Origin of the sequence: Vibrio sp. 10N.222.52.B7, assembly GCF_041474275.1 — a bacterium.
In the GTDB taxonomy this organism is placed as follows: Bacteria; Pseudomonadota; Gammaproteobacteria; order Enterobacterales; family Vibrionaceae; genus Vibrio; species Vibrio crassostreae_C.
In genome coordinates, this window is sequence record NZ_JBFRTU010000082.1 from 1 (window position 1) to 57,671 (window position 57,671).

Here is a 57,671-nt window from a genome sequence, read left to right on the forward strand (position 1 = left end):
GTTTGATATAAATCCGTACCTATCTTTACTTCCAAACTTCCAACATATTTATATTTTATAGAAGCTAACACTGTTAAGGAAAATTTCAAATATGGACAACAAATCTGAAATCGAACCAAGTAATGATAAAGCGACAAAGTCAGGTGCACCAAAATTACCAGAATTTGAAATAAAAGATTATTCAAAAATCCCTCAACGAACACACAAATATCCTGCATCTGAACGTGCAAAAAAAATTGTTCGAGATTCTATGGCTATTGACAGCCTTTTTTCCGGTCTTTGGCCCTCTCAATGGTCTTCACCTGAAGCACCAGAATTCCATGATGAAATGGACAAGTGCAAAGCCGCTGGATTCAAGGTACTAGCAGCATGTCCTTCCGCAGACTCGTTAGATGCCTCGGTTGAAGGCATTATGAAAGGCGCTCAGTTCTACCTAAGCAAAATGAAAGAACGCCCAGACGACTATATGATGATCCGCACTACCAAAGATATTGATGAAGCGGTAAAACAAAACAAATTGGGTATTTACTTCACTCACCAAGGTACTCAAATATTTGGTGGTGATGTTGATCGCGTAGGACTATGGCGTGAGATGGGCTATGGTTACTGTTTATTGGCATATAATCAACGTAATGATGTGGGTGATGGCTGCTTCGAAATTGAGAACCGTGGTCTAACTGAATATGGAAAAAAACTTGTCGACGCTTATAACCGATACGGTATGCCTGTTGATGTAAGCCATACTGGCGAACGAACCTCCTTAGATGCGATTGAACGCAGTAGCCAACCTGTCATTTCTTCGCATTCAGGTGCGAAAGCCATTGCCGATTATCAGAGAAGCCTTTCTGACGCTGTGATTAAAGGTGTTGCGGCAACCGGTGGGGTTTGCTCAATAAATATGGTGGCTGCCTTTATGGATACATCTAACCCAGATATATTGACGACTGAACAATTATTTCGACATATTGATTATATGGTCAACTTAGTCGGTATAGACCACGTTGGCTTCGGTTCAGACTATATCCCGAACATCAATTTTACAGCGTCTATTATTCAAACACCAATGGGGCAGAACGTATTCCCTGATGGTGGCTATAGTGCCGCTGTAGGAGCAAAAGGGTTTCCTACCCCAGCACCATATCAAATTGTTGCAGCTCTAATTGATACCATGCTTGAAAATGGATACTCAGAAGAAGACTGCAGCAAGTTCTTAGGTGGCAACATGTACCGAGTATTTGATCAAGTCTGGGTATAAGAAGTTTATTAAATTTACTCAATAATTAGCACTTCTAACATCTCGTTTAGAAGTGCTTTTTTAATCGCTTCGAATGAGACTGCAGTTTATGACTGCTCCTAACTTGTTATTGTCCAAATCCCATTTAGACGCCCAATAATTAAAAAAGGGATTGGTATTTCTACCAATCCCTTCCAAACTCTCTTTCTACTTACAAGATCTCAATTGCCTTTTGAACCGCAGGGCCAATCTGGCGCTTACGTGAAGTGACACCTTCCAAAGTCAGCATGTCACTTGTTGGTTCAGCGTTGAAAGCCGATTTGATGACTTGATAGTCGCTTTCATCCACCCACAATAAGTTCGCTTCTTTGTTCTTGGTATCTGTGATTGAAAAGAACAGATGGTCTAGCCCGTTCTCTTTTTTGTAAGTCTTCATTGCTGCTAGAAGATCGTCTTTACGGTCAATCAGTTGTTGAGCCATTAGTGTTTCAGCAACACCGATACCCACCTGTTTGCCACCGTACTTAAAGTTTTTGTAATCCAGCGTCAGAATGGTTTCAGATGAAAGGTGGCTAAGATCTGACTTAGCAACCAACATCTGTTGACCGAAGTCTTCGATATCTGAAATGCCTGCAACCTTCGCCAGCTTCTCTGCGTATTCACGATCATGATCTGTTGTAGTTGTTGATTGGAATACCACTGTGTCAGAAAGAATCGCACCCAAGCCAACACAAGCGAGGTGTTTAGGTAATGTCACATCGAGCTTTTCAGCATTGTCAGCCAGTATAGTTGCAGCTGAACCCCAACCTCGGATATCCATCTCGACAATCTGCGGGGTGTTAATTGGAGAGCCACCAATCGCATGATGATCGACCACTGCCACAATGGATGCTTGATCAATAGTTGGTGCTAATTGAGTCACTTGGTTGAAGTCAACCAGCCCCACTCGGTATGAAGAGTAATCTGTCTCTACACGTGGAGATTCTGCATTACAGTAGTTCAAGATAAACGTCGATTCAGGATTAATCGGCTCAGGCACTGTCGCCGTACCACCATAAATATGAGCCGCGAGCATCGCAGACATTACCGTGTCGCTGTCTGGGCTTAGGTGCCCTGTCCATACGAGATCTTCACTGTTTTCATTGGCAGATTGTTGCCAGCTAAAAGCAAAACTTGCTGAACTGAAAGACATAATTACGGCTGCAACGACAGGGGTTAGCTTCACGGGTATTTCCTTATTTAAATGCGATATAGAAGCCCATAAGCTAAACACCAAAAATTTCAGAACCGTGTAACTAATATTTCAGTTTTACTTCAGTAAGTAACTAAATGTAATTGCCCTTAGGCTTTCACTATTAATCACACCAAAGCTCAACTTGGATTAGGTTAGCTTTTCATTATTTCACAATGAATTTCAATGAACCCTAATGATAAGAAAGCTAAGACACTGATTTATTGACCACATAACATCATCAACCCACATACTGAAAATAAGATAATCTTATTAAAAATGGATTATCGAAAGGCACAAAAAAGGCTGCAAAAGCAGCCTTATCGAGTAAGCATAAATATGCTATTCAATCATCGAGATCGAGGTTTTTTTCCTCCCCTTCCCGTTGCTGGTAAGGGAGCGGAGATGTACACCAAGGGGAGGTTAGAGGGGATTCTAGTGTTTGTATCGAAAGGTGTTGCTGTCATCAATAATCTCAATTTTGACTTTTACTACGCCTTTCTTAACGTCACCAATTTGAGAAAATGCTTTGTGGGAAAGGTCAATCACTCGGCCTTTTACGTAAGGGCCTCTATCGTTAATTTTGACATCGACTGACTTGTTATTGGCTGTATTGGTCACTCTCACGATAGTCCCAAATGGCAAGGTTTTGTGAGCGGCTGTATAGGCGTTTTTATTATACGTTTCACCACTTGCCGTCAGTTTTCCATGGAATTTATCGCCATACCAAGAAGCCACTCCCACAAGCGCATGTGAATTGGCATAGCCCTTTGTTTTTGAAGTATCGACGGCCGCATGTGACGAGCATCCGGCAAGCAAAGTAATAAGAAAAGCGGCAAAGATAAGGTTTAGTTTTTTCATGCTATTTCAGTAGATCTTCTTCATGTAATGTTTATCTATTTTCATTGTAGTGCGGTTCAGCAGTATTGAACTGAGTATTATGAGTTCTCAGCGAAGGCTATCACTAGTGTGATTCCGCAATGTTTTCATGAAGCACGCTCGCTTCAGTCATATTCATGAAAGGTTTTATCTTCAAAACGTCAACTTTAACAATGCCTTAAAGTTGTTGATTTATTAACCACCACCACATGATGGAGCACTTAAAAAGCACACAAACAAAAAAAGGATTGGTATCTCTACCAATCCTCTTTAGGGGGTGTTTCGGTTTATCTACCTTATGGAAGGCAGTAACGCTATTACTCGTAATCAGTCGCGTACGTGTCTTCGTATGTGTGCGAGTAGAACTCGAACAGGTTGCCAAACGGGTCTTCTAGGTAAACCATTTGTGCTTGTTTTAGTTCGTCTTCTGGGTGGTAAGGCATGATGTCCATACGAACCTTACCGCCAAACTCTTCAACGCGCTTGATAGCTGAATGAAACTGCTCTTTAGGAAGCTGTAGACAGAAGTGGAAAATGCCCAGGCGAGAGAAATCAACGTTGTGACGCTCTTCACGGTCAACCATTTCGAACATCTCAACACCGATGCCATCAGAAGTGACTAGGTGAGCAATATTGAAGCCTTTAAAGCCTTCACCAAATACTGCAATACACATGCGGCCGATTGCTGATTCGCGCTCTTCCATCACTTTAGTGTTGTTCATTACAACTCTTAGACCTAGCGCTTTAGTGTAAAACTCTACTGCTTGGTCCATGTCACCCACCATGATGCCTACGTGATTCATTTTCATAACTTTCTCCAAATTCTCTTTAATTCTGTATTTTTCGAAGACTCGCTTCGGTGTTTCGTTTCGATGGAGAGAGTATATGGAGATACGACGATTAACTGAAATTATCATAATTTATATTAATGATAATTTTATGTTATTTACCAAGTTAAGTGAGATGCCAACACGTCACACAATAAGTTAAAGTTGAGAGCCACATATGTCATGTGGCTCTAGTTAAACATCCTTAGTTCAGCACGAAGAAGCCCGTTACGCTTTACTGGTCTGTACGACGTTCGAAATCTGCTTGGCTTTTGTTTCAGGCACCAAAGACATCAACCCGGTAGTCACAAGCGCGGCAATACCAGACATGGTTACAGGTGAGCCAAATATGCTTTGCACTAGCTTGGGTGCTTCTTTCAATAAATCCGGCACTAGCATCACCCCAAGCCCTAAGCCTAGTGAGATGGCAATCGTCATAATTCTGCGGCGATCCAGTTTTTCATTGGCGATGATTTTGATGCCCGCCGCAGCAACCGTACCGAACATCACTAATGTCGCCCCGCCCAATACTGGCTTTGGAATCGTCATTAAAACCGCACCTAAGATGGGAAATAACCCTAACAGAAAAAGAATCGCGGCAATGAAGTAGCCGATGTAGCGACTCGCGATCCCCGTAAAATGGATCACACCGTTGTTCTGGCTGAAAGTCGTGTTCGGAAAAGTATTGAATACCGCTGCGATGAGCGAGTTCACACCGTCACCTAGCACGCCAGCCTTGAGTCGATTGATGTATTTTGGCCCCTTAACTGGCTGCCCTGAGAACATACTGTTGGCGGTAAGGTCACCCGTGGTTTCAATAACGGTAATCAAGTAAATAAAAGCGATAGGCAGGAAGGCTTGCCAATCAAAAGCGAAGCCATATTTAAATGGGACAGGAATGCTCAATAGCGGTTGAGAAGCAAAAGAAACCATAGACGCTTTACCCATCAAAATGGCAACGCCCCAGCCAACTACCAACCCAACTAAAATCGACGACAGCCTAACCATATTATTGTTACTCAGGTTAAGCACGACTATGGTTCCGAGGACGATGGCACCCAACATCAGATTGCTTCCAGAGCCAAAATCTTCGGCGCCAACGCCACCCGCAATATCAGTAACACCGACTTTAATCAAAGAGATACCTATCGTCGTGATAACGATTCCAGTCACAACGGGCGTGATAACGACTTTGAGCTTTTCGATAAAGCGCGATAGTACGATTTCAACAAATGCACCAAAGAAGCAGACACCGAAAATGGTAGCGAGCATTTCATCTGGCCCACCTCCATTCGCTTTAACCAGAAAACCTGCACCTAATACAGATCCCAAGAACGCAAAGCTGGTTCCTTGGACACAGATCATCCCTGCGCCAACTGGCCCTATTTTTCTCGCTTGAATGAAGGTACCGACCCCAGACACCATGAGTGCCATGCTGATCAGATAAGGAATATGCTCACCCAACCCAAGCACACCGCCAATAATGAGTGTGGGCGTGATAATACCAACGAAACTGGCTAATACATGCTGCAACGCTGCGTAACTGGCAGCTCTGACTGATGGTCGATCGTCTAATCCGTAGATCAATTCACTGTTCTGTTCCATGTGACTTCCTTTATGTATTTTTTATTGTATACAATTTACATAAAGACAATAGAGCAACATATATGCCAATGGTTTAACATCATACTTATCAATCAGTTAAGTTTCATCTCTAGCCAATGCTGCACTATAGAGCAACACAGTCGGCTTGTTTTAGTGCAACGAAGAACACACAAAGCACTCGTTTGCTCTAGTTTACTCGTTACCTCTAACCAAATACCGCAGACACAAAAAAAGGATTGGTATCTCTACCAATCCTCTTTAGGGGGTGTTTCGGTTTTTCTACCTTACGACAGGTAGATGGCGTCTATTACTCGTAATCAGTCGCGTACGTATCTTCGTATGAGTGAGAGTAGAACTCGAATAGGTTGCCAAACGGGTCTTCTAGATAAACCATTTGTGCTTGTTTTAGTTCGTCTTCTGGGTGGTAACGGTGAATGTCCATACGTACCTTACCGCCAAACTCTTCAACGCGCTTAATAGCTGAATGAAACTGCTCTTTTGGAAGCTGTAGACAGAAGTGGAAAATGCCTAAGCGAGAGAAATCAACATTATGACGCTCTTCACGGTCAACCATTTCGAACAGTTCAACACCGATACCATCAGATGTTACTAGGTGTGCGATGTTGAAGCCTTTGAAGCCTTCACCAAATACAGCAATACACATACGGCCGATTGCTGATTCACGCTCTTCCATCACTTTAGTGCTGTTCATTACGATTCTTAGACCTAGCGCTTTCGTGTAAAACTCTACTGCTTGGTCCATGTCGCCTACCATGATGCCTACGTGATTCATTTTCATAACTTTCTCCAATTCGTTTTTTATTCTGTGCTTTTCGAAGTCTAACTTCGGTATTTCGTTTCGATGAAGAGAGTATAGGGAGAAACTATGATTAACTGAAATTATCATAAATTATATTAATGATAATTTTTCGTTATCTGCAAATTAGTAGGAGATCTCAGCTCACTTAAAGAAACACTGTCTACATCAATGTTCACGCTATACATAAATGTTCTCGCTATACATAGATGCTCAAACTGTAAATAGGCGCTCTACGGTAATAGAGACAAACCTAATATAGAGAACAACCTAAAGAGCATAGCTACTGAAATTAGGTATTGCCGACCTTTGATAGCTTTTGTCGATAGCTTTCTCCTTTCGAAGATAGGATTCGCCTATTGAATCTATAGAAATGTCCGATTTCACTAATTTTCGGTGGCAATGCAATATATCTACATCGACGCGGGATAGCGTTAAACACTATAAATTAGAAAGAGAGTCAAATCATGATCAACACAGAAATCAAACCATTCAACGCAACAGCATTCAAAAACGGCGAATTCGTAGAAATCACTGAGCAAGACGTTAAAGGCAAGTGGGCTGTATTCTTCTTCTACCCAGCAGACTTCACGTTTGTATGTCCAACTGAGCTAGTTGACCTACAAGACAAATACGCAGAGCTTCAATCTCGCGGCGTAGAAGTTTACTCAGTATCAACTGACACTCACTTCTCTCACAAAGCATGGCACGATACTTCTGACAAAATCGGCACTATCGAATACTTCATGGTAGGCGACCAAACTGGCAACATCACAAATAACTTCAACGTTATGCGTGAAGGTCAAGGCCTTGCAGACCGTGCAACGTTCCTAATCGACCCTGAAGGCGTTATCCAAGCAATGGAAATCACAGCTGAAGGCATCGGCCGTGACGCAGAAGACCTACTACGCAAGGTTAAAGCAGCACAATACGTAGCCGCTAACCCAGGTGAAGTTTGCCCAGCTAAATGGAAAGAAGGCGAAGAGACTCTAGCTCCATCTCTAGACCTAGTAGGCAAGATTTAATCTAAGCCTAGCTAACAAGAATAGCTAAACGGTTCTACAGGCGCGCTTCGCCCCCCCTCCTAAAGGGCAGTCGCGCGCCACCCTTTCAAAACATCAACACCACAATATTTGCCGACTTGCGCCCCCTTTTTATTTTCCTTTTTCAGCAAGAAGGTATTGGTCAATACCAAGACACAGAATTTAAGAGCAGGCACGATTATGTTAGATCAAGCAATGAAGCAGCAGCTAAAAGCATACCTAGAAAACCTAAAAACCAATGTTCAGTTAGTGCTTAGCCTGGATGGCAGCGACACCGCGAACAAACTTCAAGATCTGGCGAATGACATCTCGTCTTTAACCGATAAAATTGAAGTGACTCGCGATGACAGCGCAAGCACTCGCAGCCCTATCATGCAGGTCGTGAACCAAGAGAAAGGCACCGCGATCGGTTTTGCCGGTTTGCCAATGGGTCACGAATTTACGTCACTGGTTCTAGCACTGCTTCATAGTGGTGGTCACCCTATCAAGCTTGAAGCGGACGTAATCGAGCAAATTAAAGAACTCGATCAAGAGCTTAATGTAGAGATTTTTATCTCGCTCTCATGCCAAAACTGTCCAGAAGTGGTTCAAGCCTTCAATATGATGTCGGCGATTAATCCTCTGGTTAAGACAACGATGATCGACGGCGCAGCATTCCAAGATGAAGTGAAGTCTCGCGACATCATGGCAGTACCAAGTGTATTCGTTAATGGTGAGCTATTTGGTCAAGGCCGTATGTCACTGGCTGAAATCCTTAACAAGGTTGATTCAGGCGCAGCGGAAAAGAAAGCAGCAAACCTAAACCAACAAGCACCGTTTGATGTATTGGTTGTGGGCGGCGGCCCTGCAGGTTCTTCAGCGGCAATTTATGCTGCACGTAAAGGCATTCGCACAGGTGTGGTTGCTGACAGATTCGGTGGCCAAGTGATGGACACTATGGCGATTGAGAACTTTATCTCAGTGAAAGCGACCACCGGCCCTAAGTTAGTGGCAAGCCTTGAAGAGCACGTAAAAGAGTACGGTGTTGAAGTGATGACTGAGCAGCGCGCTGCAAACATCATTGCGGCAGAAGACACTGAAGACGGTTACATCCACGTTGAGCTAGAGAGCGGCGCAACATTACGAGCTCGCACGGTTATCACAAGTACCGGTGCTCGCTGGCGTGAAATGAACGTTCCGGGTGAGCAAGAGTACCGCAATAAAGGCGTCGCTTACTGCCCACACTGTGACGGTCCATTGTTCAAAGGTAAGAAAACAGCGGTTATCGGTGGTGGTAACTCAGGTATTGAAGCGGCAATTGATTTAGCGGGTATTGTGGAACACGTAACCGTACTTGAATTTGCAGATACACTGCGTGCCGACCAAGTGCTTATCGACAAAGCAAACGCAACACCAAACATCGAAATCATCAAGATGGCGCAAACGACGCAAGTAATTGGTGATGGCAACCGTGTAACCGGTCTGGAATACAAAGACCGCAACACCGATGAACTTAAACAGATAGAACTCGCGGGTATCTTTGTTCAAATCGGCCTGATGCCAAACAGCGAATGGTTGAAAGGTTCAAAAGTTGAGCTTTCACCACGCGGTGAAATTGAAATTAACGCTCATGGCGCAACATCAATGAAAGGTGTATTCGCGGCGGGTGATGTAACGACAGTACCTTACAAACAGATCATTATTGCGATGGGTGAAGGTGCAAAAGCAAGCTTAGGTGCATTTGACCACCTAATTCGTAACTCAGCTCCAGTTAAAGAGGCTGAAACCGCTTAACCTTTACACTGAAAAGCTCAAAGCTTTTAACTCAAGTTCCTTAAATATTTGTTAACTTAATTCTTTACTGTTAACGACTTAGTCGACATTTAGACGCCACTCCTATAGATTTAGGAGTGGTTTTTTTCTTTGTGATTTATGCCGGTTGATAAAGCATGAAGGCAACCACCATCGCTAAGCTTCCACCCAAGCAACGGTTCACAAACATCATCTGTTTTGGTGATTGCAGCAACTTTTTAAGCATGGTGCCGCAATACGCCCACACCAACATGCACGGTACACCGGTAATCACCATACCCGCGATAATAGTCACGACTTGAATCAAGTAATCTGCGTTCGGAGTAATGAACTGTGAAAACACGGTTAACGAAGCAATCCAACCTTTAGGGTTTAACACCTGCACCAACACACCAGACATAAAACCTGAACGATTGTCGGTAGTGCTTTCTTCGATCTGCATATTCGCAATCGACCATGCCATGAACAGCAAATAAGCCGCACCCGCGTATTTCAAAATGTTGTATAGCTCTGGGTAAAGGGTAAATAGGCTAACCAAACCGACACTAGAACCCGCCAATACGATGATGATGCCAACAGCGTTCCCAGAGATAAAAGGTAAAGTCGCAGCAAATCCATAACGACTTGAAATCCCAAGTAATGCGATATTGCCTGCCCCAGGGGTAATTGCTATTGATGTTGAAAATAGCAAGAACGCCAGCATTAATTGAGAGCTCATTTCCTCTCACTCCTAATAAGTAAAGTATTTATAGGGGGAGAGTTTACAGATTCGACTAGGAATTAAATTGCTATATAGGCTAATATTAATCCAAATTTGAGCAAGACTTTTCTAAAATAGCCATGAAACAGAAAGAATCCACCAAAGAAGTGTTAGATGACACAGATATCGCCATCTTAGAGCATATCCAGCAAGACGGACGCATGAGCAACAGCAAGCTCGCAGAGAAGGTCAACCTCAGCGAAACCCCATGCTGGCGTCGTTGGAAACGCATGGAGGAAACTGGCTATATCGATGGTTACGCCGCTAAGCTGAATCGTAAGAAATTAGGCTTTCATGTGGCTGGTTTTACTCTTGTGACCTTGGGTAACCATGAAGTTGAAAACACAGAACCATTCGAAGAATTTGTCGCGGTAACCGATTGGATTCCTATGTGTCACTGCATTGCAGGCGGCGCCGATTACATGGTGCAAGTGTTGGCCAAAGATTTGGAAGAGTACTTTGAGCGTATTAGCTCGATCAGACGAGTCAAAGGCGTGAGTGCGATTCAGTCCAACATCTCAGTAAAAGAGTTGAAAAACAGCTATCAGCTTCCTCTTGAGGACTAGTTCACTTCTTCTGATAGCCTTTTTCTTTTAGCAAAACAAAAGCCCAACACCCTAGGTTTCTAAAACTTAGGGGCTGAGCTTTGTTTATTTAGGTTCTGGAAGTGAGTGTACGCTAATTCCCCACACCACCGGTATTGTCTGGCTGAGTTTCTGGCGTCTTAGGTGGCCACTCTTTGAAGGTCGCTAGGTGTTGCTGTACCGCCGCTTGAGCCGGGCCAAATGCCCACATTTTTTGTCCCATCCACTTCAAGTACATGCCCGATTCTTCGGCCGCTCGCTCATACGGGTCACGGCGCAAGTTAAACAGTAATGGGGCGTTTAGCTCTTCTTTAGGACCACTCCAACCGTGATTTTGCACGATGAAGTGCGCCTTCCAATCTCCTACTCGAACCGCTTGTAGCTTATCTCGTTCGTAGTAGTAAATCTCTTTACGATTCGACTCACCTTTTTCCGTCAACATATCGACTTGGTTATAACCATCGAGGTGTGCTTTAAAGCCATCGTGACCTTTTAGCATTTTCTCTTTCAGATCGGCAGGGCCACCCGCAGCTGCAACAAGTGTCGGTAGCCAGTCCATACCATCAAAGATGCCGTTACCCACAGTACCCGCTGGAATCTTACCTGGCCAACTAACGAGAGCTGGAGCACGAACGCCACCTTCCCACGTAGTGCCTTTCTCACCGTGGTATGGTGTCATACCACCATCAGGCCAAGTCATGATCTCTGGGCCGTTATCGGCAGTGAAAATGATGATGGTGTTGTCAGCAATACCGAGTTCTTCCATCTTCGCCATCATCTCACCGACGTGATCATCAAGATCTTTCATGACCACTTCTTGGAGTCCCCAACCGTTTTGACCGAGCATCGCTTCGTATTCAGGTGACAGGTGCGTCCAAACGTGACCGCGTGATGGACAGTACCAAGTGAAAAATGGCTTATCCGCTTCAACCGCCCTTTCGATGAAGTTGATCGCGTGCTTATTTACTTCATCATCTAGTGTGCGCATACGCTCGATAGTTAGCGCGCCATCGTCTTCAATGGTTTGTCCGCCTTTGCCATCGGATTTCGCGTAAATCACATTGCGAGGCGCAAAAGCATCCAACGAACCGTCTTTTGGCCAGTCTGGATCTTCGGTGTATTCCATCGCATTCAGGTGATACAACCAGCCCCAATACTCATCGAAGCCGTGCATTGTTGGTAAGAATTCATCACGGTCACCCAAGTGGTTTTTACCAAACTGACCAGTCACGTAACCCATGGTTTTGAGAATTTCTGGTAGTGTTGGCGTATCCGCATGCAGCCCAACAGGCCCACCCGGTAAGCCCACCGTATGCATACCCGTTCGCACTGGTAACTGCCCCGTTAAGAATGCAGAGCGCCCGGCCGTACACGATGGCTGCGCATAATAATCTGTGAGTAGCATGCCCTTTTCAGCAATACTATCGATGTTTGGTGTTTCACTACTCATCACACCATTGTGATAAGCACTCAGGTTTGAGATCCCAATATCATCCGTGAAGATAACAAAAATATTCGGTTGCTCTTGTGCTGACCATGCCGATAGCGAAAAGCTACTCAACACACTCATCACAACAAGGTGGAAAATCCTTTTCATAGAATGTCCTTATACTGTTTCAGATTGCTCTTTATGAATCATTTTTAAACCAACTAAACCAAAGCCCAACTCCAATATTAGATAAACAAAAAGTAGCCAATGCGGCATGCCATCCACCACCAAACTGATGACTCGTCCGGCAGCTAAACCCAACATGAATACCACCAAACTATAGAGCGCTGGCAGTCGATACTTTTTGAACAGTGCGCCAAACACCCAAAACAACGCCAGAGCCAAATAAAGCCCCATCACTGCACGAAAGATATGAGTAACGTTGATGGGTGTGGCGTCGATACCAAATAGATAGTCAAGAGAGACTACGGGGGCATAACCATAAGACAGTGCAATAGGTGTTAAACCTAAAACTGCAACGAACAAGAAAATACTCTGTGGCTTCATACCCTAACTCTTTTAACTTGGCTCATTTCAAAAAACATAGTCTACAATCAGCAATATACAAGTTGCATATATGAAAATTGCCCCCCGCAAGGCACATTCATAAACTTGCTACTTCACACAAAAGATAAGGATATCGATATGGCTAAATGGCGTTACCTAATCGCATCAGTATTAATGGCTAGTTCAACCGTAAGTGCGCAAGAAGCAAGTACACCGATGGATACAAAAAAGTGGCAACATAGTTTCGAAATCTACGCGCTCGCACTCAATATTCGTGGAGACAGCACCATTGGTAATTTGTCAGCAGATGTTGATGTTGATCCTTCATTCATCATGGATCATCTTGATATGACCGCAATGGTGCGTTTAGAGGGTGACTATGACAATCAATGGGGCTATTACATTGACTACAGCTTCATGAAACTAAGCGGAAAAACAAACTCGGTATTAGGATCCAACGCAAAGTTATTAAGAGGCAACCTTGATATCCGACAAGGTGTTTTAGATGTGAAGGGTTTTAAGCGCTACCAATACGATTTTGGCACGATTGATTATCTGTTTGGGCTTCGTTGGTGGGATAACGACATTGATACCAAGCTTTACGGTTCAGGTGGTAGGTTAAGTGTCGACCGATCACTTGATGAAGATTGGGTTGACTACCAAGTAGGTGTGAGATGGATAACGCAGATCAATAAGGATTGGAAGTTTCACGCAACCATTGATGCAGGGCTTGGTAGTGACACCAACTTTACCTCATCTCTGTTAACTGGCGTGCGATACCAGATAAACAGTTGGTCTGACTTAAATGTTGCCTACAAATCGACCTGGGTTGATTACGAAAACAAGGGGACCTTTGAATACGATACCGCATCGCAAGGGTTCCTGATTGGTTGGGCTGCTCATTTCTAGTCAAACAATAAGAGGTAAGCCTGATATCGTTAGGCTTACCTGACAATGTCAATCTTTCAAGAGTTAATGCCGGTTTTAACTAACGAACAAGCAAAACTACCCATCAACGACCTAGTTATTCACAGTGTTTGGAACTACGCACTCTTTCTTCATGATAGTTAAGCCGGCCTCGAGAGTTTCTGTCCAAGCTTGTTCGACGCTTTCATCGTAGTGAGGGTCATATTTTTTAACTGTATTGAGTAACGAATTGAACCACTCGTTGAGCTCAATCTCGGAAATATCCAGCCCTAGGTCTTTATGCCTTTTACCCAATTTCTTTACTGAGTTACGCACGCTTGGTAGACCAGCAGAGTTATAGATAAGAATGATCGAGGCTTTAAGCATCTTGGTTTGATGCTCTAATCCTATCTTTTCAAAACGTTCTGAAAATCTTGGATTATGCTCGCAAAAATCCGCCAAAAACGTTTCGAGAAATTCTTGGTCAATCCGGCAGCGCTCAAAACTTTCATAAAACAGTTCGTTCGGTTTCATCTAGCCAGTCCTTTGCAAAATTTTGAGTTATCGGGAAGCTAACAAGTCCAGAGCCGTAACTTAGCCAACTCCGAACCATCAATATGATCTAAGTATACGCCACTGTGGCATAAAATGAACGATGGCATAACGTAAACTACGGCATAAAGTGCGTTGCACAGATCTTGTTTCCATCAGGATCTCGCAAATAAGCCATGTACAAGCGACGCTCGTCAGAACCTCTCGCTCCGGGACCATTTTCAATGCTGGTACCGCCATTTTCGACGCCAACTCGATGCCACTCATCTACAACTTCAGGAGAAGGCGCAAGAAAACCCACCGTCATGCCGTTGCCGTGCGTTGCTGGCTGACCATCAATCGGTTTGGTTAAGCCCAACACACCCGTTTGGCTAACGTAAACACAGCGCCCTTTAGGATCCACAGAGCCTTCGCTATAACCAAGCACTTTCATGATTGGGTCATAAAAAGCCTTTGCGCGTTCAATATCTTCGGTACCGAGAAAAACATGGCTGAACATAACTAACCTCTTCTTTTATTGAAAGAACCACCTAAACTAGACCTATAATTCGTGTTTGTCTAGGCACGCTATTCGTCACAACTGTTGCTTAACCCATTGAGCAAACACCTGAAACTTAGTTCGCTGCTCCATGCCTTTCGGGAACTCAGTTAGTCTGATCAACGATCCGTTGTGCGCCCTGCCCTTGGTCATGCAGAATATCTTCAGGGTTCAACAAGTGGCATTTCTGCATACTCAAACACCCGCAACCGATACAGCCTGTTAAGTTTTCTTGTAGCGATTTAATCTGCGCCATTTTGCTATCAAGTTGACCCTGCCACTTCTTAGCAACGCGCTCCCAATCTCGCTTAGTCGCGGTATGGTTCATCGGCAGTGTCGATAACTCTTCGGTGATCTCTTCCAGCGTGAAGCCAATCGACTGTGCGACTTGTATCAAAGCAATTCTTCTCAACATCGCCGACTGATAACGGCGCTGATTTCCGTTAGTACGAATTGAAGCAATCAACCCCTTGGTTTCGTAAAAGCGTAAGGCCGAAGGAGCCACGCCACTGCGCTCAGCCAACTGGCCTATGGTGAGGTATACGATGTTTCTCATGATCTTTCACTTCCTGTTTGAATAGCCGTTTCTTCCTGATAATAACCAGTATAATATAGTTCACTTTAACTTAAAGTTTGCGTTCAAACTTAGGTTTGGGCTAGATTACAAAATACGCGCAACAAAGCAACCTAACGTATTGATTTTTTTGAGCTATGATTTTGTTCGCTGATTGCCATACATGTCGTCAAACCCGGGAATGCCTTGCTCCCACACAGGTTTATCTTCACCGACAATGGTTTTCAATGTATCAATGAAGAGCTTGGTTTTTATGGGTGCATCTCGATGTGGGTACACCGCATAGAAAGTGCCAAAGTCATCCAAGTTTAAGTGAGTCATAATAGGCACTAACTCTCCACTGAGCACTTCATCTTCAATCATCTGCGCCGTGACAACCGCGAGAGTACTGCCAGTTAGCGCGCTCTTGGAAATCATCTCAACGTCATTCACTTTATAAGCGGCATTAAGCTGGAAATGCTGCGCTTGCCCCTCTTGATCGACATAAGAAAACTTATCAATCAACAAACCCGGAGCGGCATAGATAGTCGCAGGTAATGACTCTAACTTTTCGATGGTGTTGATCTCGCCATGCTGAGCAATGAACTCAGGTGAAGCGACAATCAGCAATCGACTTCTGGCTATCTTACGGCTGATTAGGCTGGAGTTTTTGGGCTTACCAATACGGAAACCAATATCAAACCCTTCTTTAACCATATCGACGATTCGGTCTTCGAGTCTCAATTCAAAATCAACATCTGGATACTGCTTCTGGAAAACCGCAATCGCCTGCTGAACATATTGTCGACCGAACATGGTCGAGCTGGTGATTCTTAATAACCCTCGAGGCTCTGCATGATAATTTTGCGCCAAGCGTCGAGTATCGTTCAACAGTGCACGAAGCTGATGCGCTTGATTGACCATCTCATTGCCTGCAGCTGTCAGAGATAACGAACGAGTGGTTCGATTGAGTAACCGAACATCCAGCTCTTCTTCAAGACGGCTGATCTGTTTAGAGATAACGGAACGGTCGACGTTTCTTTGCTCCGCCACTTTGACAAACGAACCCAGCTCAACCACTTCAAGTAACAATAATAAACGACTCGATATATCCATAACGCCCTTTGTTGCATTTAAGGCACCAATCAAGTGCCAATATGACTATTTTTCTCATCTTATTACAAATCTATAGTAGCTGCACATAACGGAGACAACATTCAGTCCCGACCTAATAGAGGAACACCCCATGACACTACTATCTGTGACTAACCAAAATGGCATCGCAACAGTATCGATCAACAACCCACCAGTGAACGTGCTGACTTTCGACTTGATCAACGAGATCAATGCCTTTGTACTTTCATTGAAAGATGATCGTGATACTAAGGTTGTGGTCTTCAAATCATTACATGAGAGCTTCTTTCTGGCTCACCTAGATCTCAATGTGATCAACGGTACACAAGGTGGACAAGCTGGTTCGATTGAATTCAACCACATGATTGAGAACATTAAAGCGATGAAACAAGTCTCTGTCGCGGTAGTTGATGGCGTAGCTCGTGGGGGCGGTAATGAATTTGTGATGGCGTGTGACCTTGCTTACGGCACTGAAAACTCGGCGTTCGCACAACCAGAAATTCATGTAAACATCCCAACGGGTGGCCAAGGCGCAGTTCAATTTGCAAGACGCATGGGCAAAAACAAAGCGCTACAAGCTTTGCTGCTTGGTAACGATTTTACGGCTCAACAAGCAGAAGAGCGTAACATCATCACGCAGTTTGTACCGAAGGCAGAGCTAGAGGGTTTCTTAGCAGCGACACTCGGTGTAATCAGCCAATTAGAAGTACGTGATATCGTGATGTACAAAGAGATCATCGCTGCCTCAATCAAAGATGAGCAAGCGGGCGCTGAACTAGAACTTCGTTACTTCTTAGAGCGCGCAAAAGAGCAGAAAACCGCAGCAATTATCGGTGCGTTTCTAAAACACGGTGGTCAAACTGAGCGTGAAGCGAAAGACATTCAAGGTATCTTCGTTGACACCGAAGCAGAGTTATCACAATAGATAATGACGCAATTAAATGGCCATCGCTTGATGGCCATTTATGTATGTATCTACTTATTTATCTATTTATCTATTTATCTATTTATCTGTGCACCGATGTAGTAATTCTCTCACTCACTGAAGCAGTTAGATCTGACTCATGATCGATTTCAGGCTCTCGGCCATTTCGGTATTGATGATCTCACCCGTTTCTACATTAAAGTTGTCGTAGAAACTTGGCACCGACATCGACCCCTTCACATCAGCATCAAAGTAAGGTGCGGAATTTACCGCAGACGACAACACAGAGCTTGCGCCACCGGGGCCTGGTGATGTGGAGAGCATAACCACAGGTTTACCTTGATACACTTTCATGTCGATTCGTGATGTCCAATCAAACACATTCTTAAAAGCTGCGGTGTATGAACCGTTGTACTCTGCAAAAGAGATGACCACAGCATCAGCTTCGCCAATCTTGCTGAAAAAGCGCTGCGCGTGTTGATGAACGCCGGACTCTTTTTCTCTGTCTTCACTATAAATAGGCATCTCGAAACCATTAAGATCGAGCACCTCTACTTGCGCGCCCTCAACTAAGCTTGCGGTGTACGCTGCCAATTGTTGGTTAATCGATGCTTTACTGTTGGTTGCGCCAATTGCTAATACTTTCATTGTTGATCCTTGTTCAGTTTTCTCACCTTTATGCACTCATGACTTCAATTACGGAGCTCAAAGTTCATAACTGAAGATTCGTAACGTCTGTTTGATAACATCAAAACCTGCACTAGGCGACAAGGTGATAGATTGTGTTTTTAGATTGGGGATGATGATAAAACCTCAAGTTAACTTAAGGTAAAGTGATATTTTAAAAAAATAGGAAATAATTTAAAAACACTTATAAAGCAGTTAATTACGAAGGATTAAACATCGATTGGCATTGCACAGGCAAAAATAAGCACACCCAAAATACATTGAGTGTGCTTTATCGAAGTATTATTTACTTAAAGTGATTTAATGGACAGACACCAGAGTAAGCGACACCGGATAGCTCGGCCATTTCGCGATTCCATGTTGCCAAATCGTGAGGATTAAACTGATTCAAATGATCATGACCACACGCTCTCGCCATCACTTGCATCAACTCAGTCGAGGCTTCGAAGAAGTTCTTCAATTGATTCGATGCCTTCTCGACATTTAACCGTTGGCGTAAATCGGCTTTTTGAGTCGCGATACCCGCCGGGCAATTATTGGTGTTACACATTCTCGCCGCCACACAACCTATCGACTGCATGGCACTGTTCGAGATAGCGACACCATCTGCACCAAGCGCCATCGCTTTTACGAAATCCATCGGCACGCGCAAGCCGCCCGTGATGATCAATGTGACTCTGTCACTGACCCCTTGTTTATCGAGATACGCTCTAGCGCGAGCGAGTGCTGGAATAGTGGGAACGCTGATATGGTCACGGAACATTTCTGGCGCCGCCCCTGTACCGCCACCACGCCCATCTAAGATGATGTAATCGGCACTGGCATCAAGCGCGAACTGAATGTCTTCTTCGATGTGATTGGCACTTAACTTAAAGCCAATCGGGATACCGCCTGTCACCTCTCGAACACGGTCGGCGAACTTTTTAAAATCCTCGACCGTGTTAAGGTCGACAAAGGTGGGTGGAGAAATCGCTGCCGTGCCCGCTTCAATGCCACGCACCTCGGCGATCTTGCCTATGTTCTTCGCGCCCGGTAAGTGCCCGCCCGTTCCGGTTTTGGCACCCTGCCCGCCTTTAAAGTGGAAGGCTTGAACGTTTTTGAGCTTAGCTTCATCGTAACCAAACTGAGCACTGGCTAATTCATAAAAGTAGCGAGAGTTCGCCGCTTGCTCTTCGGGTAACATACCGCCCTCACCGGAGCAGGTACCCGTCCCTGCGAGTTCGGCACCTTTCGCCAATGAGACTTTTGCTTCTTCAGATAGCGAGCCAAAACTCATATCAGACACAAACAAAGAGATGTCCAATTTGAGTGGCTTCTTCGCTTTGGGGCCAATAATCAGTTCAGTTCCAACGGGCACATTCTCCAGCAAAGGCTTGGTGGCCATTTGCGCGACCATCACTTGAATATCGTCCCAGTGAGGCAATAGATGTCTTGGAACGCCCATGGAGGTCATTGGCCCATGATGTCCAACCTTGGATAAACCATCACGCGCCAGTTGATGAATAAACTCGACGGTAGGTTCTTCTTTGGTTGCGCTCGCAGCTGGCGACAAATCTGGCGCAGCCGCTTGAATGTGAACCTCCGGGCCTTCTTGCCCAACTTGTTCCGCTGTGAACTGTTTATGAGTGCCATCGCAGAAAGGAAGGTTGTTGGAATACTTACAGCGACAAAGGTAGGCGTCTCCGCTCTCTTCGGCGACAAAGCTTTTCGGTTTGAACCCCGTACCAGCATGAGAACCGTCACAAAACGGTTGGCTTTTCGATTTCCCGCAGGTACAGAAGTAATACTCTTCTCCCTCTGTCAGCTCGATTTTGACGGGTTTGTTATCCGCGATTACTGGACTCTTCATAGTTCGTTCACCTTTTCTTTTTTATGATTTGATGACTGAAGCGATGACTTGCTCGCAAGAATAAAGTAAAGGTGAGATACGCGGCTAATTCAATAAACGGATGAAGTAAAGCGACTCCAGTCGAAAGCCTGAATCACCATCAAACCGATAGCCATCGTGCTGATATTCATATCTTGGTTTTATGCCTCAACAATATCTATTCTGTCTAAATAATGGAAAACCACTTTTAAAGACCAACACCAAGGCTCTCATCATTAACTCAAGTTTTAAGTTTGTAGGGTTAGATCAGACAAACTGAAATTTTGTTATATAAAAATTGAGCTAGAATTATCTCAGCTTCCAAAGGTAAGCCAGAAATACAAACGGCAGTACGACAATTAATTTCAGCTGAAATAGGTAAACACTTTAACCTTTCCAGCAACAAAGAGAGAAATCATGAAAAAATCATTCAAGAAAGGCCGTATAAGCGGACTTGTTAGTATCGCATTGTGCCTAGGTGCGTCAGGTGCTTTTGCCGCGGATTACGACCTAGTTATCGAGAATGGACGAGTGATGGACCCTGAAAGCATGCTGGATGCTGTATTAAACGTCGGGATCAAAGATGGTCAAATCATCAAAATCACGGCAGAAAAACTCGACGGTGATGAGACAATCGATGCGACAAATCAAGTGGTTGCCCCAGGTTTCATTGATACCCATTTTCACTCGCTAGATGGTTTATCTATCAAGCTTGCAGCCCTAGATGGTGTAACATCTGGTATGGATCTGGAAGTCGGTGCGATTCGCGTCGGTGAGTGGTATGAAGAAAAAGCGGGTAAATGGCCACTGAACTACGGTACTGGTGTCAGCCACGAAGGAGCTCGTCTTCAAATCCTAGATCCTGAAGTGAAAATTACAGGCCCACATGATGCAACTACGATTCTTGGCTCGCTTCGAACTGAAGCGGCTAAAGACGGTGTGAGTGGCTGGTCTGAGACCAAAGCTGATATCGAGCAGATGAACCAAATCCTTTCTGTTCTTGATCAAGGCTTTGCAGAAGGTGCATTGAACCTAGCTTCAACAACCGCTTATATGAAAGATGGTTTGACGGCATTTGAGATGTACGAGTCCATGAAAGTCGCAGCAAACTGGGACCGATTTGTATCATCACATACCCGTTTTCACGCTAACCCTTCAAATCCAGAAGCACAGCTGGGTTTTGACGAAATCTTTACCAATGCGATGCTTCTCGACTTACCATTTTTGATGCTCCACAACAACGACTTCGGTTGGTGGGAAGTAGAAGAAAAGCTAAAGCTTGCACGAGAGAAAGGCTTAGTGATGTGGTCTGAATACTATCCATATGATGCGGCATCCACTGCGATTGGTTCATCTTTCCTTGTACCGGAGTCTGTGGAAGGGATGTACAACGCGAAGTATGAAGAAATGATGTACGACCCAACACGCGATAAATTTCTGACCAAAGAAGAGTATCTGGTCATTGCCGCTGAAGAACCGGGTCACTTGGTGGTTCTGTTTAGCCCTGCACGTAAAGATTGGATGAAATACTGGCTACAAATTCCAAACATGACCGTTGCAGCAGATTCTATCTATTCAGGTTTAGGTACTGATTCTTGGGATGCCGATCCAACAGAATATCAAGGTCACCCTCGAACTGCGGGTACTCGAGGCAAAGTATTACGTATGGCACGTGAAGAAGGCGTACCATTGTTATTCACACTTGCTCAAACGTCTTACTGGGCAGCAAAGCATCTAGGTGATGCGGGTGTTGAATCAATGAAAGTTCGTGGTCGTATGCAAGAAGGCATGGTTGCGGATATCACCATTTTCGACCCAGAAAACGTAACCGATAATGCGACTTACAAAGCCAAAGAACAAGGCAATCCAACAACCGGTATTTCTTATGTCATCGTAAATGGTGAGCAAGTGGTTAAAGAAGCTGAGTTCCAAAAAGTATGGGCAGGCCAACCCATTCGTAACACACCATCGGATGAATCGCGATTTGAAGGATTGAGCAAAGAAAAGTTCTTGGAAAACCTAACAGTACCAACGATTTCTATCGATGACTCGGGTGCCTCTGGCAATCCGCAACTATAGAAAAAAGTGAGGTAATCATGATCAAAAAGGCTATATGTGCATTGCTACTCACGGGTTCGTTTTCAGGAACGACAAGTGCAACTAGCATCGATGATATGGGATTTGATGTGTCTAGTTTTAAACAAACAGGACAACAAATATCTGTCAAAGAACCGAAAGCGCCAACGTTAGTTCAGGAGAGTAAACTGGCCTCATATGTAAGCGAAGTCGGCGTAGATGTCGCCAATTTGTCTCAGGTGCAAGTTGATGATTTGATCGGAAGTTATGACCAATTGCCATCAGCGATCTTTTGTGATGAACATCAAGAGTTCGAGATTCAGATATCAAGGACGAATATCTGGCAAAGAACGAAACTGATGAAGTTACGACAAGCGATTGGAGACGATCTACCTAACGCGCACTAATATGCCCTCATAACAGCCAGTGATTTTTACTGGCTGTTTTTTCATCTAATAAACCCAAGTTAGAAGTATTCATCATAAACGTGTTGGATGTATTCATTAGCAGCAGTAACGATAGATTCCCTTATCCCTTCAATATGTAAAGAATGTGGGCTCCATAAAGAAATGGGAACCTCTAAACCTTTTTTAATCTCAGTAGGCTTGAGCTCAACTAAATTCTGCTGCACAAATTCAGAGTAAATAACAGAGCGAGGAAGTAACGCCCAACCTAAGTCTAGCCGAACCAATTGGATCACAAGCGCAAGTTGGTCAACAAGCTCATAGTTAGCAGAAAGGGTGACTTTATCTGCCATCCCTTCATCGATTAATGATTTCAAGATTAACTGCTTAGATATTTTTAACTTAGAGAACAGTTCGTTTGGTGGCGTTTTACTCAGTTCACTGCCTTTACTTGCGAATGGGAGCAGCGTAAGGGTTTCTAGGTAAACCGCGTGAAAGCTATTCATCGCCCTACTCTCATGAGTATTCAAAAAACCGAAGTGCAGTGTCCCATCTTCAATCCCCTGCTCAATCTCCTTTTTATTCATGACCAGCATATTGACTCGACAACCTGGAAAGTCTTTTTGTAATTGCATTCTGATATCAGCCAAAATGAGCTGTGGCATAAAGCTTAGATAACCGATATTGATGGTTTCTGGTTCGCCTTGGGAGATGTTGAGCGCTATTTTATCAAAGGCTTTTAGCTGCTCAACGGCTTGCTTGGCATAGCGGTAAAGTAATTTACCTTCTTGTGTTGCTTCAACACTGCGACCTTTGCGCTCAAAGAGTGCGACATCAAGAATATCCTCTAAATTGACAACAACTTGCCCGATGGTACTACGGTGTTTATCTAGCTTAGCGGCAGCCTTGCTAAAAGATTTTTGCTCGTAAACCGTCACAAAGGTGGAGAGTTGCTCGAGGCTGAAATTCATAGATGACTCCAATATTCAAATAATGCTTTATTACTGTCAAATCAATCACTTTGACGTGATGAGTATAGACAGAACATGCATAGGTTACGACTTCCACCTCAAAAAAAACCAACAAGGTTCAAATAGTTTGTCTGATCACGTCAGACAATAGCAATTCTGAGTTTCCATTAAACGTTTATATCATTCCGGCTTATCTAAACAACCTATGTGAAATACCGATACGAATACAAAGAAGACTTTATCCAAAGCGGTGGATTTGGCATCAACAACCAAACCGCGATTGGTGGTACTGCTGCGGCATTCCTGAACGTTAAAAACTGGCGACGATGGCACTTTTTTCACCTTCAATCCGGAATACACATATATCGACGGCGATCTTGAAAGCAGCACCTTGAAAACAACACTCCGTCTAGCAACACCTTTATCACAAGATAAATCTCGCTGGGGAGAGCTTAGAGTTGAGAACACTTATGGCGAAGTAACAATCAAGTTCAGTCATCCAATCCTAAAGTAGATACATCATTATTTTTGCACTCAGCGTATTTGATTAACCAAGCTGAGTCGTAATTACTAAGAGGTTAAAATGAAACATCTTTTGAATATGTCAACGATTGCTCTGATATTGGCATCAGGGGCAACAACCGCTGAAGTAATGTCAGTAGAGTCCTCGACTTCGCGTTCACATTACGATTCATGGAATGAAACCAAGCAAAACCTTCAAAAAGAGCATGGCTTACAGTTGGGCATGGATTACAACATGCTGAGTATGGGAGCGATTGATCCTCTTGGGGATGCATCTGCTGCGGCAGGAGCATTAAGAGTCTTTGGTCAATGGGATCTTATAGAGACAGAAGATGGAGACAAAGGCGGAATTGTATTCAAGTTTGAGCATCGACATAAATACACAGAAAACTCCCCGAAAGAATACGGTTTGGCCGATCTCGGTTACTTAGGTTTTGCTCACTCCTTATATGGTGATCAAGGCTTTAGAACCACTCATTTATTTTGGCGTCAATCTCTACTGCAAGAACAGATGGTGGTTTACGCCGGTTTCTTAGACATGACGGATTACACCGATTTTTATGCGTTAGCTAGCCCATGGAATGACTTCAACAGTGGTGTGTTTACTTCCGGAAGTGGAACGATTGGTGGATTGCCTGATGGTGCACTGGGTGTTATGGCCGGCGGTTTTTTCTCAGATAGCATTTATGGCTCGGCCAGTATTCTTGATGCTAAAGGCAACGCTTCTGACTTAGTTGAAGGAGCCAAAGAGCTCTTTGACACAGGGGCCACTTGGAAAAGCTTAGAACTCGGTTGGACACCAAGTAAAGATATGCTGTTCATCAGCAATGCTCATATCAGCCTATGGCAGCGTGACGCAGTTGGAAACGATGATGAAGGTTACGGTATCAACCTGTCTCTATCAGGTTTAGTGGCTGAACGTTGGTTGCCTTTCATTAGGGCTGGATGGGCTCAAGATGGCGGAGCCATGTATGACGCCTCAGTAAGCGCCGGCTTTGGTTACATTCCTGCACAGAGAAACCAAGACATGTTTGGACTGGCAGTTAACTGGGCAAGCCCAATGGAGAGCACAACGCAAGGGTTGGACTTAGACGACCAATATACAACTGAAGCGTATTACCGAGCTCAAATCACACCATGGCTGCAAATGTCTCCAAGTGTGCAAGTTCTGAATCACACCGCGGTTGATCTGACCAATGGCTTCGACAACATCAATTTAATCCAGAATAAAACCGATGTGGTATTTGCCCTAAAAGCAAAATTCGAGTTCTAAATTAAACACACGTACAAATGATATTAAGGAAAATATCGTTATTAACCTTGCAGGAGTGCTAAATAAATTTCGAGTAAAAAATGAAAGTAAAAATATTCTTGGCGATACTCTTAGGTATGGCTTGTAATACTGCGACTGCGGAAGCAGAAAAAACAAGTAACGATCAAGTACAACGAATTATTCTTGTTCGACATGCCGAAAAGCCAGATGACGGCCTTGGTAACCATTGCTCCAACTGCGATCCAATATGGCATGCCCATCAACACACAATATGGTTGGAATGACTTTGAAGTTATTCTTAGATAAATACCGTAATGCAGATCTTTTACTGGCGTGGGAACACATCAGCATTGAAGTGCTTGTTACTTTGATTAAGCATCGCTTTGATAACGTTGACCCAATCCCAGAATGGCCAAATTCTGATTACGACATGTTTTTAAGTTAATCATCGATTGGAGTAAACCGAGTGATCTGACAATCAATGTTCATAAACAAAAGTTTGGAGACATCTCGACTGAATGCCCTAGCACCAAATAAGTTGCTGGTTAATGGCTTTTATCGAACAACAATCAGAAGAGTGAATTAACCTCAGCCCGAGTACACAATAACAAGTTACTCCGTACTCAGGCAAAAACTAGTCAACCTTTAATACAACAAGCCTCTAATCAAACAATTCGATAACCAATTTATTGTCTTTAATCACTAGATTGGGTTCCGATGACTTAATCAACGACTCTTGAACCTTGTTGCTGTCGAGTTTGTAAACCGCAGACTGGGACAAAGCAAAACCTATCATCGATACAGCTGGTTTGAGTAGTGTCTCTATTTCAGGCGAAAGCTGTTTGCCTTTTTCTTCAAAGCGCTCTAGTCGCAGCGACTTTAGATACACCTCGCCACTCTCCTTGTCGTATTCGGGAATCGCGCTGAACTCTAAGTCTAAATCCAACCCCATATTAGGCATATTGAACACTTGAACTTTTGCATTGGTATTCGCCAACACGGACACGCGTTGTGCATCGGCTCGACCAATTTGCACTTCTAGATCATCCACAGCCACTTGTGCGTACATCACACTTTGTACACCAACCTCTTGTTCTAGCATCACTGAGTCTTCAAGGTACTTCGTCATTTCTTGCTCGGTAATGCTGTAGCTAACACAACCACTGAGCATCAGGGCTGTCACAGCTATAATCAAACGGTTCATTAACTTTGTTGTCATTGGAGATAGGCTCTTATTTTTTAAATGCATGGAACGGATGTTACCTCGAGATGATACTGTAAATTGGTTGTCACAATAACAGTGTCGGATAACTGGGCAGAATGATCCACCTAAATGGTGATGTCGTATCAATGAGAATTGACGAAAATAGTAAGGAAAACAATGACTGCATTAACGATATTTTACGATGGAACCTGTCCACTTTGTGCAAAAGAGATGGCAGCACTGACTAAGTCTGATTCCAAAGATCAGATCCAGACCGTCGATATCTACAGTGAAGCGTTTTCAAACTACCCGCAAATAGATGCCGAGGCAGCCAATACAATCTTGCATGCACTGGACGAAAACGGAAAGCTGCTGCTCGGTTTAGACGTGACTTACCAAGCGTGGAAGCTAGTAGGAAAGGGTTGGCTGTATGCCCCGTTACGTTGGGCGATTTTTAAGCCAATGGCAGATTGGTGTTATCTACGGTTTGCCAAAAAACGATATAAGATTTCGTTTTGGCTAACCGGAAAATCACGTTGCAACGGTAACAGCTGCACAAAATAGTGTTGAGTTAAGACATGCCGCTGGCGACTTTGTAGTAAACGATGCCAAATAGGGCTGCGAACACCAATACCGTAACGGCCACTTTCAACCAAATAAATTTCATGCTTTGTCCTTTTAATTCTGTTTACTGTTCCACGCGACAAGTTAGCACAACAAAACATACGGTTGTGTAATGATTGATAGAACTTTGTAGTCATACCAACCACAGTAGGTAAGTGTGAAGAAATAGCGCAGGAAAAAAGCTTGAGAACAAGGCGGCTCTTTTCGACAAGAAGTTTAGATAAGTAGTTATTCTACAATCAAAAAATCTAACGACTTTATCGAGATTTTTAACAAGCTAGGGTGAACAGTTATTTACTACGATTGGTATCAACCCTGATTCCCAGAGAGAACCTTTATGTCGGCAAAAGAGAGAAACCTTCCCACACATCGAATTTCTAGATTCAGTAAGTTCGCTTCGTTGGCGACAAGAGTCGCGGGTAACGTGCTAACGGAAGGCACCAAACAAATTGCACAAGGCAACAGGCCCAAAGCAAAAGACTTACTGTTAACGCCACAAAACATTGCTCGCCTGACCGATCAACTCGCACACCTGCGCGGTGCGGCTATGAAGTTAGGACAGATGCTATCAATGGATGCGGGTGATGTCTTAGAACCAGAGTTAGCCGACATTCTCTCTCGCCTGCGCTCCGATGCCGATCCACTGCCAACAAAACAGCTCAATCAAGTGTTAGAAAGCTCGCTCGGGAACCATTGGAAAACCGAATTCCTGTCCTTCAATTTTAAACCGATCGCCAGTGCATCTATCGGACAAGTTCACCAAGCCTATAGTGATGCTGGGGACAAACTCGCAGTCAAAGTCCAATACCCCGGCATTAGAAAAAGTATCGACAGTGATGTAGATAACGTGGGCACGCTGCTCAATATTGTTGGCTTGATACCAAAGTCGGTCGACTACAAAGGCTTGTTAGAAGAGGCAAAGAAACAGCTCCACGATGAAGCAGACTATGCTCGCGAAGCTGATTACGCAACTCGTTACCATGATGCATTGAAAGAATACTCTCACTTCGTCGTACCTAAGATTCATCCGCAAGTCTCTTCAGAATCGGTGCTCGCCATGGACTTCATTGAGGGCGTCTCAATAGAGCAAATCGAAAGTTACGACCAATGCACACGTGACTTTGTAATGCACAGCTTACTGGAGCTTCTGTTCAGAGAGTTGTTCGATTTTAAGATGGTGCAAACCGATCCCAATTTCGCCAACTACCTTTATGTTGAAAACACCCGACAAATTGGCTTATTAGATTTCGGAGCAACCCGTGAGTACAGTGACCGCTTCAGCGAGGGTTATCGCTTGGCCTTTTCCTCTGTCATTAACAACGATGAGCAAGTGCTCAACCGAGCTTTAGAGCAAATAGGATTCTTTAGCGAGACAATTCTTCCCGAACAACGCCAAGCGATTCTAAATCTAGTGAAGATGGCCTGTGAGCCGATGTTAGTTGACGAAGAGTACGACTTCAAAGCCAGTGGATTGACACAAAGGCTTCGTGAAGCAGGCACCATTTTGAGCATGGAACAAGAGTATTGGCATACGCCGCCCGCCGATGCGCTGTTCCTGCACCGAAAAATTGGTGGCATGTATCTATTAGCGGCTCGCCTTGGTGCAAAAGTGAATATCAGTCGCTTGGTCGCTCCATATCTTATCTCAGAGAGCAAAAGCACAACTAAAAGCGCGAGTTAATGAGACAGTAAATAATACGCAAAGTGATCATTTCATCGTGCTCAAGAGTAATAACCATTACGCCAACTAAAATGAGCCAACCCTATGAAATGTTCACTACTTTGCTCAACCGCACTGATTACAAGCCTCACGAGTTCCATCGCCTTTGCAGCGAGCTGTCCCGAAATACTTAATGGCAAACAGCGCTTGTTAAACTCAACCGAAGAAATCGCCTTGTGCGATGAGTTTCAAGGCAAAACTCTATTGGTGGTAAATACAGCGAGCCAATGTGGCTTCACTCCGCAGTTTGAGCAACTCGAGCAACTTCATCAAACCTACAAAGACCAAGGCTTCACGGTTATCGGTTTCCCAAGTAATGATTTTCGCCAAGACAAGGGAAGCGAAGAGAAGGCGGCAAAGGTTTGTTACCTAGACTATGGCGTGACCTTCCCAATGATGGCGCGAGCTTCACTGTCTGGTAGCAACGCCAACCCCGTGTTTACAGAGATACAACAGCAAGCGGGCGTAACGCCTAAATGGAACTTTTACAAATTCTTGATCAGTAAAGAAGGTAAAGTCGTCGCCACCTTCCCTAGCTCCACATCTCCAGTGAGTGCCACGCTCAAAAACGCGATTGAGCAGCAGTTATGAAGGCGGATTACATGGCAACAACTCAAACCCGTAACACCATGGCCAAACTGGGGTACATGGGGTTAATTCCGTTTTTATTCGGTCTTCTCCTTTCGCTCACCGACAGCCAATTTATGGGGATAAGCGGTGAAACGCTGTTCATCACCTACAGCGTGGCAATTTTGAGTTTTCTTTCAGGGATCTTGTGGGCAAATGGCATCGAAAACTTTGAAAGCCAATCAAGTAACAAAGCACTGCTAATAAGCAACGCGATTGTGCTCATCGCTTGGCTGGCAGTATTGCTTGGCGAACAAAAAGAGCTAGTGACAACTCTGATTCTCATCTTTGGTTATATTGCGGTTTGGCGAGCTGAAAGGACGATGAGAGAAGAGAACCAGAGCCAAGGTCCTGATGGCTACTTTGATATGAGGACTCGGCTGACCTCTAGTGTCGTGTTAATGCACGGTATCGTGATGCTAACCTAGAGCTACGAGATTGTCTTTGAAGTGTGAGCCTTTGATTTAGTTAAGCGCCTTTGTTAAAAACCGTTAGCAACAATCTAGATGATGAGCTTCATCACTAACCTCGGCTCATCATCACCAAAGTAGTTGTCTTCTTGCTTGATGGTAACGAACCCCATCGATGCATAAAGCGCACGAGCCGATGTGTTATTTGGGTCTACAGTGAGCAAAAGCCTAGCATCTCGAGGCAACTGCTCAACCGCCTGTTGCATCAGTTTCCGGCCAACTCCCATGCAACGATAATTCTGGTCTACAGCCAATGATAGGACCCAAAACTCATTCTGCTTGTCTGTGGTTGTCGTTAAGGCATAGCCAGCAATCTTTGAGTCTTGCTTAGCAACCAATAAACCTTTTCCCCAGCAATCAAAGGCCTGACGAAAGAAAAACAGCGGATAGGCGTGAGCGCCAAACAAAGCATGTTCAAGCTGGTAGATATCAGCCAGTTCTTGTTTTTCCGCACAAACAACATTCATAGATAGACCTCATTTAAACCGAACCTCAAGTTTAAGCATGCAAACTCAAAGGTGCTATTAATAATATATCAACAGCCTAAAGGCTTACGAAGTACCTTAACGAAGATGCCACTTAACTAACGCCTGAGGAGTAGATTAGGTTACTTATGTTTTACTGTCGAATAACCAACAAATTTGCGCCAGATAACGCAAGAAAAACCGAGCACGCTTTGTTAAAACGTTTTGCCATTTGTGGCTTAGAGAACCAGTTTCTGAGGTATAAGCCAAATGCCGCGTAGATCGATATCGCGAGCATTTCTAACACTAGAAAGGTGCTACCTAAAACAAAGAATTGAGTATTTACGTTCGCTGAAACATCGACAAATTGAGGAAGGAATGCAGTGAAAATGAGTATCGCTTTTGGATTGCCAGCAGCGAGTGCAAATTCTTGTTTAAACAGACCAAACCAATTCTTATTTCGTTCGATATCCACGACCGGACTGGCGTGTGAGCGCCATAGGTTGAACGCGATCCACAACAGATACATCGCGCCAAATAGTTTGATCAGGAAAAACAGCGTTTCAGAAGTATAAAGCACAACCGCTAAGCCAGATGCAGCCAAAGCAATCATGCCAGAAAAAGCGAGGATTCTTCCTAGGCCTGCGACAAAGGCGGCCTGAAATCCGTAACAACGGGCGTTGTTCATTGATAACAAATTGTTTGGTCCCGGAGTCATGTTGAGCGCAAAACAAGCGGGGATGAATAGCATTAACTTCCAGATTTCCATTTTTCGTCCTTGTTAAAAACTTCGTAAATATTTAATCAATGAACGAATGCAGAAAGCTCTGTATTTACCGCTTCACATGCCGCCATTTTAATTAACCATTACTCGACAATATAATGCTCTTCGTCTGGTTCAATCAAATTCTCTGCAATACCAATTTCGCCCGCGATGAAAATCGCACTCGCTATCGTTTCTAATGTTTTATTCGGCTCTCTATCCGGTACTTCGCCCAATTCAGGAACTGGCTGCGATCGCGAGATTGAATTACAAACGACACTTTCACAAACGATATTGTGTTGCTCCTGTTGGGAAACTTCAGGCGGCTTGAAATCCGGTGAATTGAAGTCGGGAGCAGTAATACCCTCACTTGAAAACTCAGAGGCGCTGTATGAGGCAGCTGAAAACAGAGAAAGGAGCAGCATCCACTTATTCATATATCTTTCCATCGTTAATATTCACTGAATTTATAAATACTATCTAATCAGAAGTATTATGAACAGTGTTTTATTGTCAGGAATTATGATATCTAAGAATGCCGATTAGAAAGCCCAGAGCTTGGATGACATGAATTCAACTCACATGTGAATGCTTGCCTAACGTAAACTTATCAAGCAGCGCCTGTGGAACTGGGATAACAGAGTATCGAATGAAGGCCACTAACGTCACTATCGCCACAAAACTGCCTAAAACAAAATCATGAACATCAACCAGCACCAAGCCAAGAACTCGATCACTAATGATGGCAAGTATGGCGATACTCAGCGCTGTCATCCATTTACGATGCTCGTAAGGCAAGTACTCCATTTTTTGGCTCACGATATAGAGCAGTGACAGTCTCACGGCATAAGTGCCACAAAGCACCACCACAACGCCCCACACTCCATAAATCGGTGTCACAACAAAATAACCAATCGCAGCTAGAATCGCACACCCGCCTTGTATCCACATTTGCGATTGGCTTGAGTGACCGCTGAAACAGCCAAGGTTAAGGTAATCCCCAGCGTTCTTAATCACACCAATCGCCAAGAGTGCCACGACAATCGTGCCTGCATATTGATAACTGCTTGGCAAAATCAAAGTAATAAAACCAGGTACAGTAAGGATCATCAAACAACCGAATACAATGGCCAGATTAACACCGACTAACGCCCTATCGGCACACATCTTACTGCCACCCGGCTGTTGAAGCATCGCCACACGGTTTGGAAACCACCAAAGCGCGTAAGGCTGCAACAACAGACCAAGAATCAACGCGAACTTTCCGCTAACCGCATAAATCGCGAGTTCTTCGACACCGACGAAGCTTGCCATTACCCAGCGGTCGAGCCCCATGATCATATACATTGATGCACCGCCAACCAGAACGGGCAGTCCGAATTTTAAGATCTTCGCCGAGTATTTGAAGCAACCAAAAGATCCCATCTCTTGCCATTGATAACGCACTAAACAAACCATTAGCAACACACTGGATACCGCAGCTGAAATCAACACGCCATCTATACCGTATCCAGCCTCAAGCAAAACAAAAGTCATGATGGCTTGAACACCGGCTTTCAACACATTGAGCATGCAAAAACGTTTCGCCATCGCGTTCATACGCATCAGCGTTAGCGGGATAGAAATCGCCCCATCGAGCATGGTAGGAATAAGCAGAAGCAGTATCTGGTAAGGCTGGAATTCAACTGGCAACATTAAGATTAACAACGGCATACTGAGGGCAATCAAGGCGCCCCCAAGCACGCACACCAGCACGCTCAATGTGAAGCAGTTCGAGACGAGCTTTTGCTTTTCATCACCTTCGGCGACACCCACATAACGATACATGGCATCGACAATACCGAAGCTGAACAATATCGTCCCAATGTCTGCCAGCAAGACAATGGCTTCTAAGGAACCATACTCTGCCAACGTCATATTGTGCGTAATGTACGGGATCATCACCAATGAAATCCCTTTCATCATTAATATACCGATGGCGTAGTAAGCCGACTGCTTTAAAGAACCCATAGTCGTCACCTTTTCCTTACCAAGCTGGCTTTAGGAAACTTTTACAGTCTCCAATTAGGTGTCGCAATGTGCGTTTTTGAGGTGACATGACCAAAGAACGGAAACTGTAGGCAATAGCCTGTCTATTCTGTTGTAAACCTCGATAATAGTCAGCATAACCTTCCAGTATTCTCGCCTTTGCGATTTTGAAGCTAGAAGTGGGTAGATTCCATCGTTGACTGTCATTTTGGTAATGTTGAAGAATAGTCTCTATAGACTGCAAATTTCTCAATTTAAGACTTTCAGTTTGGGTAACAGAGCTCGCTCTCATCAAGTAGCCAACCTGCACCGAGTTCAACACACCGATCTGATGGTTTTCACTCATTCGAAGCCACAGTTCCCAATCTTCCCCATACTTGATGTCAGCATTGAAACTGTCTGTTTGAGAAAACACATCCGCTTTCACCATGACCGTTGATGTTCCAATCACGTTATTTTCTATGATGAACTCCAACGGGTTCTCGATATTGATGAACAGCTCATCTTGATCTTGAAACTGCGACCAGTAACTAAAGCAGTCGACTATTACTTGGTAATCTTCAGTAAGATGCTCGTAGTTAGTAAAGCTCATCGCGAGATCAGGGTAACGTTGATGAAATTCGAGTTGGCGCTCAATTTTTTCAGGAAACCAGAAATCGTCTGCGTCTAAAAAAGCGATGTATTCACCGGTCGCCTTGTCAATCCCTAGGTTTCTCGCTTGAGGCGCACCAACACCCAATGTGGACAACGTAATAATGCGTTCATCGTCTATAGAAGCAAGATACGTCGACGTTCCATCGTTACTGTTATCGTCAATGACAATCAGCTCAACATCTTGATGAGTCTGCTTTAGTACACTGCCAATCGCTTTCGGCAGGTAATCCAAACAATTGTAGGTAGGAATAACAACACTTACTTTAGCCATAATGACGCCCTCAGATTTATACGTTATATGGCTGACGTTGCATGTTCTATGCCGAGAGTGTCTTGCTATGAAATCACCTCTATATCAGTCACCTACGCGTCCATTCTCAAAATGACGACCAAACACAGATGTTCAAAAAAACTGCAACTCCAATTTGATTATCAATTTGAGAAAACGAGCTACCTCTTAAGGGGTAACCTTCGAAAAGCAATCAGAAAGCCCTCCAAAGCTACGATTCGATCTTGGTTCGTATCTTGCTTTATTGGTTATTACCTTGGCTTGATAGCTTTAGTCATATGGATTTGAGGAGTAAGGAATGAAGAAAGTAGCATTTGTGGCGCCAACCTACCCAGTACTCAGTGAGACCTTCATTCAAACAGAAGTCGACTCTGTGAAAGCGTGTGGGCACGATGTTTGTGTAATGACGTTCAAAATTGAAAACAGTGAAAAACAGTTCGACTACGACATTGTCGAAATAGGTAAAAATGTTCGGAAGGGTAAAGTCGCCAGCATTAACTGGATAGGTTTCATCAAGGCTGTCTCATTTATTTCTAAGCAAACCAGCATGCCGAAAAAGTCACTGTTCGCTTATGGGTTTAAATTAGCGCTGCAACTCGCGGAAAACGACGTCGAACACGTACATGCGCATTTCTGTCAGCACACCACAGCTCACGCCATCGTCGCGGCAAAGCTGCTGAATATCACCTGTTCGTTCGTTGCTCATGGTCATGATGTTTACGAGTTCGCTTATGACATTGAACATAAAATCTCATCGAGTGATTTTGTGGTTGCAGTGTGTAAAGACATGCTTGCTGACTTCAATACCATGGCGAAAGGAAACATTAAGCTCCTGCATTGCGGAGTTAATACCAAACAGTTCCAACTCAACCCAAAAACCGAAACGAAGCAACTTCGCTTTATTTTCCTTGGCCGATTAGTGGAGCAAAAAGGTATCCACCATCTTATTGATGCATTGGCGCCGATTGCCGAACCTCTCGACATTCATCTCGATATCATCGGTACTGGCGATTTAGAGCAACAATTAAAGTTACAGGTCAAAGAGCAAGGGCTCACTCGAAACGTGACCTTTCTTGGCGCTAAGCCTCATGAATGGGTGAAAGAGAAACTATCGAATTATGACAGCCTAATCGCGCCCTTCTGTTTTTCCGAAACCGGATGTGTGGATACAGGGCCTCTGGTTTTAAAAGAAGCGATGGCTGTGGGAACGCCAGTCATTACCACCAACATCATGGGATGCAAAGAGATCGTCTCACCAGAGACAGGTTTTGTGGTTAACGAAAAAAACGTGGAAGAATTAAGAGAAGCGATTGAGCGTTTCGCGCAGCTGAGCAGTAACGATAAAACATCGATGAGTTTAAAGGCACGTGAGAGAGTGAAAGACAGTTTTAATTCGATCAAACAAGCTCAGCAATTATCTCGTTGGATAGAGAACCCTGCTCAATAAGGATGAACTCAGGCAGTAAGCATCGCAAGGGCTGCTGCGTCTCACAAGAACGACTATGCACCATAAGAAAACGGAGCACCACAAAAACAAAAGAGCGCTACATCAATTTGAAATGTAACGCTCAACTTAGCACTGCCCAATGATCGCGACTTATGCTTTCAGTAGCTTTTCATTAAGAAGCCTAACTAGCCTGCTCGCAGTGCCAAAATAGACTCAATATCGTCGATGTCACGATATTGAGCGAGTTGTTGCTCTTTCGATGAAATAGCCACAATCGACATTCTATCGGCCAATTCGTTACCTTCAATACCAACGTGACCGTTCACATGGTAGATGGTAATTTTTGAAGCCAGTTCTTGGTAGAGCGCATACGCAGGCTTAATAATATCGAGGTTTTTGATCTCGCCGCCCGACTTAGTCCAGCCCTTTTTCTCCCAACCCGTTGCCCACTTAGTAATACAATCAATTGAGTACTTAGAATCACAATAGATCGCAACAGAGAGGCCCGCGTTTAACTTCTCTTTCGCGAGAATAAACGCTTGCTTAAGCCCATGTAATTCGGCGGTATTGTTGGTACCAACAGGTTGATACAAGCCATACCACAATTCGGTTAATTGGTTGTTTTGGTATACCGCTAACCCCGTCCCTGCTTCACCAGGGTTTGGTTCACACGCACCATCGGTAAAGATCTTGATATCAAAAGGCATATCTGTGATTTGCTGCTCCGAAAGAGGCGGCACCTTAGCTTTCGTCGCCTTACCCGCAGAGTTTGGCTTTGTCGCTGTAGAACCTGACGCAGACGACGTTTTACCACCGAAAGCAGACTCAGCCTCGCCTAGTGTTGGGAACGATTTATATCTCGCACCAGCGAAACCATCGACTTGGGATTTACACTCGTTCCAAGTGGTAAAAATACCCGGTGTGCGACCTTTCCAAACCACATAATATTTCTTAGCCAAACTAACTCCTTACCAAAACCTAAACACACAAACAGTGAATCAGTACATTAGATGCCACCACGCTATACGTTGCAAGGTCTATCACTCTAAAACAGGTCTAAAAAAGCTGCGTTCATAACTCACGATGCAATCAACTTCGTCTGCAAATTCAAACGCTTTAATACACTCAGCATCGTTCAACGATTTAATCCGATACTCTTCATAGGCAGCCAAACTTTCAAAGGTAAACAGCGCCAAGGCAATATTGTTCGCCCCTTCCGACGGTAAGAAATAACCATTGTGTTGGCCCCCGAATTTAGCGACCAGAGGAATCCACATTTTTGCGTATGCCTCAAACTCATTTACCTTTTTAGGATCAATCACATATCGAACATAACAAGTAATCATATTTATACAGCCCTTAAATAATAGGAGAAACACAAAGCCTAAGTTGACATTGAAGTTGAAGCTCACGAGAAAAGGTAATCAACCACGACAAGGTTATAGAACAAAAACACCGCCATGCTGACGCCGATCGTTAGCAGCACATTGCCTGTTTTCCAAATCAACAGACCTGTGACCACCGCGCCTATCAAGTATGGGTTTTCAAGGCTTGGCCAAAATGTTTGTTCTGGGGCAAATACAATTGGCCCCCAAATCGCAGTCAGCACCGCTGGGCTTGAATAGCGCAATAGGCGCCTTGCGGTTTGATTGAGTCGAAGCGGGATTGCAGGCTCAAGAAACAGATACCGACTAAAGAAAACAATCGCAGTCATGAGGAATATCGTTAACCAAATCATCTCTATTTCCCCTCCACGATTGTCTTGTTACCGTTGTTTCGCTCTTGGAACGATTCGCTGATAAAGCCCGCTAACATTCCGGCAATCGCTGCAATCATTAGCCCGCCCTCAATATTGTTAACCGACATAGCAACTGAAGTGACCAATGAAACCACCACACACACTACGACGGGTAGAGTTCGGATTAATGGGAACACCAAGGCGATAAAGGTTGCTGCGACCGCGAAATCGAGCCCAATTTCATTGAGTGAAGGAATTTGGCTTCCCGCGACAATGCCAACAAAGCTCGCAATATTCCAAACGAGATAAAAACCGCCGCCTACACCCGCAGCATACCAGCGATTAAATTCTTTCTGAGACTGCCCGCTACAAATCGCGAACAGCTCATCGGTGAGCCAAAATCCGAGTAATAGACGCCAACGCGCAGGAAGATGGCTGATTTTGTCACGCATCGATACGCTATACAGAAAGTGCCTTGAGGTGATGAACAGTGTGGTCAACAACATAGTGCCTAAACCAATACCCGCTTTAAACATACCTGCAGCAACAAGTTGTGCTGAGCCAGCAAACAAAATAGCCGACATCGCTTGCGCTTGAAGTTGATTCAATCCGGCATCTATCGCATATGAACCGGCTAGAATTCCCCAAGGGATTACCGCAATACTCAAAGGCATTCCCGCTAAAACGCCTTTCCATAACTGTGTTCGTCTATCCATTGTTTCACTGTCCATATCATTCTTTTCTCTCTTTACATTCGCTATTCAATGTAAGAAGAGTGGAGTCGGTTCGATTGTACAAACTTGCTCGATTTAAAGACTGAATTAACGTGTCCGATTTAGAGCATCTTGATGTATTGCCCCGGCGTGTAACCATTGGCTTTTTTGAAGTGTCGATGAAAATGGCTTTGGTCGTGAAACCCACACTCTTGCGCGGTATCAGAAATGGTATGTCCTTGTTTCAATAACTTACGCGAAAGCCTTAACCTAGATTGGATTTGATACGCATGTGGCGGAAGACCAAACTCTTTTTGAAAAGAACGCACTAAGTGAAACGGGCTCAATGCCGCTAACTTAGATAGTTCGTCTAGGGAAACATCGGCTTGTGGAAAATCATCTAAGAACTCTTTAACCAGAACGAGCTGACGCTGAGTTTTACCATCGAGTTGAGGGTTAAGCGGCGATTTTCCATGTCGGCTAATCAGCTTAACCAGCATCCCGTACATCAAGGTCTCTCTTAACAGGCGATTGTCGGATTCATCGATCGTGTTAAAGACCAGCCTCAATTGATTGGCGAGTTCAGGATCTTCAACAACCGCTCTTGGGAAGTAAGGCGCGCCGTAATTGGGTAGGTTTAGCTCTTGAGTGATCTTGGCAAGTTGATCTGGGAGTGGATACATGGCTCGATACGCCCAACCGCCTTCAGTGGCAGAGTGACCGCTATGGACTTCGTCGGCATTGACCAGAATAATCGCATTTTGTGGCGCAATATGATGTCCGCCCGTTCGATAGAAACGCTGAGCGCCCTGCTCGATGACTCCCAGCGTATAGCCCTCGTGGCTGTGGCGCGAGAAGTTCTGCTTTTCGTATTCAGCATTAAGAATTTCAAGGCCGCCGAGCTCTTCGGTTATCTTATATTCGGCCTTCTCTTTAGAGCGTTTCTTGTTCTCCATAACAATTCCCAAGCCTGTTGATTATCGAGCGACTTATCAGTCTACTCTATAGTCTCTTTCAGCTTTTGTACAAAATTGCGCTTTTGTTTGTTAATACCGTTTTTGTCGTTGGCTTAATAACGCTTTCTAACTGGGAGGAAAGTCTTGGTCTATAACTAGTTGGCAAAAAATTGACAATAATCTAATCATACACGCCAATACTGTCTTCAAATCATCAGCAATAGACCTGATACACCATGAAAAATACGCTAATCCTTTTCTTTTTCCTGAGCCTAACAGGATGTACTCATAACCAATCAAAAGCACTGAGCATGAACTCCTCGTCGGTTAACACATACCCACAATCGATGTCGAACCTGCAACTGTGCGACACCTTGTATTACGGGCGCTCAAGTAACCAGACACTCGCAGCAATTGGCAGTGAATTCAATCGAAGAGGGTTATCCAAGAGTTGGTGTGACACCGAAACCAACAAGCTTTATCTAACAAAGACAATTGATTGGGTTGCTGACCAAGTAGAAGACAAAGAAGATTCAGAGGAAGATGCGTCGGCAGTGGTGTTGCCTGCGAATTAGAACGGGTTAGCAATGTTGTTTGCTTATTAGCCGAGCTACCTAGTCAGGACTAGCCGAACTTACTTTATTGTTCAGGCACATCATTGATATGTTGTGACACACGAACTAGCTTACTGGTTTTAAAACCCATGCTCTGCGCCCGTTCAATCAGCGAGTCTAAGTCTTGTTTGGTGAACTCTGCAGTGCGATACAAGATCTGTAAGGTATTTTTGGTAGGACCCACCAACAAAGCCTGAGTGTAATCTTCATTCAAGAAAATTACCTTTCTCTGCTTCTCATAAGGGCTATTCGCTTCGACTGAAAACCACGCTTCGGTTTGAGAGCCCTTAAATGTTGCGGCTTGTTCTTTGGTCTTCCACTCATTCTTTTTCGCGTTGTAGCCTCGAGTTGTCAGCTTAAGATTACCGTCAGATTCAAATAAAAAGCTAAACGACAAAGAACCGAGCTTTGATTGCAATGGATGCGGGATAAAACAAGCGGAATACCATGTACCAGCGAAGCGTTCGGCATCAAAGTCAGAGGCGGGGATTTTAGACGTAGGTTTACTGCCACGAAACGTAAACAACAGCTTAATCATTAGCATCGCTAATATTTTGTATGTCATGTCACTTACTCTTTATTCGATTGTTATTAGACCCACACCTTCGATCGCATAATCAGTCGACGAATTGGTCTGTTTTTACAAGCTTAGCCAACAAGGTCTGTAACTGCTTGGATTCGTCTTCACTCAACGCACTCTGAAACTGCTCGCTGATACTATCGACCATAGGCTCACAATATTCGGCAAGCTTCTTGCCCTCTTCCGTTAAAGAAAGAAGTTTTACCTTTTTGTTCGTTTCACTCTTGCTGGCCTCAATAAGGTTCAGCTTAATCGCGTTATCAACCAAACGCTTGGTCACAGAGCGATTTCGAAGCAAGTAATTGGTTAACTCTTGCTGAGTGATTTTGCCATGCTTATCTAACACTCGAAGCGCACCAAACATCTCTAGAGAAATGCCCGAAGTGGTGCCCATCTCAGCGGTGACTTGAGCTCGAAACTGTTTGTAAGCAAAGCCCATTAAGAACATAGGATTGCTGTCGAGTGCATCAATTCCGGTGATGGATAATGCTGGTTGATTTTCCATATATAATTCCTTGGCAGACCACTAATAATACCAACACGATGGACATTAACTCTGCACGAAAGTAGGTATCTTGCAAACCAAGATCGGTTGCTGAAACATAGAGTTGCAATGGTAGCATAGTTCCTAACATCGCTTCAGTATGCATACCTCGCACGCCACCACGACTGCCGCTGATCCAAATTGCTATCATGGTCACCAAGCTTGTTAGTCCAATGATATACACCCAATTATAGGAGTGTTGCCCCGCTAACAAGGTTACGAAGACCAACGCCAATGCACAACCACCAACGTGGGCTTGTAAACAGTTTTTCACCACCATTTGATAGTTCATGCGTTCACTTTGCGCAGCCGCAATAATCACAGGCATCATACAGAACGTCGCGGCAATCAAATCGACCATCATCAAAAATGCTAAACCAACTCCAAGCATGACCACATATATCACTCGCTGCTGGTACGTCACAGGAACACTTTGCATTGGCAGCGGCGACATCGCTTTGGGCGGCTTTAAGAACAGCATCACAAATCTCACCACAACCATGGTCGTCACCATGCTCACTGCTATATCGCGAACCCAGTCCGTCATCGGCATTGGGCCATGTTGTGCAAACACAATCACCAAAAACCAATTGAGCAATGGGATGTAGATTTTCCCAAGTTTGGCAGGCGTGTCGGCCCACCTTCTTGCTAAATCAAATACCCATAAACTGATCCCCCAAACCACTGCCGGGTGTGAGGCAAATAACTGATCGACAAGCAGAGCCACACAAGCGACACCCAAGATAGGGAGAAACGCTTTGAGCATACCTCTCACTGAGTAGTCGTTAATCTTGGTCGCCGCCATTACCGGATAAAGAGCGAGGTACGCCGCAACACCTAGCTGTAGCCAAAGTTGAGCCAACATACCCAAAGACACGATAGCGCTGATCCAAGCTACTTCAGACCAGTTAATCGGGCCTCGAACTTCGTTATTCATAATCTGCCTCTTAGGTCGTAAATCGTTATTTCGTCAGTGGGTAGTCAGTTAGTCGATGATTGAAGAGCACAGTTAAACTAGGTAACGAATGCGAGCTAGCACTTCCATCCATGCACTTCCGATCACATCCCAAAACGTCGCTTCAGGCACCACCATCACGCTCACTTTAGAGCCTGAGAACAATGAGTGATCAAGTGACGGCAACGTTACTTGTGTACGCACTTTTTGTTGGTCTCGAATCCAGCGATCATCATTCACGACTTTCGCGAGGCCGCTGTTGTCGCTGCTCGCATCATAGATAGCCAGTTCACGACCTTGAATATTTCCCTCAAACACCTCACCAGGCATTGCATCAAACACCAAACGAACGGTTGTTCCCGCAGTCAGATTTGCACTGCCCTTTTCGTTGAAGTCTGCGTTAATCCAAGCATGCTGGCGATCAACCAAAAACAAAACGGGGCTGCCAGCGCCAACATAGGTTCCTGAGTTAAGGTTGAGATTGCTGATTACGCCATCAACAGGCGCGACGATTGTCGTTTTGCCCAAATCCAATTGCGCCAGTTCAACGCGAGTTCGAGCAACAGCCAAAGCACCGTTGTCGCTGCTTTTCTCAAGCTCAGCTTTTATCTGCTCAATATCGGCTTGCGCAGCTTCGACGGCTTGCTGTCTTACAATCGTGTCCGATCGGCTATCGTCTAGCGTTTCTTGGCTAACAAGTTTTCTCGAAATCAATTGCTGGTTACGCTTCAATTTTCTCTCGGCATTCAGAGCTTCGTGTTGGCGCTGACGTAACGTCGCTTCCGCGCCATGCAAGTGCTGCTTGTTTGCTTCATAGCTTTGCTCTGCTTCAACCAAAGCCGCTTCAGCCTGAGTTAACGCCAATTCAAAACGAGTTGGATCTAAGCGAACTAGCAGTTCCCCTTTTTTTACATCCTGACCATTCTTAACAGCCAACTCCACCACTGGCGCCGACACTTCTGCAGCAATACGGCTGGTTGGAATGTGCAATTGAGCTTGAGTTGTGAACGGCGCAAGGTTGTCACTTGCCACCAAGAAAAGAGCAAACAAGGCACTGGTGCCAAGTGTTAGATAGAGCATCCATTGATACGCTTTATTAGCCATAATGTTTCACCTGCAACAAAATAATGCGCTCATTGTATTGATTTTTGTTTCAGATGCAACATAAATCAAAGGTGAGTATCTTAAAGATCTTGCGAGAAGTACAGCAAGCTACTGTTTATGAAAGATATAAATAGAAATTTAGATAAGAAAAAGTCGTGTAGTTAGTTTGGGAAGCAAGAGTTCCAGAAGTTATCTAATGCCTTTGCTCACAATGATATGCATTAACATTGATATTATTTAACATTTGATTAACCAACTTATCCATTAAAACTATAAGGAAATAAAAATGAAGTGGATATTTGTTGTATTCGTCAGTGTTTTCTCAGTATTTACTTACGCAAAAGATTGGAAGCAAATCCGATTTACGGTGGAAGGAGCATACCCACCATTCAGCTGGACAACGCAAGATGGTGAATTAGAGGGGTTTGAAGTCGATTTAGCCAACGCCTTGTGTGTCGAATTAGAAGTAAAATGTATCATCTCAAAAACTGACTGGGACGGGATTATCCCTTCGCTTTTAAGCCGTAAAAACGATGCAATTATAGCGGCTATGACAATTACCGAAGAACGTGAAAAGAAAGTTAACTTCACGATGCCTTACGCTAAAGTTCCCACTCGTTTTGTCATGGAAAAAGGGCGTGAAATCAATATGGATGACGGCAGCTTAAATGAACTAACAATTGGAGTTCAGCGCACTACCATTGGTGACAAATACCTTTCCGAGATCTACCCAAATGTAGATATCAAGCGTTATGGATCATTCGACGAAGCCTTTACCGATTTACTCAACGGGCGCCTAGATAGCGTGTTTGGTGGTTCTATGGGACTCAATACGGGCTTTCTTGAAACGGAGCAAGGTAAGGACTACCACTTTACGGGTCCTAAATTTACAGAAGAAAAATGGTTCGGGCGTGGTATTGGTGTCGCGGTACGAAAACAAGATAATGAACTCAAAGATCTTAGTGATGACGGTATCCAGCGCTTGATCGACAATGGTCAGCATCAAAAAATCGCAAGTAAGTATTTTTCATACAGCATTTACGAATAGTTTGGTATGCAGTGTGGACTAAACTAATTGCGAACTGTGTTCACTTTAGAAAGCATCAGATAGCAAAAAGCCGCTCATAAAGAGCGGCTTTTTTAAGGTGATGCTTGCAACATAAGTCTTCATAACGCAAACCAATTATCAAAGAGTTAAAGTACAATTTGCAACATAAGTTCGCATAACATTGCATCGAAAGTCTGCAAATTTGAACAACGACTAAGATTCAACGTAGTAAATTTACTACGCTCCAATTAATCCTCTAGACAGAATCGCTTGGTGATCACAAGAGATGAGTTAATGCGCTAAGAAGCTTCTGGACAACAACGTGTCAGGGATTTTGCTAAATTAACAAAACACGAATAACCATAGGTATGGAAAAGTTGGTGTGAAGAGGCGATGCGATGAATAGCATATCACTAGCAAAAGTATTGGAGGGCTAAAATGATATAGCCTAGCCAATTGGTTTTCGAGACATGAAGAGCGAGCTATTCACTCTTTGGCCTGCGTTTTAAAGAGAGTATTTTGTACTGATAACGGTAAGTTATGAGCATTATGTAACATATCCCTCAATCTATATCTATGCATATCCCATTAAAAATATTAAAGTTTTAGGTATTGGGATTAAATCCAAAGCCCATGAACTTTCTATTTAAAACTAGGACAACAAATGAAAAAGTCGATGATTGCAACCTCAGTAGCTGCTTTACTATTAAGTGGGTGTACTATTCGCCCAAAAATAGAGCCTATTGATACAGTAGTAGCTGTACCATCAAATATTAACGCGCAAGAAGCTAAAGCGATACTTGATAACTCTATTTTTAGAACAATACCAATTTTAGATGGTAGACTTGCTCCAGCATCAATTGACGTATCACGTTCAAATAATCGTGACTTGAAAGGTACAGTCATGAACTATGAACTTACGAAGAAGTATCTGTTTAGTATTGACGTTGGATATTACTATAACGAAGAAACTCATTCAGTTGATCGCGAAGCATTTAACACCAAAAGATATAAAAGCTATAACGACTACGCGCCTTGGGCTTTGATGGAGCAATTGCCTGTACTTGATGAATTCGTCGCAGAAGAAGTAACAAATGATTATCAGAATTACGTTAAGGACCGAACTAAACTCTTATCTGAGCCTTATACCTTATCTCCGCAAGTAGAAATGCTGATGGATAAGTCTGACAAGAAAAAATTCGCTGCTTTATTCACTCAAGAAAACGTCAACACCAACTTCCTTGATTACTATGACTATAATTACAAAGGCCAGCCTTTGCTAAACGACTATGTGATGAGTGAAGTTAAATCATTGACTGCTAAAAACTTTAGTGGCATCAACGTAATGATAAATCATAATAATGTCATTGAGTTCACATCGGCATCTTTGCTAGCCAAACCTAACGGTTGGATTTTAACTAACAAAGACCTTCAAGTAGCAACGCTAAATTACAAGTACGAGATTACGAATCTCACTGACAAGTTCATCACCATTGATCGTGCAGCAAGTTATGTGAATAACAGCGTAAATAAAGACGAAATTAAACTGCCTTTGGAAATTCCACCTAAGTCTAAAGTGACAGTCTCACATAAAGGCAAGAGTTCTCACTATCGAGTGACCGCACTGAAACCAGACCAAAGCGTCGACTTCTCGTTATCTTTTGAGTACTCACTTGAAGGCAAGAAAAAAACATTAAATGGTCAGAAGACATTCAAACCTTTAATCTAAGTCATCCGCTTACTTTATTTCGAAAACTCCACCAACAAATTTTTGGTGGGTTTGATTCAAGGCTAAACTTATAGTTGGTACATCGTAAAAGGCATTGACCTCGACGTTTATACAGGCCGAACCTTATTAGCGATGGGGTTCGGCTTTTTAACACCTTTCAACAGTGATATACCTTTTAAAGTATAGAAACCGTAGCAGAAGAAAAGCCTGTAACAGCTCCTGTCTGTCAGCAATCTGTTTTCTCAGACAACCTCAGAGCATCTTCTAGCTCTACGCCAAGGTATCGAATAGTGTTATCTAGCTTCGAATGTCCAAGTAAGATCTGTACAGCTCTGATGTTTCGTTCTGGCATAGATTAAAGTCGCTTTGGTTCGGCGCATGGAATGAGTACCGTAATAGTCGGCATTCAATCCCAGTTTTGCAGCCCAACTCCTGATAATTGAACGATAGAAAGAGTAACTGATAGGTTGTCCAAAGCGTCGGCTACTCGGGAATAAAAAACTGCTTGCCTCTAGGGATGCTGCAAAGATCCATCGGCTAATGCTTTGCTGTGTTCTCGGCGTAATCTCATAGTGGACGTCGGTCCCAGTTTTTTGCTGGATGCACTGAACCCTTTCATAGATAACTCCTTGCGAAGAAACATCGTAAACATGTAGCTTTAGCAAATCACTCGCTCTTAACTTGCTATCTATAGCTAGGTTCAGCAGTGCGAGCTGCATCAGATCATTTTCAATCTCTAGCCTAGTTCTGATCCGCCAGATCTCTTCAAGCTTAAACGGCCTTTTGATGCCGCTGCATTTTCCAGAAGATAACTTCCTCACGATGACCTCCTCTCAGTGTTTTGGGTCAATATGAAGTTTGGCAGTCACATTGACTAGAGGTCAGGAAGTTTGCCACGATTGGCTACAGCACACCTTTGGACAAAATGTATGGTACGCCCCGTTTTGCATTGAAAACTCAAAATAACGGAGTTGGTTTGCGCTAATGTATTCAGAGTATAATTGAGACTTACTTCCCATAGACGCATGAAAGTGAGGTGTTTTGACGGTGCCAATGCAAAAAACGGTCAAAATGAAATCTGACGTATTTATCTGATCATTTGAGAGTAGTGAAAGCCGAGAAGTGACGGCTCTCGGCTTTGAGGTTGTGATGGTCGCTTATTTCTGCGTTAAGCCGAAATTGATCTTCTTACCAGTGGATAGCTGAGTGAATACTGGCACATTCGAGAAGCGTTTTTGCTTAAAGTGCTCTTTAAAGTCCTCTGGGTACTTCTCTCTGTATTCAGCAAATTCAGAGTCAAAATCAAGCGCTTCAGCGAGGAAGGCAACAGATGGCTGGTAGAAAAATACGTTGCCTTGATCCGTTTTGAGCGCTTCAACAGGGAAGAAATTTGGCACTCCGGCTTCATGTATTAAGAAGTCGCCTTTTGGCAGGTAGGGGCTATCGCTATCAGCATTGCGGTAAATATAGCCAAGCTTATCGACTATCACAGAGCAACCCAACCCAAGCGGCGGGTAGCTGATTGGCCCTTTTTCTTCTTCCACTCTATCAAGCACTGCTTGATATTGAGGCTTAAGGCAATAGGTCAGCTCATTGTCTTTGCCAGCCATCGGCATCACGGCAATGTATTGATAATGGCTTGGTGAGAACAAGCCTTCTTTCACGGAATCGATGGTCTTCACTGATGCCACTTTTGGGTCGCTGTTGTAGGCATGTTCAGCCATCGACACCAAGGTCGCCTTGTTTTGCTCAAAGAGTTCAAACAGATCACACTCTGGCTTGCCTTCTAAGCAGGCGTCATAGTGCTTGACGGGTGAGATGATCATTAATCGGTTTTTATTGTAGCTAGGAGTGCGTTTTTTACCGTTACCGGAGTTACCCAAAATGGCGGTGAAACCCGCAACATTTGAAATCGAGCCAATGACCATGCCAATGGCATTTAAGCCTTGGGTGGTTTTACGAGACCAGCTGATATAGCCATCGGCGAATTCGTCAAGGTTGTTATTACCAAACGGTCGCTCACCAGTCATCAACACACCAAGTTGCTGCGCATGAGAGCGGGGCGAATCGGTCATGGTCTTGATGTCGTACTTGGCAAATTCCACCGTTTTATCTTTAACCGTTTGCTCGGGTGTTTTTGGGGTGTACTGAGGCGCACAACCAACCATAGAGGCCAAAATAAGGCCAGATAAAAGTGTTCTAAACATGGGTCGTTCCGTGAATAGTCGAGAGGATAATAAGGGTGATTTTGCAAAAAACCATTCCAAAGAGAGGGGATATGGACGCAAAAATACCTGCTTAAAATACCATTTACGCATACGGTTTAGTACCCGTGCGATGAGAGCGACATCACACATCACCAGTATGAATGAGAAAAACGTAACAGCCATCGACCCCCGTGTAACCTAGTATTGCTTAAACTGGCACAAACCTTAGCTAACAGTAAGGCAGGGAAGCCCAACGTTTGATAATTCCATCAAATATTGATAGATGCATTATTAAATCTACTTGGAATGAAGTATTTAGGATAGTTACTGGTGTGCCACTGAACCGTCCCAGCAGTTTTGGACATCGAGTTAAGTGAGTACAATTACTAACGAGGTGAGCAATGGCAACTAAGAAAACTAGAATTAACATTCCCCTGAACTTAAAGCAGAGGCTCTGAAGCTAGCAGAGAAAGTCGCAGTAGCTGCCGCAACAAGACAACCTTCGAGTACATAGAAGTAGATTATAATCGGACGAGAAGACACAGTGCTCTTGGGTATCTAAGCCCAGTTAACTTTGAACAACGAAACGTCGCTTAACGAAGTGTTCAGTCTTGCTGGAGCAGAACATTCCTAGATGAGCGGAGTTCGCATAAACTGTTGTAGTGCAAATTCACATGAACAAGATATGAATGAGTATTTACTCTGAATGACTTTGGTCGAGTAGACGACACCTGTTACCAAGTGCCGCCCCTCTAAGAACCCAGCGTGCAACTTTCACTGCACTAGGCTCAAGCCTCCACGAAGGCATCGTTTGATACCCAGCAACTTATAAAGCAGTCGAAGTAGGTTCGTTCCAAGAGTTACGAGCTAGCCTTTTAGACTTTCTCTTTGCCAAGTATTCTTGGTATTGAGGGTCAAATGGCGTTGCAGCACTTCGGATTTTCACATGTCTTTCTATCGGCACTTTAGCTATTTGGAAGAGATTGAACTGGCAATCCATATCCATGATCTTCTGCCAACCGTGAAAATGCCATTGGCCTTTTCGGTTGATGAAGTATTTTAGGGCGATCCAAGTTTTAGACTTTGTTGGATGACGCCTTTTGGCCCAGTGCCATAACGTATGAAATAGCTTGTGACCTACATATCCGAAGACCTGTTTTGCTACGCAGTGTCGATAGTAGTTCGACCATCCTCTGAGTTTCGGATTTATCAGTTTGATAAGATCGTTGACTGGGAGGGTTACGTGCTTTTTGACGAGTTCACGCAGATTACTTAAGAACATCAACGTATTGGATTTACTCGGTTTAATGAGCAGTTTCCCTTTGTACTTCCTAAGGTTGAACCCAAGAAAATCAAAGCCATCGTTGATATGAGTAATGTGCGTTTTCTCTTCGGATAATGCTAAGCCTCTATCCGCTAAGAAGTCAGCAATCAACGGTTTGATATCGTTCTCCAGCACTTCCTTTGAAGCGCAAGTGACGACGAAATCGTCGGCGTATCCAATGAAATTGGCTCTAGTACCCTTTTTTAAGGGCCGTAGACTTAATGTGCTGCTCAAGTCCTGCAAGAGTCATTAGCATCAAGGTTGGTGATATAATTCCACCTTGTGGTGTTCCCTCGTCGGTGCGATAGAACAGACCTTTGTCCATAAAGCCAGACTGTAGCCATTGTTCCAACATTCTCTTATCAACAGCGATGTTATCAAGAAGCCATTGATGACCGATCTTGTCGAAACAGGCTTTGATATCCCCTTCAAGTACCCATTTGGCTGATTTCTTTAATGCCAAACATTTGAAGCACTGCCCAACTGCATCGGCAGTACTACGATTTGGCCTAAATCCATAGCTGTTAGGGTCGGCAAGCGTTTCCGATATAGGCTCTAATGCAAGAAGGTGGAGGGCTTGTTGCGCTCTGTCTATCATACATGGAATTCCCAGCGGTCTAAGCTTGCCATTCTTTTTGGGGATGTAGATACGCTTGAGCGGTTGGGCTTTGTACGCCTTTCTACTCAATTGATTAACTGCTTTTATGCGGCGTGCATCTGTGTTCCAGATGACACCATCTATTCCAGGCGTTTTACTGCCTTTATTTTGAGATACTCGCTTAACCGCAAGAAGTTTGGCTGAGCGAGAATGAGTTAGTATCCACTGCAAGGCTTTCGCTTTGCCGTATTTACCTTCTCTAGTTGCCTTTGCGATACGCATCTGAAGCTTTAATACATGCGATTCAACGGCTTTCCAGTCGATAGACTGCCATAGGGCGCTGTCAGGAGAGGCACTAATCTCTTTAGAAATCATCATTTGCGATTCTCCTTAAATAAAGTTCTTCAAACTTTCTCGCAATGGAAGACCAGTCGGAAGTGGGCTCACTTTCGTGACAGACACCAGTCTGTATCTGCATCATTACAATACAGCCTTTGCTTTCTCCGACCTCCTTTACCTGCATCACTATCGGCTACAAAGGCTTTCCCCATAGGGAGCGATACAGGCTTACCCTGTTCCGTATGTTACGTAAAATGTCAACTTAGATGCCCACTCTAGTGCGGAGAGTACTCCGATCACGAAAGGCCAATGCCCAACTCCTTTCCGACTCTCGTTGCCGTTTTGGCCACAGCGTATTAACCACTTCCGCTGCTTCATCGTATAACGCACCTTTAATGGATTCACATACGTTCATCATATTGACTCCCTAGCACTTACCCGAATTGTGGTTTTCAGGAGGAACATCCTCTCACGATTTTGTTCCCACTCAGCCTATAGGCCTAGTTTCGTTACATTGTCAGATCCGCTACTTTATTCAGGATCCTAGGGTCGTCTGGTGATACAGACGGTTCACTCTTATCGTGGTGAACAACGTTTCATACGACTTCAGGTCGCACGGGCACTTTCGAGTTAGAAAGTGCCACGAGTAAAATGCCACGGGTAAAAATTCAACCAGAGAAGCTTGTGGACAAAATCGAGTTTAGTTTTGCGCCAAATTATAAAACCTCGGATAGCTTTAGGTATGGAGTGGCCTAACTGATATCCAATGATAGTGGGGCGGATCAGATAGTCCTTTTGTGCTCCCCAAACAAGATCATTACTATGAGAAAAGCTAACAACAAGCCGTAAATTATAATTAATAGAGGCTTTCCAACTAAAACCTACCTCAGCTATGACTAGTGATCGCTGCTTCTGTTGCTAATTTGAGCTTTGTGATTTTATCACTAGTCATCTCAAAGCTACTGTCATATTTGTTCGTTGAAGCAACTCGAAGTTGACGCTCGACAGACATCAGATCACCAATAACTCTACGTAACTTAGCTGCTGACATACGAATCTGTTTCATTATTTGCATCACTGACGCCCCTGAAACGATAACGCAACCACTCATGGCGTAATACTTTGCATTGAGAATCATTTCAAACTCTCGGATACAACTATTAGCAACAAACAGCTCATCAATAGTTAAGCTGTCAAAGTAGCTCTCTACATGAGCTGAAAGCCCTATCTCGCGATAAGCCTCCCTTAGCTTTTGGGCTTGGTCATCTAGTTGACCAATAATAATATTCGCTAATTCATAGTTTTCATCTGATAGATAAAATTCGTCATTTTTATACTCTGATTCTTCCAGACAAAGTGCCATAACTTTAGCAATGATATCGCTTATACTATCATTGGCACTGCCATCAAAAGCTGCCTTGATAATTTTACTCATACCGTGTCTCTTGTTCATTACGACCTCAAAAGTATTATAGGGATATGTTGGTAAAATGATAAGCTTGGCTAATTCAACCTATGAAGATTCTGGAAATTTCCGTGTTAAAAAACACCTCGGATAAAATCGACCAACTAACAAAAAACCATCAAGCCTAAACATGATGGTTTTGATTATTAACTGCTTGCTCAGCAGGCTGGTTGCTTTCTTCCTGGCCTATTCTTAGCTGCCTATGCGGCAGGACACGAATCCTTCAGTATTTTCAATATCCCAACAAGATTCTTAGCTGCCTATGCGGCAGGACACAGGAATCCATTGTTTACAACACTGGCATTCAAATTCTTAGCTGCCTATGCGGCAGGACACTGTTAACTATAGTCGCTAAGCTGTTAATTCCACTTGTTTTATATCACAAAAGTCTAAAATACCCTTTTTCTTATTGCGTCTATAACTCATTGTTTTTAAATATCTAAAATAAAAATTTCAAAAAAGGGTCAAAAACTGAAGTCAGGTACCGTGCCTTTTCTTTCTTGATTGGTGGCTAAACCATAGCTATTAAAGTTTGCTGCAACGCGCTCTCTAACAAACTCCTTTTGTACAAACAAAATATAACTTTCCCCTGATGAACCGCTGGAGATTGGGATTCGATGAAAACTATCGATGATTCGCTCTTCATTAGTGGCTGGTAATGATTGTCCATCACCAGAGAAATCGGCTCTCGCCATGCTACGTTTGATTCGACGTTTCTTGGAGCCCAGAAAACTTTTCCCAATCGTTTGATTACGGGTAAACCTCACCTCAACCGCAATGTCAGGCACCTCACAAACACTGGAGATCTCAAATAAACCTTCATTTACCATCACAGAGAAATAGGGCTGAAAAGCGAGTCCAATCATCATCTCTTTATCTTCAGCAACAAAGGCAATGGTTTGGCCAACTGTAGATTCGTTCCAGTCCGGAAAACTCACACCTATTTTATTCATGGCTTGTCGGTTATTGACCATAAACAAGTGCATTTGGGATATACACCGTCCTGCCAATAATTCATGGTCGGCTTGTGCAGGCATGTAACGTATTAAGAAATAGTAACGCTTAGTCATATCTATCCCTTACTTCGCTTTAGAACAATTGAATAGGCCGCCTTTGATCAAGACAGACATGATGAAGTGCACATCATTTGGGATGACTTGAGAAGCTGTCATGCTTTCAATCCAGTTCTCTGTATTTCTGACTAATTGGTAAAAGTCATTTCCATGGGACACGTGTCGCCTTGCTATAACGTATTCTCGATCTGCCCCATATTCGTTCACTCTTAATGGTTTATCTGCGTTTTCATGCCACCAATCGTCAATCGATTGCAATGCGGCTCCAACTTTTTGACCATGAAACGCAACGGTTTCCTTTCCGTTCAATAGTTCGACGGTAGCTAACTGCTTAGTCGGAACACCATCTTCTCGGCTATCTAAAAACTCTTGGCTTGGGTAAACCTCATCTCCCCAACCAACTCCAATTTTAGCTTTGACATCCATATAGAAATATTCGGTTGGGTCAGCCAGAGCTCGCATCAAATAGGCTGTGAGCTTTTCTAGGCATTCTGCTGAAGCCTCATCCCAATGACCATACCAAGAAAGCCTTGTTGCGTTTTCTATAATCAAGGTTTGCGAATCACTGGTGGTCACTTCTATCGACAGGTTTCGACACTCTCTGTTGCGCCAAAGCCAACGGCCAAGCAGTATATTCTTTGCGTATCGATGAGCGAGCTCCTGATACCCATTGAGCTCTTTATAAGTATTAGCCAGTAACGAAAGTTTAGAGCGGACTTCATCGTCACTACAGATATCTGGGGTTAGAGAATTTGCTCGAATTCGAAGGGGGAATGCACAATAGATATCATCGACACCTGGCTTTACATAACACTCTTCGATGAACTGAGGATTGGAGTGAGCTAAATCTTGTGGAGCAACATTCTTTTTTACGAACTTGCCCCCTTTATATGCTTCTGCATAACCACCTTTTGGTGCTCGCAACCTAGTTCTATCAATTTCAAGGGGACACATCTCACCACTTTTAGATAGATAGTAGAAATATGCTTTGCCAGCAGAGAGTGATCGAACATAGTTCAGCTGAGTGCAAAGTTCCATAAACGATTAATCCCTATAGTTTTTTATAAGAATAGTTTCGCTACTGCATTCTATCGACCAAAAGGCGTGCTTTAAAAAGTGATCTCTTCCACTAAAACGTACTTCTATCGGGGTTACTCGCTGAGCAAGCCCTATCGCATTCTCTGCATAAGCGTGACAACTGGTGATTGAGTTGCCCCGTTTAGTTGGTTGTTCTAACAAATGGTAGCCAATAGAAACTGGCAAGTTATCAGCATCTTTAGTGATTAAACGTTCTAGATCATTAAAATCATTCGGCTGTTTTTCACTTGGATATAACCATCGCCCGTATGCTGGTAACCCTTTTAAGACATGGAAAAGCTCACTCCTGCTGGTAAATGTCTTAAGCCACTCAACCTGCGTCGATAGCTGTGGTTGGTATAATGCCCCTCCGGCGAAAGCAACGGGAAGTGCCGTTTTAAGCGCGGACTTAAAATCTGAAATTCGGCTGTCGCTATGGACTCTGATAACTAAGTCTATTTCTAGGTCCGCTAATCGTTCACTACGAATAGTTGGTCGCTTCGCGTTAGAAACCGTTCGCGCTTTGGCGACTGAATTGGGCTCGGTAAGCTTCGCTGTCGGTTGAATATTTTCACTTCGAACATAAAAAGAGAAACTCGAAAACTCAAACAGGGAATCACAATTAGCTCGCTTATTAAACTCTCTTTGATAGCGGTGCATAAAGCCCCAAATAGCAGTCAAAGAAGGAGCACCACATAGGTATGGGCTACTCATTGCGACCGCATCTTGCACTCTCATTGATGATAAATAGATATACTGCTCACCCGTTACCTTATCTTCATTGCCATTTGGTTTACTAAGTTGTTCAAGTACCCATACGATTTGGGCTTTGACGACCTGCATAAGCTTAGGATGATAGGCAAACTTCGCAGCATACTTGTTATTCTGAAACGAGAGATGCAAGCGACGATTTAACTCACTAGCTAAAGAGCCTAGGTCCGATTCTGGTAGCGACAAAAAGGATTGAACTAAAGTGTCATCATGTTTCAATTTCTGTTGATTGGGTTCAGCATCAACGATATCTCTTAACTCAATTAATGGGAGCATCCACAGGGCTATCTGCTTTCGCAATATCTTACTTCTAACCTTACGAGCGCTCTCTCTTTGCTTCTGTGTTTTTGATGGTTCGGATCCAATTAAGTGATTTAACACCTGACAAATTTTGGCGTTAGTTACCTGATAGTCATCAAAGTAGCGGCCACTCTTTTTGCGACTTTCAGTTAACGTCCCACCCTGCGCTGGTTTGACGTCTAGCGGGTAATTTAGGGCTTTCATATACCCACCTAAACTGCCACACAAGTTCCCGATACTTGCAGAATTCGGCAGTGACAAAGACACAAAGCTAAGCTTACTTTCTCGACTTCTCGATCTCACTTCTAACTCGCTCTGAATGGCATGGCTGACCACTGGGGTCACCGAAATATAATCATCCCCCCATGGAAACCGCAGTTGCTTGCTGTAAGTGCTGACACTGTCAGGAAAACTATTATCAGGAAGTTTCTCTTCAATTGTGTGTTTTAAGCGATCAAGTGACTTAACACCCAAACCAAATTCTTTAAGCAGATCGAGCCAAATAGGGGTTTCTTGCTGAATAAGTGAAAGAAGACTTGCGGACTGTGATTGCCAACGAAAAGAATTCAATAACCACAATGTATGCCGATACACTGCAGAGTTATGCGCCCACCCTAAGCGTTGCTCTAATACTGCGCTTGAAATAAATGCCTCGGTTGTCACAAGAGGCTGTGCAACTATCCGCTGATCTTTAACTCGGCAGTCTGGAAACTTGAGGTTATGAGTATGGAACCATTTGATTTCATCAAGAGATGCCTCTAGGTTCTCAGTCGCTTTTAAATGCCTTTTAGCACGAGCAACATCCAACCAATCAGAGCATCTATCCGCTTGATGGCTTGAACTGAGATTAAGCAAGATCGTTAATGCTTCTTTTTCATACCCTTCAACACAGACATCTTCCGTATAGGGCATGAACATCTTCTTTAAAGCAGACTGCTTTACTGCCTCGTCTTCAATTGCTAATAAGCCACTTAATTTCGTCATAATTACCACTCAGGTAGATATACACTTAAACCATCACTTTCAGAGCTCATTCGAGTCAGCTTTGTTTCGATGACACTTCTTAAAGTAAACGCCGACTCATGACTCGCTATCTTTGTATGCATTCGCGGCCTGATCGCGGCTTTAATCTCACCAAACTCATACAGCCGATACACTTCATCGGTGGTGCAAGAAAGCAATGTAGAAGCTTCTAAGGGGCTGAGCAGTACATCACCGATATTTCCTTTGCCGCTTGAGGGCACTGTTGCCATTAGCTTTGTAAAGTAAGCTAACATCTGTGCAAGCACTATATTGTGACTCAACTGCCGACTGGGTAACTGACGGCAATCTTTAAGCAGAGCACCAAAAGCTTCATTGAAAAACATCTTCTTCCAATCTTTTACTCGCACAAGTTCTGCCTTCTCTTTCAAGGCATCGAGGTCTTGCCACAATGCCGTTGGCCAAGAGCCACAATATTCAATGAGTGACTCAAAACTGAGGTCATCGATATCGCCATAACGATTTACATACCAAAGAAAAAAACCATAACGCTCAGATAACGTCATTTCTGCTTTCAATAATCCCAAGGGTTTTGAATCACTTCCTGACAACCATTGAGCGACCAACACCTCAACCTCTGGCGCATCCTCTACTGGCGAGTTTCGAAGTTCATACCCACATTCACACTGGCCAATACTCTCGGTACTTTTGTATTCAAGCCTCGACTTACACTCAGGGCAGTGATGAATCAGCTTACAGCCATGATGTTCACAAGCTTGGTGAGAGATAAATTGCCACTGCTGGCGAATGTAGGGAGCTTCGTCAATACACAGCGGGCAAATAGGCGTGAAGCGTTTGCGAAGAAAAGCATAAGGGTAATCAACCCCGAATCTATGTACAGCTTTGTATTGCGGAGAGAATTGAGCTTTTGAATGTGATAGCGCTAGGCGCAGTACACCAAAGTTATTGAGCTTTAGTTGGTTCTCAAGATGAATGAGAACCCGCACTCGCATTTGGCTTGTGGTTTGAGCGTGGTAGATATTAACTCGTTCGAGCTCTAAGGGGAAAGAACCAGCCATCGCTTCATGCTGATCCATGGTGTCGAACCAGATGTCTTCGGCGAAATGAGAAAATCGCTCGTAACCTTGCTCTTGCGATAAACGCAACAAGAAGCTTTCAAGCGATTCGTCAGAATAAAGTTGAATGTCTGTATTCACATGCCACCTAAAACTTAGAGTTTCTAAGTTTTAGTATCGGAGATATTTCATGCATTGCAACCATAGAGGCCAACATATTTTGCAAAAAACGCCTATGAACTCATTCAAAATACGACAGAATCGCTTGGTGATCACAAACTATGATGCGAAAGAGCTAAGAAAATTCTGCCCCATTCCTTCTCAGCGCGAATATCTACTCAAAATCTTAGACTGTACGTTTGCCTTATCTGTAGTTTTTCTTTTTTACGGCGAAGCTCTTCGTGTGTGCCACTCCACTCCTTACTGGCATTGGATGAAATTTTACAGCCATCAATAGCAAACATGTTACGGCCAATTAGGCCTTGTTCATCGCATATCATGAGGACCTGAGTGAACAGTGGCTCGATGGTGTCCTTCATTTGTGCGATGAAAGCCGCGATCGTGGTAAAGTGCGGTCGTTCATCGCCCGATAAGCACATGAAGGTGACGTTGTTGATGCAAGCCCTTTCTATGCTACGGCTAGATAACATGCCGAGGGAATAGGCGTAAAAAATAACCTTAAGCATGATGGAAGGTGGGTAAGCCGCCGCCCCGTTTTTGTCGTTGTGGTAGTGCACATCAAAGGGCGAGAGGTCGAGGTGGTTATCGACAATGTGAGAAATCGCATACTCGATAGTTCCGGGGATGAGTTGTTCATCGATGATGATAGGGACGAACATGTTTTGGTTCGAGTAATCGGTTTTGAAGTTGGGCATAACCGTGTCTCGTGGCGAATAATTTAGATTAGATCACAAGGAATTAGTGCGTTCAAGTTCATATCATGATGAAATGGCGGTAGGATCAGAATTGAGACGGGCGAGGAGAAATTCTACAGCCTCGTTATGTGACCAGAAT

At 43.8% G+C, this 57,671-nt stretch carries 55 protein-coding genes and 3 pseudogenes; 19 read left to right on the plus strand and 39 right to left on the minus strand.

Features of this window, described 5'->3' with window-relative positions:
* Positions 1-91: 91 nt before the first annotated feature.
* Positions 92-1,255, plus strand: a complete 1,164-nt coding sequence (locus tag AB4512_RS18765) for a dipeptidase (protein ID WP_017029485.1) — start codon at positions 92-94, stop codon at positions 1,253-1,255.
* A 190-nt stretch (positions 1,256-1,445) separates the two neighbouring features.
* On the opposite strand, the gene AB4512_RS18770 is transcribed toward AB4512_RS18765, so the two are convergent.
* The 5 genes from AB4512_RS18770 to AB4512_RS18790 form a co-directional block, all read right to left on the minus strand.
* Positions 1,446-2,459, minus strand: coding sequence for a manganese-dependent inorganic pyrophosphatase (locus AB4512_RS18770; RefSeq protein WP_372175339.1), 1,014 nt, complete (start codon positions 2,457-2,459; stop codon positions 1,446-1,448).
* Positions 2,460-2,900: 441 nt separating this feature from the next.
* Entirely contained in the window at positions 2,901-3,326 is a 426-nt protein-coding gene (locus tag AB4512_RS18775) for a septal ring lytic transglycosylase RlpA family protein (protein WP_017068116.1), read from the minus strand.
* Positions 3,327-3,661: 335 nt separating this feature from the next.
* Positions 3,662-4,153, minus strand: coding sequence for a VOC family protein (locus tag AB4512_RS18780; protein ID WP_372089979.1), 492 nt, complete (start codon positions 4,151-4,153; stop codon positions 3,662-3,664).
* Positions 4,154-4,399: 246 nt separating this feature from the next.
* A complete protein-coding gene (locus AB4512_RS18785) occupies positions 4,400-5,776 on the minus strand; it encodes a uracil-xanthine permease family protein (protein ID WP_017071678.1) in 1,377 nt (458 codons plus the stop codon).
* Positions 5,777-6,083: 307 nt separating this feature from the next.
* Positions 6,084-6,575 (minus strand): VOC family protein, encoded by a 492-nt coding sequence (locus AB4512_RS18790; RefSeq protein ID WP_372175340.1) that lies wholly within the window; start codon positions 6,573-6,575, stop codon positions 6,084-6,086.
* A gap of 485 nt (positions 6,576-7,060) precedes the next feature.
* Between AB4512_RS18790 and ahpC the strand changes: the two genes are divergently transcribed.
* Positions 7,061-7,618 (plus strand): alkyl hydroperoxide reductase subunit C, encoded by a 558-nt coding sequence (gene ahpC / locus AB4512_RS18795; RefSeq protein WP_016798107.1) that lies wholly within the window; start codon positions 7,061-7,063, stop codon positions 7,616-7,618.
* Between the two features lie 198 nt (positions 7,619-7,816).
* Positions 7,817-9,409, plus strand: coding sequence for an alkyl hydroperoxide reductase subunit F (gene ahpF / locus AB4512_RS18800; protein WP_017065983.1), 1,593 nt, complete (start codon positions 7,817-7,819; stop codon positions 9,407-9,409).
* A 136-nt stretch (positions 9,410-9,545) separates the two neighbouring features.
* Here the strand turns inward: ahpF and AB4512_RS18805 are convergent, their stop codons facing one another.
* The gene (locus AB4512_RS18805) at positions 9,546-10,145 is read right to left on the minus strand and encodes a LysE family translocator (RefSeq protein ID WP_016798109.1); all 600 of its coding nucleotides are present in this window, start codon (positions 10,143-10,145) and stop codon (positions 9,546-9,548) included.
* Positions 10,146-10,267: 122 nt separating this feature from the next.
* Between AB4512_RS18805 and AB4512_RS18810 the strand changes: the two genes are divergently transcribed.
* Positions 10,268-10,753, plus strand: a complete 486-nt coding sequence (locus AB4512_RS18810) for an Lrp/AsnC family transcriptional regulator (RefSeq protein ID WP_102320540.1) — start codon at positions 10,268-10,270, stop codon at positions 10,751-10,753.
* Between the two features lie 112 nt (positions 10,754-10,865).
* Here AB4512_RS18810 and AB4512_RS18815 read toward each other — a convergent pair whose 3' ends face one another.
* Together AB4512_RS18815 and AB4512_RS18820 are read right to left on the minus strand one after the other, a co-directional pair.
* Positions 10,866-12,368 (minus strand): arylsulfatase, encoded by a 1,503-nt coding sequence (locus AB4512_RS18815; RefSeq protein WP_372175341.1) that lies wholly within the window; start codon positions 12,366-12,368, stop codon positions 10,866-10,868.
* A gap of 9 nt (positions 12,369-12,377) precedes the next feature.
* The gene (locus AB4512_RS18820) at positions 12,378-12,767 is read right to left on the minus strand and encodes a DUF4345 domain-containing protein (protein WP_017071827.1); all 390 of its coding nucleotides are present in this window, start codon (positions 12,765-12,767) and stop codon (positions 12,378-12,380) included.
* A 138-nt stretch (positions 12,768-12,905) separates the two neighbouring features.
* Between AB4512_RS18820 and AB4512_RS18825 the strand changes: the two genes are divergently transcribed.
* Positions 12,906-13,676: a DUF481 domain-containing protein gene (locus AB4512_RS18825; RefSeq protein WP_372175342.1), complete on the plus strand. Its 771-nt coding sequence runs from the start codon at positions 12,906-12,908 to the stop codon at positions 13,674-13,676.
* A gap of 111 nt (positions 13,677-13,787) precedes the next feature.
* On the opposite strand, the gene AB4512_RS18830 is transcribed toward AB4512_RS18825, so the two are convergent.
* The 4 genes from AB4512_RS18830 to AB4512_RS18845 form a co-directional block, all read right to left on the minus strand.
* The gene (locus AB4512_RS18830) at positions 13,788-14,207 is read right to left on the minus strand and encodes a globin (RefSeq protein WP_102320543.1); all 420 of its coding nucleotides are present in this window, start codon (positions 14,205-14,207) and stop codon (positions 13,788-13,790) included.
* A gap of 136 nt (positions 14,208-14,343) precedes the next feature.
* Entirely contained in the window at positions 14,344-14,724 is a 381-nt protein-coding gene (locus AB4512_RS18835; RefSeq protein WP_017071825.1) for a VOC family protein, read from the minus strand.
* A 145-nt stretch (positions 14,725-14,869) separates the two neighbouring features.
* Positions 14,870-15,319 carry a redox-sensitive transcriptional activator SoxR gene (gene soxR / locus AB4512_RS18840; protein WP_102320544.1) on the minus strand — a complete coding sequence of 150 codons (450 nt, stop codon included), beginning with the start codon at positions 15,317-15,319 and terminating at the stop codon, positions 14,870-14,872.
* A 153-nt stretch (positions 15,320-15,472) separates the two neighbouring features.
* Entirely contained in the window at positions 15,473-16,432 is a 960-nt protein-coding gene (locus AB4512_RS18845) for a LysR family transcriptional regulator (RefSeq protein WP_012604456.1), read from the minus strand.
* Positions 16,433-16,562: 130 nt separating this feature from the next.
* Between AB4512_RS18845 and AB4512_RS18850 the strand changes: the two genes are divergently transcribed.
* Complete coding sequence (locus tag AB4512_RS18850; protein WP_102393685.1) at positions 16,563-17,375, plus strand: enoyl-CoA hydratase/isomerase family protein; 813 nt, start codon at positions 16,563-16,565, stop codon at positions 17,373-17,375.
* Positions 17,376-17,501: 126 nt separating this feature from the next.
* On the opposite strand, the gene AB4512_RS18855 is transcribed toward AB4512_RS18850, so the two are convergent.
* Positions 17,502-18,023: an NADPH-dependent FMN reductase gene (locus tag AB4512_RS18855; RefSeq protein ID WP_372175343.1), complete on the minus strand. Its 522-nt coding sequence runs from the start codon at positions 18,021-18,023 to the stop codon at positions 17,502-17,504.
* Between the two features lie 325 nt (positions 18,024-18,348).
* Positions 18,349-19,911, minus strand: coding sequence for a glutamate synthase-related protein (locus AB4512_RS18860; RefSeq protein ID WP_372175344.1), 1,563 nt, complete (start codon positions 19,909-19,911; stop codon positions 18,349-18,351).
* Positions 19,912-20,346: 435 nt separating this feature from the next.
* Here AB4512_RS18860 and AB4512_RS18865 point away from each other — a divergent pair, with 435 nt between their 5' ends.
* Positions 20,347-22,008, plus strand: a complete 1,662-nt coding sequence (locus AB4512_RS18865; protein ID WP_017039125.1) for an amidohydrolase family protein — start codon at positions 20,347-20,349, stop codon at positions 22,006-22,008.
* Positions 22,009-22,025: 17 nt separating this feature from the next.
* A complete protein-coding gene (locus tag AB4512_RS18870; RefSeq protein ID WP_017071821.1) occupies positions 22,026-22,412 on the plus strand; it encodes a hypothetical protein in 387 nt (128 codons plus the stop codon).
* Positions 22,413-22,471: 59 nt separating this feature from the next.
* Here the strand turns inward: AB4512_RS18870 and AB4512_RS18875 are convergent, their stop codons facing one another.
* Positions 22,472-23,380 carry a LysR family transcriptional regulator gene (locus AB4512_RS18875; RefSeq protein WP_017039121.1) on the minus strand — a complete coding sequence of 303 codons (909 nt, stop codon included), beginning with the start codon at positions 23,378-23,380 and terminating at the stop codon, positions 22,472-22,474.
* Between the two features lie 583 nt (positions 23,381-23,963).
* Between AB4512_RS18875 and AB4512_RS18880 the strand changes: the two genes are divergently transcribed.
* Positions 23,964-25,175: a carbohydrate porin gene (locus AB4512_RS18880; RefSeq protein WP_372175345.1), complete on the plus strand. Its 1,212-nt coding sequence runs from the start codon at positions 23,964-23,966 to the stop codon at positions 25,173-25,175.
* A 286-nt stretch (positions 25,176-25,461) separates the two neighbouring features.
* On the plus strand, positions 25,462-25,620 hold the full coding sequence (locus AB4512_RS18885; RefSeq protein ID WP_372050963.1) for a hypothetical protein: 159 nt from the start codon (positions 25,462-25,464) through the stop codon (positions 25,618-25,620).
* Between the two features lie 216 nt (positions 25,621-25,836).
* On the opposite strand, the gene AB4512_RS18890 is transcribed toward AB4512_RS18885, so the two are convergent.
* Positions 25,837-26,394 (minus strand): DUF1439 domain-containing protein, encoded by a 558-nt coding sequence (locus AB4512_RS18890; RefSeq protein WP_372175346.1) that lies wholly within the window; start codon positions 26,392-26,394, stop codon positions 25,837-25,839.
* Positions 26,395-26,556: 162 nt separating this feature from the next.
* On the opposite strand from AB4512_RS18890, the gene AB4512_RS18895 reads away from it, so the two are divergent.
* The 4 genes from AB4512_RS18895 (at position 26,557) to AB4512_RS18910 (ending at position 29,778) form a co-directional block, all read left to right on the plus strand.
* Positions 26,557-26,943, plus strand: coding sequence for a thiol-disulfide oxidoreductase DCC family protein (locus tag AB4512_RS18895; RefSeq protein WP_136982850.1), 387 nt, complete (start codon positions 26,557-26,559; stop codon positions 26,941-26,943).
* 397 nt (positions 26,944-27,340) lie between these two features.
* Positions 27,341-28,684 (plus strand): ABC1 kinase family protein, encoded by a 1,344-nt coding sequence (locus AB4512_RS18900; protein WP_372175347.1) that lies wholly within the window; start codon positions 27,341-27,343, stop codon positions 28,682-28,684.
* An 84-nt stretch (positions 28,685-28,768) separates the two neighbouring features.
* Positions 28,769-29,314 (plus strand): glutathione peroxidase, encoded by a 546-nt coding sequence (locus AB4512_RS18905; protein WP_102393681.1) that lies wholly within the window; start codon positions 28,769-28,771, stop codon positions 29,312-29,314.
* The gene (locus tag AB4512_RS18910; RefSeq protein WP_017062213.1) at positions 29,311-29,778 is read left to right on the plus strand and encodes a DUF3429 domain-containing protein; all 468 of its coding nucleotides are present in this window, start codon (positions 29,311-29,313) and stop codon (positions 29,776-29,778) included. Before AB4512_RS18905 ends, AB4512_RS18910 begins: the two co-directional genes overlap by 4 nt.
* 74 nt (positions 29,779-29,852) lie before the next feature.
* Here AB4512_RS18910 and AB4512_RS18915 read toward each other — a convergent pair whose 3' ends face one another.
* The 5 genes from AB4512_RS18915 to AB4512_RS18935 form a co-directional block, all read right to left on the minus strand.
* Positions 29,853-30,287, minus strand: a complete 435-nt coding sequence (locus tag AB4512_RS18915; protein ID WP_372175348.1) for a GNAT family N-acetyltransferase — start codon at positions 30,285-30,287, stop codon at positions 29,853-29,855.
* 151 nt (positions 30,288-30,438) lie between these two features.
* A complete protein-coding gene (locus AB4512_RS18920; protein WP_017070275.1) occupies positions 30,439-31,053 on the minus strand; it encodes a LysE family translocator in 615 nt (204 codons plus the stop codon).
* Between the two features lie 98 nt (positions 31,054-31,151).
* Entirely contained in the window at positions 31,152-31,484 is a 333-nt protein-coding gene (locus AB4512_RS18925; RefSeq protein ID WP_017062216.1) for a hypothetical protein, read from the minus strand.
* Positions 31,485-31,620: 136 nt separating this feature from the next.
* Positions 31,621-33,057: a lipopolysaccharide biosynthesis protein gene (locus AB4512_RS18930; protein ID WP_017062217.1), complete on the minus strand. Its 1,437-nt coding sequence runs from the start codon at positions 33,055-33,057 to the stop codon at positions 31,621-31,623.
* Between the two features lie 16 nt (positions 33,058-33,073).
* Positions 33,074-34,000, minus strand: a complete 927-nt coding sequence (locus AB4512_RS18935) for a glycosyltransferase family 2 protein (RefSeq protein WP_372111809.1) — start codon at positions 33,998-34,000, stop codon at positions 33,074-33,076.
* A 316-nt stretch (positions 34,001-34,316) separates the two neighbouring features.
* Between AB4512_RS18935 and AB4512_RS18940 the strand changes: the two genes are divergently transcribed.
* Positions 34,317-35,465: a glycosyltransferase family 4 protein gene (locus AB4512_RS18940; protein ID WP_372111811.1), complete on the plus strand. Its 1,149-nt coding sequence runs from the start codon at positions 34,317-34,319 to the stop codon at positions 35,463-35,465.
* Positions 35,466-35,650: 185 nt separating this feature from the next.
* On the opposite strand, the gene AB4512_RS18945 is transcribed toward AB4512_RS18940, so the two are convergent.
* The 5 genes from AB4512_RS18945 to AB4512_RS18965 all read right to left on the minus strand — a co-directional run bounded on the left by AB4512_RS18945 (position 35,651) and on the right by AB4512_RS18965 (position 38,872).
* Positions 35,651-36,424 (minus strand): viroplasmin family protein, encoded by a 774-nt coding sequence (locus AB4512_RS18945; RefSeq protein ID WP_372111813.1) that lies wholly within the window; start codon positions 36,422-36,424, stop codon positions 35,651-35,653.
* An 81-nt stretch (positions 36,425-36,505) separates the two neighbouring features.
* Entirely contained in the window at positions 36,506-36,811 is a 306-nt protein-coding gene (locus tag AB4512_RS18950; RefSeq protein WP_017070270.1) for an NIPSNAP family protein, read from the minus strand.
* A 62-nt stretch (positions 36,812-36,873) separates the two neighbouring features.
* Positions 36,874-37,203 (minus strand): AzlD domain-containing protein, encoded by a 330-nt coding sequence (locus AB4512_RS18955; protein WP_136974213.1) that lies wholly within the window; start codon positions 37,201-37,203, stop codon positions 36,874-36,876.
* A gap of 2 nt (positions 37,204-37,205) precedes the next feature.
* Positions 37,206-37,934: an AzlC family ABC transporter permease gene (locus tag AB4512_RS18960; RefSeq protein ID WP_102556266.1), complete on the minus strand. Its 729-nt coding sequence runs from the start codon at positions 37,932-37,934 to the stop codon at positions 37,206-37,208.
* A 104-nt stretch (positions 37,935-38,038) separates the two neighbouring features.
* Positions 38,039-38,872 (minus strand): AraC family transcriptional regulator, encoded by an 834-nt coding sequence (locus AB4512_RS18965; protein ID WP_372111815.1) that lies wholly within the window; start codon positions 38,870-38,872, stop codon positions 38,039-38,041.
* A gap of 236 nt (positions 38,873-39,108) precedes the next feature.
* On the opposite strand from AB4512_RS18965, the gene AB4512_RS18970 reads away from it, so the two are divergent.
* Complete coding sequence (locus AB4512_RS18970; RefSeq protein ID WP_086775055.1) at positions 39,109-39,447, plus strand: hypothetical protein; 339 nt, start codon at positions 39,109-39,111, stop codon at positions 39,445-39,447.
* A gap of 64 nt (positions 39,448-39,511) precedes the next feature.
* On the opposite strand, the gene AB4512_RS18975 is transcribed toward AB4512_RS18970, so the two are convergent.
* The 4 genes from AB4512_RS18975 to AB4512_RS18990 all read right to left on the minus strand — a co-directional run bounded on the left by AB4512_RS18975 (position 39,512) and on the right by AB4512_RS18990 (position 42,669).
* Positions 39,512-40,051, minus strand: coding sequence for a lipocalin family protein (locus tag AB4512_RS18975; protein WP_017062226.1), 540 nt, complete (start codon positions 40,049-40,051; stop codon positions 39,512-39,514).
* A gap of 52 nt (positions 40,052-40,103) precedes the next feature.
* Positions 40,104-40,571, minus strand: coding sequence for a MarR family winged helix-turn-helix transcriptional regulator (locus tag AB4512_RS18980; RefSeq protein WP_017062227.1), 468 nt, complete (start codon positions 40,569-40,571; stop codon positions 40,104-40,106).
* Positions 40,534-41,547, minus strand: coding sequence for a DUF2955 domain-containing protein (locus AB4512_RS18985; RefSeq protein ID WP_017070267.1), 1,014 nt, complete (start codon positions 41,545-41,547; stop codon positions 40,534-40,536). Before AB4512_RS18985 ends, AB4512_RS18980 begins: the two co-directional genes overlap by 38 nt.
* A 72-nt stretch (positions 41,548-41,619) precedes the next feature.
* On the minus strand, positions 41,620-42,669 hold the full coding sequence (locus tag AB4512_RS18990) for an HlyD family secretion protein (protein WP_372104581.1): 1,050 nt from the start codon (positions 42,667-42,669) through the stop codon (positions 41,620-41,622).
* Between the two features lie 286 nt (positions 42,670-42,955).
* On the opposite strand from AB4512_RS18990, the gene AB4512_RS18995 reads away from it, so the two are divergent.
* Together AB4512_RS18995 and AB4512_RS19000 are read left to right on the plus strand one after the other, a co-directional pair.
* The gene (locus AB4512_RS18995) at positions 42,956-43,717 is read left to right on the plus strand and encodes a transporter substrate-binding domain-containing protein (RefSeq protein WP_372175349.1); all 762 of its coding nucleotides are present in this window, start codon (positions 42,956-42,958) and stop codon (positions 43,715-43,717) included.
* Between the two features lie 664 nt (positions 43,718-44,381).
* Positions 44,382-45,446: a hypothetical protein gene (locus AB4512_RS19000; protein ID WP_136975942.1), complete on the plus strand. Its 1,065-nt coding sequence runs from the start codon at positions 44,382-44,384 to the stop codon at positions 45,444-45,446.
* 226 nt (positions 45,447-45,672) lie between these two features.
* Here the strand turns inward: AB4512_RS19000 and AB4512_RS19005 are convergent.
* Both AB4512_RS19005 and AB4512_RS19010 read right to left on the minus strand, forming a co-directional pair.
* Positions 45,673-46,267 (minus strand): annotated as a pseudogene (locus AB4512_RS19005) (tyrosine-type recombinase/integrase).
* Between the two features lie 336 nt (positions 46,268-46,603).
* Positions 46,604-47,653: a hypothetical protein gene (locus AB4512_RS19010; RefSeq protein WP_372175350.1), complete on the minus strand. Its 1,050-nt coding sequence runs from the start codon at positions 47,651-47,653 to the stop codon at positions 46,604-46,606.
* A gap of 492 nt (positions 47,654-48,145) precedes the next feature.
* On the opposite strand from AB4512_RS19010, the pseudogene AB4512_RS19015 reads away from it, so the two are divergent.
* Positions 48,146-48,250 (plus strand): annotated as a pseudogene (locus tag AB4512_RS19015) (IS3 family transposase); the annotation flags it as partial.
* Positions 48,251-48,479: 229 nt separating this feature from the next.
* On the opposite strand, the pseudogene ltrA reads toward AB4512_RS19015, so the two are convergent.
* The 7 genes and pseudogenes from ltrA to AB4512_RS19050 form a co-directional block, all read right to left on the minus strand.
* Positions 48,480-49,953: pseudogene (ltrA, locus tag AB4512_RS19020) on the minus strand (group II intron reverse transcriptase/maturase).
* An 847-nt stretch (positions 49,954-50,800) separates the two neighbouring features.
* Positions 50,801-51,349: a hypothetical protein gene (locus AB4512_RS19025; protein ID WP_372175351.1), complete on the minus strand. Its 549-nt coding sequence runs from the start codon at positions 51,347-51,349 to the stop codon at positions 50,801-50,803.
* A 494-nt stretch (positions 51,350-51,843) separates the two neighbouring features.
* Positions 51,844-52,449: a type I-F CRISPR-associated endoribonuclease Cas6/Csy4 gene (cas6f, locus tag AB4512_RS19030; protein ID WP_372050681.1), complete on the minus strand. Its 606-nt coding sequence runs from the start codon at positions 52,447-52,449 to the stop codon at positions 51,844-51,846.
* A 9-nt stretch (positions 52,450-52,458) separates the two neighbouring features.
* A complete protein-coding gene (gene csy3, locus AB4512_RS19035; protein ID WP_372125869.1) occupies positions 52,459-53,490 on the minus strand; it encodes a type I-F CRISPR-associated protein Csy3 in 1,032 nt (343 codons plus the stop codon).
* Positions 53,491-53,496: 6 nt separating this feature from the next.
* The gene (locus tag AB4512_RS19040; RefSeq protein ID WP_372175352.1) at positions 53,497-55,584 is read right to left on the minus strand and encodes a type I-F CRISPR-associated protein Csy2; all 2,088 of its coding nucleotides are present in this window, start codon (positions 55,582-55,584) and stop codon (positions 53,497-53,499) included.
* A gap of 2 nt (positions 55,585-55,586) precedes the next feature.
* Positions 55,587-56,798, minus strand: a complete 1,212-nt coding sequence (locus AB4512_RS19045; RefSeq protein WP_372175353.1) for a TniQ family protein — start codon at positions 56,796-56,798, stop codon at positions 55,587-55,589.
* 197 nt (positions 56,799-56,995) lie between these two features.
* Positions 56,996-57,532 (minus strand): transposase, encoded by a 537-nt coding sequence (locus AB4512_RS19050; protein ID WP_372117590.1) that lies wholly within the window; start codon positions 57,530-57,532, stop codon positions 56,996-56,998.
* Between the last annotated feature and the right edge of the window lie 139 nt (positions 57,533-57,671).

Bases quoted from the DNA above. Each gene is read 5' to 3' on its own strand.
- AB4512_RS18865 (WP_017039125.1), top strand. From the start codon at position 20,347: ATGAAAAAATCATTCAAGAAAGGCCGTATAAGCGGACTTGTTAGTATC.
- AB4512_RS18915 (WP_372175348.1), bottom strand. From the start codon at position 30,287: ATGAATGTTGTTTGTGCGGAAAAACAAGAACTGGCTGATATCTACCAG.
- cas6f (WP_372050681.1), bottom strand. From the start codon at position 52,449: ATGACTAAGCGTTACTATTTCTTAATACGTTACATGCCTGCACAAGCC.
- AB4512_RS18930 (WP_017062217.1), bottom strand. From the start codon at position 33,057: ATGGGTTCTTTAAAGCAGTCGGCTTACTACGCCATCGGTATATTAATG.
- AB4512_RS18845 (WP_012604456.1), bottom strand. From the start codon at position 16,432: ATGGATATATCGAGTCGTTTATTATTGTTACTTGAAGTGGTTGAGCTG.
- AB4512_RS18965 (WP_372111815.1), bottom strand. From the start codon at position 38,872: ATGGAGAACAAGAAACGCTCTAAAGAGAAGGCCGAATATAAGATAACC.
- AB4512_RS19025 (WP_372175351.1), bottom strand. From the start codon at position 51,349: ATGAGTAAAATTATCAAGGCAGCTTTTGATGGCAGTGCCAATGATAGT.
- AB4512_RS18955 (WP_136974213.1), bottom strand. From the start codon at position 37,203: ATGATTTGGTTAACGATATTCCTCATGACTGCGATTGTTTTCTTTAGT.
- AB4512_RS18900 (WP_372175347.1), top strand. From the start codon at position 27,341: ATGTCGGCAAAAGAGAGAAACCTTCCCACACATCGAATTTCTAGATTC.
- soxR (WP_102320544.1), bottom strand. From the start codon at position 15,319: ATGAGAAACATCGTATACCTCACCATAGGCCAGTTGGCTGAGCGCAGT.
- AB4512_RS18935 (WP_372111809.1), bottom strand. From the start codon at position 34,000: ATGGCTAAAGTAAGTGTTGTTATTCCTACCTACAATTGTTTGGATTAC.
- AB4512_RS18905 (WP_102393681.1), top strand. From the start codon at position 28,769: ATGAAATGTTCACTACTTTGCTCAACCGCACTGATTACAAGCCTCACG.
- AB4512_RS18985 (WP_017070267.1), bottom strand. From the start codon at position 41,547: ATGAATAACGAAGTTCGAGGCCCGATTAACTGGTCTGAAGTAGCTTGG.
- AB4512_RS18790 (WP_372175340.1), bottom strand. From the start codon at position 6,575: ATGAAAATGAATCACGTAGGCATCATGGTAGGCGACATGGACCAAGCA.
- AB4512_RS18970 (WP_086775055.1), top strand. From the start codon at position 39,109: ATGAAAAATACGCTAATCCTTTTCTTTTTCCTGAGCCTAACAGGATGT.
- AB4512_RS18940 (WP_372111811.1), top strand. From the start codon at position 34,317: ATGAAGAAAGTAGCATTTGTGGCGCCAACCTACCCAGTACTCAGTGAG.
- AB4512_RS18920 (WP_017070275.1), bottom strand. From the start codon at position 31,053: ATGGAAATCTGGAAGTTAATGCTATTCATCCCCGCTTGTTTTGCGCTC.
- AB4512_RS18825 (WP_372175342.1), top strand. From the start codon at position 12,906: ATGGCTAAATGGCGTTACCTAATCGCATCAGTATTAATGGCTAGTTCA.
- AB4512_RS19010 (WP_372175350.1), bottom strand. From the start codon at position 47,653: ATGTTTAGAACACTTTTATCTGGCCTTATTTTGGCCTCTATGGTTGGT.
- AB4512_RS18815 (WP_372175341.1), bottom strand. From the start codon at position 12,368: ATGAAAAGGATTTTCCACCTTGTTGTGATGAGTGTGTTGAGTAGCTTT.
- AB4512_RS18855 (WP_372175343.1), bottom strand. From the start codon at position 18,023: ATGAAAGTATTAGCAATTGGCGCAACCAACAGTAAAGCATCGATTAAC.
- ahpC (WP_016798107.1), top strand. From the start codon at position 7,061: ATGATCAACACAGAAATCAAACCATTCAACGCAACAGCATTCAAAAAC.
- AB4512_RS19040 (WP_372175352.1), bottom strand. From the start codon at position 55,584: ATGACGAAATTAAGTGGCTTATTAGCAATTGAAGACGAGGCAGTAAAG.
- AB4512_RS18990 (WP_372104581.1), bottom strand. From the start codon at position 42,669: ATGGCTAATAAAGCGTATCAATGGATGCTCTATCTAACACTTGGCACC.
- AB4512_RS18895 (WP_136982850.1), top strand. From the start codon at position 26,557: ATGACTGCATTAACGATATTTTACGATGGAACCTGTCCACTTTGTGCA.
- AB4512_RS18805 (WP_016798109.1), bottom strand. From the start codon at position 10,145: ATGAGCTCTCAATTAATGCTGGCGTTCTTGCTATTTTCAACATCAATA.
- csy3 (WP_372125869.1), bottom strand. From the start codon at position 53,490: ATGGAACTTTGCACTCAGCTGAACTATGTTCGATCACTCTCTGCTGGC.
- AB4512_RS19050 (WP_372117590.1), bottom strand. From the start codon at position 57,532: ATGCCCAACTTCAAAACCGATTACTCGAACCAAAACATGTTCGTCCCT.
- AB4512_RS19000 (WP_136975942.1), top strand. From the start codon at position 44,382: ATGAAAAAGTCGATGATTGCAACCTCAGTAGCTGCTTTACTATTAAGT.
- AB4512_RS18775 (WP_017068116.1), bottom strand. From the start codon at position 3,326: ATGAAAAAACTAAACCTTATCTTTGCCGCTTTTCTTATTACTTTGCTT.
- AB4512_RS18835 (WP_017071825.1), bottom strand. From the start codon at position 14,724: ATGTTCAGCCATGTTTTTCTCGGTACCGAAGATATTGAACGCGCAAAG.
- AB4512_RS18995 (WP_372175349.1), top strand. From the start codon at position 42,956: ATGAAGTGGATATTTGTTGTATTCGTCAGTGTTTTCTCAGTATTTACT.
- AB4512_RS18810 (WP_102320540.1), top strand. From the start codon at position 10,268: ATGAAACAGAAAGAATCCACCAAAGAAGTGTTAGATGACACAGATATC.
- AB4512_RS18785 (WP_017071678.1), bottom strand. From the start codon at position 5,776: ATGGAACAGAACAGTGAATTGATCTACGGATTAGACGATCGACCATCA.
- AB4512_RS18850 (WP_102393685.1), top strand. From the start codon at position 16,563: ATGACACTACTATCTGTGACTAACCAAAATGGCATCGCAACAGTATCG.
- AB4512_RS18830 (WP_102320543.1), bottom strand. From the start codon at position 14,207: ATGAAACCGAACGAACTGTTTTATGAAAGTTTTGAGCGCTGCCGGATT.
- AB4512_RS18960 (WP_102556266.1), bottom strand. From the start codon at position 37,934: ATGGACAGTGAAACAATGGATAGACGAACACAGTTATGGAAAGGCGTT.
- AB4512_RS18980 (WP_017062227.1), bottom strand. From the start codon at position 40,571: ATGGAAAATCAACCAGCATTATCCATCACCGGAATTGATGCACTCGAC.
- AB4512_RS18880 (WP_372175345.1), top strand. From the start codon at position 23,964: ATGAAACATCTTTTGAATATGTCAACGATTGCTCTGATATTGGCATCA.
- AB4512_RS18860 (WP_372175344.1), bottom strand. From the start codon at position 19,911: ATGAAGAGTCCAGTAATCGCGGATAACAAACCCGTCAAAATCGAGCTG.
- AB4512_RS18910 (WP_017062213.1), top strand. From the start codon at position 29,311: ATGAAGGCGGATTACATGGCAACAACTCAAACCCGTAACACCATGGCC.
- AB4512_RS18765 (WP_017029485.1), top strand. From the start codon at position 92: ATGGACAACAAATCTGAAATCGAACCAAGTAATGATAAAGCGACAAAG.
- ahpF (WP_017065983.1), top strand. From the start codon at position 7,817: ATGTTAGATCAAGCAATGAAGCAGCAGCTAAAAGCATACCTAGAAAAC.
- AB4512_RS18925 (WP_017062216.1), bottom strand. From the start codon at position 31,484: ATGAATAAGTGGATGCTGCTCCTTTCTCTGTTTTCAGCTGCCTCATAC.
- AB4512_RS18870 (WP_017071821.1), top strand. From the start codon at position 22,026: ATGATCAAAAAGGCTATATGTGCATTGCTACTCACGGGTTCGTTTTCA.
- AB4512_RS18890 (WP_372175346.1), bottom strand. From the start codon at position 26,394: ATGACAACAAAGTTAATGAACCGTTTGATTATAGCTGTGACAGCCCTG.
- AB4512_RS18820 (WP_017071827.1), bottom strand. From the start codon at position 12,767: ATGAAGCCACAGAGTATTTTCTTGTTCGTTGCAGTTTTAGGTTTAACA.
- AB4512_RS18780 (WP_372089979.1), bottom strand. From the start codon at position 4,153: ATGAAAATGAATCACGTAGGCATCATGGTGGGTGACATGGACCAAGCA.
- AB4512_RS18975 (WP_017062226.1), bottom strand. From the start codon at position 40,051: ATGACATACAAAATATTAGCGATGCTAATGATTAAGCTGTTGTTTACG.
- AB4512_RS18875 (WP_017039121.1), bottom strand. From the start codon at position 23,380: ATGAATTTCAGCCTCGAGCAACTCTCCACCTTTGTGACGGTTTACGAG.
- AB4512_RS18950 (WP_017070270.1), bottom strand. From the start codon at position 36,811: ATGATTACTTGTTATGTTCGATATGTGATTGATCCTAAAAAGGTAAAT.